Origin of the sequence: Nostoc favosum CHAB5714, from assembly GCF_020829495.1 — a bacterium.
Classification (GTDB): Bacteria; Cyanobacteriota; Cyanobacteriia; order Cyanobacteriales; family Nostocaceae; genus Nostoc; species Nostoc favosum.
In genome coordinates, this window is sequence record NZ_JAIVFQ010000032.1 from 1 (window position 1) to 56,614 (window position 56,614).

At 42.2% G+C, this 56,614-nt stretch carries 57 protein-coding genes and 8 pseudogenes (1 of these 65 cut by a window edge); 33 read left to right on the forward strand and 32 right to left on the reverse strand.

From position 1 onward, the window contains the following. Nucleotides 1-90 (reverse strand): helix-turn-helix domain-containing protein (locus LC586_RS20215; RefSeq protein WP_229482905.1); only part of this gene is annotated, 90 nt, incomplete at its 3' end. 803 nt (nt 91-893) lie between these two features. Continuing rightward, nucleotides 894-1,736 (reverse strand): methyltransferase domain-containing protein, encoded by an 843-nt coding sequence (locus LC586_RS20220; protein ID WP_229486501.1) that lies wholly within the window; start codon nt 1,734-1,736, stop codon nt 894-896. Between the two features lie 276 nt (nt 1,737-2,012). On the opposite strand from LC586_RS20220, the gene LC586_RS20225 reads away from it, so the two are divergent. Next, nucleotides 2,013-3,350 carry a TrkH family potassium uptake protein gene (locus tag LC586_RS20225; RefSeq protein ID WP_229486502.1) on the forward strand — a complete coding sequence of 446 codons (1,338 nt, stop codon included), beginning with the start codon at nt 2,013-2,015 and terminating at the stop codon, nt 3,348-3,350. A gap of 224 nt (nt 3,351-3,574) precedes the next feature. Next, the gene (locus tag LC586_RS20230; RefSeq protein WP_229486503.1) at nt 3,575-4,270 is read left to right on the forward strand and encodes a potassium channel family protein; all 696 of its coding nucleotides are present in this window, start codon (nt 3,575-3,577) and stop codon (nt 4,268-4,270) included. Between the two features lie 97 nt (nt 4,271-4,367). Here LC586_RS20230 and LC586_RS20235 read toward each other — a convergent pair. Next, nucleotides 4,368-4,820, reverse strand: a pseudogene (locus LC586_RS20235) (tetratricopeptide repeat protein); the annotation flags it as partial. Between the two features lie 72 nt (nt 4,821-4,892). After that, on the reverse strand, nt 4,893-6,143 hold the full coding sequence (gene queA / locus LC586_RS20240) for a tRNA preQ1(34) S-adenosylmethionine ribosyltransferase-isomerase QueA (RefSeq protein ID WP_438822916.1): 1,251 nt from the start codon (nt 6,141-6,143) through the stop codon (nt 4,893-4,895). Between the two features lie 272 nt (nt 6,144-6,415). On the opposite strand from queA, the gene LC586_RS20245 reads away from it, so the two are divergent. Next, a complete protein-coding gene (locus LC586_RS20245) occupies nt 6,416-6,805 on the forward strand; it encodes a hypothetical protein (protein ID WP_012412259.1) in 390 nt (129 codons plus the stop codon). Nucleotides 6,806-6,875: 70 nt separating this feature from the next. On the opposite strand, the gene LC586_RS20250 is transcribed toward LC586_RS20245, so the two are convergent. Beyond that, on the reverse strand, nt 6,876-7,418 hold the full coding sequence (locus tag LC586_RS20250) for a YraN family protein (protein WP_229486504.1): 543 nt from the start codon (nt 7,416-7,418) through the stop codon (nt 6,876-6,878). Between the two features lie 23 nt (nt 7,419-7,441). Between LC586_RS20250 and LC586_RS20255 the strand changes: the two genes are divergently transcribed. Further along, nucleotides 7,442-8,038, forward strand: coding sequence for a pentapeptide repeat-containing protein (locus LC586_RS20255; protein ID WP_229486562.1), 597 nt, complete (start codon nt 7,442-7,444; stop codon nt 8,036-8,038). 6 nt (nt 8,039-8,044) lie between these two features. Here the strand turns inward: LC586_RS20255 and LC586_RS40740 are convergent, their stop codons facing one another. Together LC586_RS40740 and LC586_RS20260 are read right to left on the reverse strand one after the other, a co-directional pair. Beyond that, complete coding sequence (locus LC586_RS40740) at nt 8,045-8,167, reverse strand: hypothetical protein (protein WP_267921703.1); 123 nt, start codon at nt 8,165-8,167, stop codon at nt 8,045-8,047. 14 nt (nt 8,168-8,181) lie between these two features. Continuing rightward, nucleotides 8,182-8,559 carry a hypothetical protein gene (locus LC586_RS20260; RefSeq protein WP_229486505.1) on the reverse strand — a complete coding sequence of 126 codons (378 nt, stop codon included), beginning with the start codon at nt 8,557-8,559 and terminating at the stop codon, nt 8,182-8,184. Between the two features lie 164 nt (nt 8,560-8,723). Here LC586_RS20260 and LC586_RS20265 point away from each other — a divergent pair, with 164 nt between their 5' ends. From LC586_RS20265 to LC586_RS20275, 4 genes are all read left to right on the forward strand, one after another. After that, the gene (locus tag LC586_RS20265) at nt 8,724-9,503 is read left to right on the forward strand and encodes a Uma2 family endonuclease (RefSeq protein ID WP_229486506.1); all 780 of its coding nucleotides are present in this window, start codon (nt 8,724-8,726) and stop codon (nt 9,501-9,503) included. A gap of 96 nt (nt 9,504-9,599) precedes the next feature. Next, entirely contained in the window at nt 9,600-9,728 is a 129-nt protein-coding gene (locus LC586_RS40745; RefSeq protein ID WP_267921704.1) for a hypothetical protein, read from the forward strand. 71 nt (nt 9,729-9,799) lie between these two features. After that, nucleotides 9,800-9,988, forward strand: a complete 189-nt coding sequence (locus LC586_RS20270) for a hypothetical protein (RefSeq protein ID WP_229486507.1) — start codon at nt 9,800-9,802, stop codon at nt 9,986-9,988. 162 nt (nt 9,989-10,150) lie between these two features. Beyond that, the gene (locus LC586_RS20275) at nt 10,151-10,705 is read left to right on the forward strand and encodes a hypothetical protein (protein ID WP_229486508.1); all 555 of its coding nucleotides are present in this window, start codon (nt 10,151-10,153) and stop codon (nt 10,703-10,705) included. Here LC586_RS20275 and LC586_RS20280 read toward each other — a convergent pair. From LC586_RS20280 to LC586_RS20290, 3 genes are all read right to left on the reverse strand, one after another. After that, on the reverse strand, nt 10,681-10,911 hold the full coding sequence (locus LC586_RS20280; protein ID WP_229486509.1) for a DUF2283 domain-containing protein: 231 nt from the start codon (nt 10,909-10,911) through the stop codon (nt 10,681-10,683). The two genes, LC586_RS20275 and LC586_RS20280, sit on opposite strands and share 25 nt — an antisense overlap. 13 nt (nt 10,912-10,924) lie before the next feature. Further along, the gene (locus tag LC586_RS20285; protein ID WP_229486510.1) at nt 10,925-11,179 is read right to left on the reverse strand and encodes a DUF4258 domain-containing protein; all 255 of its coding nucleotides are present in this window, start codon (nt 11,177-11,179) and stop codon (nt 10,925-10,927) included. Between the two features lie 206 nt (nt 11,180-11,385). Continuing rightward, entirely contained in the window at nt 11,386-13,140 is a 1,755-nt protein-coding gene (locus LC586_RS20290; protein WP_229486511.1) for an N-acetylmuramoyl-L-alanine amidase family protein, read from the reverse strand. 86 nt (nt 13,141-13,226) lie between these two features. Here LC586_RS20290 and pyrG point away from each other — a divergent pair, with 86 nt between their 5' ends. Together pyrG and LC586_RS20300 are read left to right on the forward strand one after the other, a co-directional pair. Beyond that, nucleotides 13,227-14,864 carry a CTP synthase gene (gene pyrG, locus LC586_RS20295; protein WP_229486512.1) on the forward strand — a complete coding sequence of 546 codons (1,638 nt, stop codon included), beginning with the start codon at nt 13,227-13,229 and terminating at the stop codon, nt 14,862-14,864. A 101-nt stretch (nt 14,865-14,965) separates the two neighbouring features. Next, entirely contained in the window at nt 14,966-15,388 is a 423-nt protein-coding gene (locus tag LC586_RS20300; protein ID WP_229486513.1) for a hypothetical protein, read from the forward strand. A gap of 117 nt (nt 15,389-15,505) precedes the next feature. On the opposite strand, the gene LC586_RS20305 is transcribed toward LC586_RS20300, so the two are convergent. Next, nucleotides 15,506-16,129: a type I restriction endonuclease subunit R gene (locus LC586_RS20305; protein ID WP_229486514.1), complete on the reverse strand. Its 624-nt coding sequence runs from the start codon at nt 16,127-16,129 to the stop codon at nt 15,506-15,508. A 377-nt stretch (nt 16,130-16,506) separates the two neighbouring features. On the opposite strand from LC586_RS20305, the gene LC586_RS20310 reads away from it, so the two are divergent. Further along, nucleotides 16,507-17,562: an FG-GAP-like repeat-containing protein gene (locus LC586_RS20310; RefSeq protein ID WP_229486515.1), complete on the forward strand. Its 1,056-nt coding sequence runs from the start codon at nt 16,507-16,509 to the stop codon at nt 17,560-17,562. Between the two features lie 507 nt (nt 17,563-18,069). Here LC586_RS20310 and LC586_RS20315 read toward each other — a convergent pair. From LC586_RS20315 to LC586_RS20325, 3 genes are all read right to left on the reverse strand, one after another. Next, nucleotides 18,070-18,966: an ROK family protein gene (locus tag LC586_RS20315; RefSeq protein ID WP_229486516.1), complete on the reverse strand. Its 897-nt coding sequence runs from the start codon at nt 18,964-18,966 to the stop codon at nt 18,070-18,072. Nucleotides 18,967-19,205: 239 nt separating this feature from the next. Next, on the reverse strand, nt 19,206-19,415 hold the full coding sequence (locus tag LC586_RS20320) for a hypothetical protein (RefSeq protein WP_229486517.1): 210 nt from the start codon (nt 19,413-19,415) through the stop codon (nt 19,206-19,208). Nucleotides 19,416-19,474: 59 nt separating this feature from the next. Continuing rightward, the gene (locus tag LC586_RS20325) at nt 19,475-20,371 is read right to left on the reverse strand and encodes an ABC transporter permease (protein ID WP_229486518.1); all 897 of its coding nucleotides are present in this window, start codon (nt 20,369-20,371) and stop codon (nt 19,475-19,477) included. A 224-nt stretch (nt 20,372-20,595) separates the two neighbouring features. Here LC586_RS20325 and LC586_RS20330 point away from each other — a divergent pair, with 224 nt between their 5' ends. Continuing rightward, on the forward strand, nt 20,596-21,012 hold the full coding sequence (locus tag LC586_RS20330; protein ID WP_229486519.1) for a XisH family protein: 417 nt from the start codon (nt 20,596-20,598) through the stop codon (nt 21,010-21,012). Continuing rightward, the gene (locus tag LC586_RS20335) at nt 21,000-21,335 is read left to right on the forward strand and encodes a XisI protein (protein ID WP_229486520.1); all 336 of its coding nucleotides are present in this window, start codon (nt 21,000-21,002) and stop codon (nt 21,333-21,335) included. The genes LC586_RS20330 and LC586_RS20335 overlap by 13 nt, the downstream gene beginning before the upstream one ends. Before the next feature lie 83 nt (nt 21,336-21,418). Here LC586_RS20335 and trxB read toward each other — a convergent pair whose 3' ends face one another. From trxB to LC586_RS20350, 3 genes are all read right to left on the reverse strand, one after another. Continuing rightward, a complete protein-coding gene (gene trxB / locus LC586_RS20340; RefSeq protein WP_229486521.1) occupies nt 21,419-22,789 on the reverse strand; it encodes a thioredoxin-disulfide reductase in 1,371 nt (456 codons plus the stop codon). Between the two features lie 133 nt (nt 22,790-22,922). After that, on the reverse strand, nt 22,923-23,198 hold the full coding sequence (locus tag LC586_RS20345) for a hypothetical protein (protein ID WP_229486522.1): 276 nt from the start codon (nt 23,196-23,198) through the stop codon (nt 22,923-22,925). Then, on the reverse strand, nt 23,158-23,853 hold the full coding sequence (locus tag LC586_RS20350) for an Rpn family recombination-promoting nuclease/putative transposase (RefSeq protein WP_309143391.1): 696 nt from the start codon (nt 23,851-23,853) through the stop codon (nt 23,158-23,160). The genes LC586_RS20345 and LC586_RS20350 overlap by 41 nt, the downstream gene beginning before the upstream one ends. A gap of 211 nt (nt 23,854-24,064) precedes the next feature. Here LC586_RS20350 and LC586_RS20355 point away from each other — a divergent pair, with 211 nt between their 5' ends. The 3 genes from LC586_RS20355 to LC586_RS20365 all read left to right on the forward strand — a co-directional run bounded on the left by LC586_RS20355 (nt 24,065) and on the right by LC586_RS20365 (nt 27,758). Further along, nucleotides 24,065-24,631: a Uma2 family endonuclease gene (locus LC586_RS20355; RefSeq protein ID WP_229486523.1), complete on the forward strand. Its 567-nt coding sequence runs from the start codon at nt 24,065-24,067 to the stop codon at nt 24,629-24,631. Between the two features lie 205 nt (nt 24,632-24,836). Beyond that, nucleotides 24,837-25,388, forward strand: coding sequence for a type IV pilin-like G/H family protein (locus LC586_RS20360; protein WP_229486524.1), 552 nt, complete (start codon nt 24,837-24,839; stop codon nt 25,386-25,388). Between the two features lie 159 nt (nt 25,389-25,547). Then, on the forward strand, nt 25,548-27,758 hold the full coding sequence (locus LC586_RS20365) for an O-linked N-acetylglucosamine transferase, SPINDLY family protein (protein ID WP_229486525.1): 2,211 nt from the start codon (nt 25,548-25,550) through the stop codon (nt 27,756-27,758). A 215-nt stretch (nt 27,759-27,973) separates the two neighbouring features. Here the strand turns inward: LC586_RS20365 and LC586_RS20370 are convergent, their stop codons facing one another. From LC586_RS20370 to LC586_RS20385, 4 genes are all read right to left on the reverse strand, one after another. Continuing rightward, entirely contained in the window at nt 27,974-28,606 is a 633-nt protein-coding gene (locus LC586_RS20370; protein ID WP_229486526.1) for an REP-associated tyrosine transposase, read from the reverse strand. A gap of 87 nt (nt 28,607-28,693) precedes the next feature. Continuing rightward, nucleotides 28,694-30,367 carry an O-linked N-acetylglucosamine transferase, SPINDLY family protein gene (locus LC586_RS20375; protein ID WP_229486527.1) on the reverse strand — a complete coding sequence of 558 codons (1,674 nt, stop codon included), beginning with the start codon at nt 30,365-30,367 and terminating at the stop codon, nt 28,694-28,696. Next, on the reverse strand, nt 30,364-34,185 hold the full coding sequence (locus LC586_RS20380) for an FkbM family methyltransferase (RefSeq protein ID WP_229486564.1): 3,822 nt from the start codon (nt 34,183-34,185) through the stop codon (nt 30,364-30,366). The genes LC586_RS20375 and LC586_RS20380 overlap by 4 nt, the downstream gene beginning before the upstream one ends. Before the next feature lie 29 nt (nt 34,186-34,214). Then, entirely contained in the window at nt 34,215-34,613 is a 399-nt protein-coding gene (locus LC586_RS20385; RefSeq protein WP_229486528.1) for a tetratricopeptide repeat protein, read from the reverse strand. An 884-nt stretch (nt 34,614-35,497) separates the two neighbouring features. Here LC586_RS20385 and LC586_RS20390 point away from each other — a divergent pair. After that, a complete protein-coding gene (locus tag LC586_RS20390; RefSeq protein WP_012407469.1) occupies nt 35,498-35,716 on the forward strand; it encodes a DUF4327 family protein in 219 nt (72 codons plus the stop codon). 65 nt (nt 35,717-35,781) lie between these two features. Here the strand turns inward: LC586_RS20390 and LC586_RS20395 are convergent, their stop codons facing one another. The 4 genes and pseudogenes from LC586_RS20395 to LC586_RS20410 form a co-directional block, all read right to left on the reverse strand. Next, a complete protein-coding gene (locus tag LC586_RS20395) occupies nt 35,782-37,053 on the reverse strand; it encodes a protein kinase domain-containing protein (protein WP_229486529.1) in 1,272 nt (423 codons plus the stop codon). 8 nt (nt 37,054-37,061) lie between these two features. Then, the gene (locus LC586_RS20400; protein WP_229486530.1) at nt 37,062-37,250 is read right to left on the reverse strand and encodes a hypothetical protein; all 189 of its coding nucleotides are present in this window, start codon (nt 37,248-37,250) and stop codon (nt 37,062-37,064) included. A gap of 32 nt (nt 37,251-37,282) precedes the next feature. Beyond that, a complete protein-coding gene (locus tag LC586_RS20405; protein WP_229486531.1) occupies nt 37,283-39,304 on the reverse strand; it encodes a serine/threonine phosphatase in 2,022 nt (673 codons plus the stop codon). Nucleotides 39,305-39,600: 296 nt separating this feature from the next. Beyond that, nucleotides 39,601-40,434, reverse strand: a pseudogene (locus LC586_RS20410) (basic amino acid ABC transporter substrate-binding protein). Between the two features lie 275 nt (nt 40,435-40,709). Here LC586_RS20410 and LC586_RS20415 point away from each other — a divergent pair. After that, nucleotides 40,710-41,909, forward strand: coding sequence for an aminotransferase-like domain-containing protein (locus tag LC586_RS20415; RefSeq protein WP_229486532.1), 1,200 nt, complete (start codon nt 40,710-40,712; stop codon nt 41,907-41,909). Between the two features lie 180 nt (nt 41,910-42,089). On the opposite strand, the gene LC586_RS20420 is transcribed toward LC586_RS20415, so the two are convergent. From LC586_RS20420 to LC586_RS20430, 3 genes are all read right to left on the reverse strand, one after another. Then, nucleotides 42,090-42,716 (reverse strand): J domain-containing protein, encoded by a 627-nt coding sequence (locus tag LC586_RS20420; RefSeq protein ID WP_229486533.1) that lies wholly within the window; start codon nt 42,714-42,716, stop codon nt 42,090-42,092. Between the two features lie 281 nt (nt 42,717-42,997). Then, nucleotides 42,998-43,609, reverse strand: a complete 612-nt coding sequence (locus LC586_RS20425) for an ATP-dependent Clp protease proteolytic subunit (RefSeq protein WP_229486534.1) — start codon at nt 43,607-43,609, stop codon at nt 42,998-43,000. A gap of 129 nt (nt 43,610-43,738) precedes the next feature. Continuing rightward, nucleotides 43,739-44,401, reverse strand: a complete 663-nt coding sequence (locus LC586_RS20430) for an ATP-dependent Clp protease proteolytic subunit (RefSeq protein ID WP_229486535.1) — start codon at nt 44,399-44,401, stop codon at nt 43,739-43,741. Between the two features lie 238 nt (nt 44,402-44,639). Between LC586_RS20430 and LC586_RS20435 the strand changes: the two genes are divergently transcribed. The 6 genes and pseudogenes from LC586_RS20435 to LC586_RS20460 all read left to right on the forward strand — a co-directional run. Then, nucleotides 44,640-45,896 (forward strand): vWA domain-containing protein, encoded by a 1,257-nt coding sequence (locus LC586_RS20435; RefSeq protein ID WP_229486536.1) that lies wholly within the window; start codon nt 44,640-44,642, stop codon nt 45,894-45,896. After that, complete coding sequence (locus LC586_RS20440; RefSeq protein WP_229486537.1) at nt 45,893-47,173, forward strand: vWA domain-containing protein; 1,281 nt, start codon at nt 45,893-45,895, stop codon at nt 47,171-47,173. The genes LC586_RS20435 and LC586_RS20440 overlap by 4 nt, the downstream gene beginning before the upstream one ends. A 306-nt stretch (nt 47,174-47,479) precedes the next feature. Further along, nucleotides 47,480-47,680 (forward strand): hypothetical protein, encoded by a 201-nt coding sequence (locus LC586_RS20445; RefSeq protein ID WP_104905357.1) that lies wholly within the window; start codon nt 47,480-47,482, stop codon nt 47,678-47,680. After that, nucleotides 47,677-48,072: a type II toxin-antitoxin system VapC family toxin gene (locus LC586_RS20450; RefSeq protein WP_229486538.1), complete on the forward strand. Its 396-nt coding sequence runs from the start codon at nt 47,677-47,679 to the stop codon at nt 48,070-48,072. The genes LC586_RS20445 and LC586_RS20450 overlap by 4 nt, the downstream gene beginning before the upstream one ends. Nucleotide 48,073: 1 nt before the next feature. Further along, nucleotides 48,074-48,301 (forward strand): annotated as a pseudogene (locus tag LC586_RS20455) (hypothetical protein); the annotation flags it as partial. Between the two features lie 25 nt (nt 48,302-48,326). Beyond that, a pseudogene (locus LC586_RS20460) lies at nt 48,327-48,434 on the forward strand (VOC family protein); the annotation flags it as partial. Nucleotides 48,435-48,462: 28 nt separating this feature from the next. Here LC586_RS20460 and LC586_RS20465 read toward each other — a convergent pair. The 3 genes from LC586_RS20465 to LC586_RS20475 form a co-directional block, all read right to left on the reverse strand. Continuing rightward, nucleotides 48,463-49,449, reverse strand: a complete 987-nt coding sequence (locus tag LC586_RS20465) for a phosphotransferase enzyme family protein (protein WP_229486539.1) — start codon at nt 49,447-49,449, stop codon at nt 48,463-48,465. 665 nt (nt 49,450-50,114) lie between these two features. Next, on the reverse strand, nt 50,115-50,348 hold the full coding sequence (locus LC586_RS20470; protein ID WP_229486540.1) for a DUF5615 family PIN-like protein: 234 nt from the start codon (nt 50,346-50,348) through the stop codon (nt 50,115-50,117). Next, nucleotides 50,293-50,574, reverse strand: coding sequence for a DUF433 domain-containing protein (locus tag LC586_RS20475; RefSeq protein ID WP_229486541.1), 282 nt, complete (start codon nt 50,572-50,574; stop codon nt 50,293-50,295). Before LC586_RS20475 ends, LC586_RS20470 begins: the two co-directional genes overlap by 56 nt. A 313-nt stretch (nt 50,575-50,887) precedes the next feature. Between LC586_RS20475 and LC586_RS20480 the strand changes: the two genes are divergently transcribed. The 3 genes and pseudogenes from LC586_RS20480 to LC586_RS40750 all read left to right on the forward strand — a co-directional run. Then, the gene (locus tag LC586_RS20480; protein WP_229486542.1) at nt 50,888-51,148 is read left to right on the forward strand and encodes a hypothetical protein; all 261 of its coding nucleotides are present in this window, start codon (nt 50,888-50,890) and stop codon (nt 51,146-51,148) included. Continuing rightward, on the forward strand, nt 51,138-51,542 hold the full coding sequence (locus tag LC586_RS20485; protein ID WP_229486543.1) for a type II toxin-antitoxin system VapC family toxin: 405 nt from the start codon (nt 51,138-51,140) through the stop codon (nt 51,540-51,542). The genes LC586_RS20480 and LC586_RS20485 overlap by 11 nt, the downstream gene beginning before the upstream one ends. A 95-nt stretch (nt 51,543-51,637) precedes the next feature. Beyond that, nucleotides 51,638-51,736 (forward strand): annotated as a pseudogene (locus tag LC586_RS40750) (hypothetical protein); the annotation flags it as partial. A gap of 331 nt (nt 51,737-52,067) precedes the next feature. Here LC586_RS40750 and LC586_RS20490 read toward each other — a convergent pair. Further along, nucleotides 52,068-52,691, reverse strand: a complete 624-nt coding sequence (locus LC586_RS20490; RefSeq protein ID WP_229486544.1) for a chemotaxis protein CheB — start codon at nt 52,689-52,691, stop codon at nt 52,068-52,070. Between the two features lie 246 nt (nt 52,692-52,937). Between LC586_RS20490 and LC586_RS20495 the strand changes: the two genes are divergently transcribed. The 6 genes and pseudogenes from LC586_RS20495 to LC586_RS20520 all read left to right on the forward strand — a co-directional run. Further along, on the forward strand, nt 52,938-53,627 hold the full coding sequence (locus LC586_RS20495) for a Crp/Fnr family transcriptional regulator (protein WP_229486545.1): 690 nt from the start codon (nt 52,938-52,940) through the stop codon (nt 53,625-53,627). Nucleotides 53,628-54,333: 706 nt separating this feature from the next. Further along, entirely contained in the window at nt 54,334-54,519 is a 186-nt protein-coding gene (locus tag LC586_RS20500; RefSeq protein ID WP_229486546.1) for a hypothetical protein, read from the forward strand. A gap of 84 nt (nt 54,520-54,603) precedes the next feature. Further along, nucleotides 54,604-54,848, forward strand: a pseudogene (locus tag LC586_RS20505) (response regulator); the annotation flags it as partial. Nucleotides 54,849-54,889: 41 nt separating this feature from the next. Continuing rightward, nucleotides 54,890-55,012, forward strand: a pseudogene (locus LC586_RS20510) (VOC family protein); the annotation flags it as partial. 126 nt (nt 55,013-55,138) lie between these two features. Beyond that, nucleotides 55,139-55,402, forward strand: a pseudogene (locus LC586_RS20515) (VOC family protein); the annotation flags it as partial. Between the two features lie 447 nt (nt 55,403-55,849). Continuing rightward, nucleotides 55,850-56,614 carry the 5' portion of an Rpn family recombination-promoting nuclease/putative transposase gene (locus tag LC586_RS20520; RefSeq protein ID WP_229486547.1) on the forward strand. 30 nt of this gene lie beyond the right edge of the window, so 765 of the gene's 795 nt are visible here — the first part of the coding sequence; the start codon lies at nt 55,850-55,852; the stop codon falls past the right edge of the window.

Here is a 56,614-nt window from a genome sequence, read left to right on the forward strand (position 1 = left end):
ATACACCAAACGCACACATCCCAAAGTTCTCCTCAACAGGGATTCCTGTTCGGGTGTCGGATAAAAACGGTAGCGGAAAGCTTGTTCCATATTTCACATTTTACCACAAATTTTGTAAAGCCGTGCTGGAAGCACGGGGTTTCCACCCACATTTTCTGATGAGAAAGCAAAGTGCCGTTTGCTTGCCCAAAACACTAAAATTAGTGCGTGATCTACCGAAATGAGAAAGAGCAAACTGGGGTTTGAGAAAGCAATATGCCTTTTTGCTTGCTGAATCTACTGAAATGAGAAAGCAAACTGGGGTTTGAGAAAGCAATATGCCTTTTTGCTTGCTGAATCTACTGAAATGAGAAAGCAAACTGGGGTTTGAGAAAGCAATATGCCTTTTTGCTTGCTGAATCTACTGAAATGAGAAAGCAATATGCCTTTTTACTTGCTCAAATATCACAATGAGAAAGCAAAAAGCTAGGACTTATACCAATTCACGAAAACCTTGATACGTATAGATTTATTGTTCTGACTTTTCACGGTATGTGGAAAAGGTCATTTTGATGGTTTCCCAAGCCCTTATTTCTCTGTTGTCTATTCTCATTAAATCAGAGTTATTGAGAATTAGCCTGTGGAAAAAACTACGCTTTTTATGGGCTTGAGGACTTCCCGTGAAAAGTCAGATTTATTGTTGGGGCATGGCAAAGACAAGCCCTTAATAACGTATTTGTATCATTATTAAAGTGAAATGGTATTACGCATTGACAAGAAATGCCAAATATGGATAAGGTTAAAAACCATATCTTTCGTAAGGGCACAGCATTGCTGTGCCCCTACAGCATGGCTCAAACCCTTTTTCCCCCAGCATGAACTGCCTTATCCCAACAATAATTATTTACGCCCACCTACTTATTGCCGCACAATAAGCCAAACCGAATTAACCCACGCTGATAACCGCGACGCATTAATCCCAGTGATAATGCCCCTTGGATAGTAGTCCAACCAGCATTTAGTAAGCCCCAAAACGCTTGGGGAGTGAATGCCGAATCAATCACCACGTTCCAAAAGGGGGCAACAGCAGTTGACCAATCGGCGGTGCGGATATTATGTAATGGTAGTTGATGTGCGATCGCTTCGTACTCTGGCAAAGAAATCACATAAGGCAAACAATACACCCGATAAATATCTTGTAAATGCTTTTCCTCATCCGCCGTTAGTGGAGACTCATCAGTTGGTCGATGACACCAAGTCACCATAATTAACTTGCCACCAGGCTTCAATACTCGATAGCACTCCTGGAGAAACTTGGTTTTATCTGGCATGTGTTCACCGCTTTCTAGCGACCAAACCAAGTCAAAAGAATCGTCAGCAAAGGGCATTGCTTGAGCATTTGCGACTTGGAACTGTGTTCTTAGGCTCAAATTAGCTTCCATTGCGCGTTCCGTTGCTCTGGCGGCTTGTACAGGACTCAGTGTAATCCCTGTAGCCTTAGCATTAAACTTTTGTGCGAGGTATAAAGAACTGCCGCCGATGCCACAACCCACATCTAGAATATTGTCAGCTGCTTGTACCCCTGCCCAATTCAGCAGTTCTTCGATTAAATCAATTTGAGCCTGACGGCGGTCTTTTTTCTGGGTACCATCAGCACCGTAATAGCCGTGGTGCATGTGTTCGCCCCAAATCTGTTCCCACAGACCAGAGGAAGCATCGTAAAATTGCTGAATTTGCTGGTAAAGTGTTGCGCTCATGAAAAAAGCTGTGTTAAGACAAAGCCGAATTAAAAAAAAACATACACATAGGCTACCATGTGTGTTTTTAATTAAATAAGGGTATTTTTGTTTCTAGAGAAGATCAACCGTAATGTATCCTTTTGGTAAAAATTTATCAGTTTTACCTTAATCAACTGTTCTTACTCCAATTTATACCAATCCTCGAAAAAAAGCGTACATATACAAAAGATATAAACCTAGATTAAATCTAACTTTCTGAATTACGAATTACGAATTACGAATTACGAATTAATTATGACTGTTGCTCGCACAATTTGTTTGGGTTTTCTAGCTGTCATCGCTGTAGGTACTATTCTGTTGATGATGCCTTTCTCGACTAGCAATGGTACTTGGAATGACCTGATTGTGGCGCTATTCACATCCACATCCGCAGTTTGTGTCACAGGTTTATCAGTAGTTGATCCTGGTACTTATTTTTCCTTTTGGGGTCAGTTGTTTATTGCGCTATTAGCTCAGATTGGCGGTTTGGGCTACATGACAACTACCACATTTCTGATTTTGCTCATTGGTCGTAGGTTTGATATGCGGCAAAAAATAGCCATTCAACAAGCTTTAGACCGACCGGGGATGAGTGGTAGCGCCCAAGTAATCCGTTCAATTATTGCCACCACTTTAATTTTTGAAATTACAGGTGTATTTTTACTTCTACCAGCTTTCGTTCCTGAATATGGATGGAGTAAGGGACTTTGGTTAGCAATTTTTCATAGTATCAATGCTTGGAATAATGCTGGTTTTAGTTTATTTAAAGATAACTTAATTGGGTATCAGTCATCCTTCTTAGTAGTCTTCACCATTACAATACTAATTATCTTTGGGGGAATTGGCTATCAAGTAATTTTGGAAATGTACCTTTGGTTCCGCGATCATATTTTCAAACAATCTATTAAAAACCAAATATTTTCTCTAGACTTTAAAGTTGCAACCAGCACAACTGTTATATTATTACTAATAGGATTCGTTGCTTTATTCTGTATAGAAATCAGAAATCCGGAAACATTTGGTTCTCTAAATTTACGCGACCAGATATTAGTAGCTTGGTTTCAATCAGTTACTCCTAGAACTGCTGGTTTTAACACCATCGATATTGGCAAAATGACCACTGCTGGCCTATTTATTACGATTGCACTAATGTTTCTTGGTGCAAGTCCAGGTGGTACGGGAGGAGGCATGAAAACAACTACTTTGAGAGTCTTGACCAGTTGTACCAAAGCTATCCTCCAGGGGAAAGAAGAAGTTTTATTATATGATCGCAAAATAGCAATATCTTTAATTTTAAAAGCTGTGGGTGTGTTGGTGGGTTCAGTAGCGACCGTGATTTTAGCTACGATTTTAATAAGCCTCACAGATCCAACATTAGATTTTATTAAAATTTTGTTTGAAGTGGTATCAGCCTTCGCTACTGTAGGGCTTTCTACAGGGATTACAGGAACTATCTCTACAACAGCAAAGCTCATCTTAATTGTCACTATGTACGTTGGAAGAGTAGGTGTTTTACTACTGATGTCCGCTATACTAGGAGACCCCCGCCCCACCAGAATTCACTATCCTGAAGAAAATTTACTCGTGGGATAGTTAGGGATAGGGAGTAGGGAGTAGGGAGTAGGGAGTAGGGGATGAGGGAGCAGGGGAGGCAGGGGAGGCAGGGGGAGAATAACTAATGACCAATGACCAATGACTAATGACTAACAACTAAACTGATAAAATATACATTTGAAGGCAAAAAATAAAATTTTTAATTCAAGCGGTATGAGCGTTTTTTGCCCTAAATACAGGGAGTCATAATAAGGATAACAACGGTGAATTTGTCATCATTAAGTTTTTTTCGCAGTTTACGTAAAGATAACCAGCAATTTGCTGTAATTGGGTTAGGTCGCTTTGGTAGGTCTGTCTGTTCCACACTGCACAATTTTGGCTATCAAGTGCTAGCAACAGATATTGATGAAAAACGAGTTTCAGAAGCATTAACTGAGGGAATAGTTGGTCATGCTTTGCAACTAGACTCTACAGAACCAGCCGCACTCAAAGAAGCTGGAATTTTTGAATTTGATACTGTAATTGTAGCGATTGGCAACTACGTTCAAGAAAGCATCATAACTACCCTAAATGTGAAAGAGGCTGGTGTACCCCACGTCGTTGCCAAAGCTTCTAGTGAAGTTCACCGTAAACTGTTGCAGCGAGTAGGAGCAGATCATGTTGTTTTTCCTGAGTATGAAGCGGGTTGTGCCTTAGCGCGTACCCTTACTAAACCAGCAATCTTAGATCGGTTTGACCTAGACCCAGATAACAGTATTGTAGAGTTGATTGTGCCTGATGAATTTCACGACAAAACAATCACTGAGCTTCAACTTCGTAACCGCTACGGTTTAAATTTGCTAGCAGTGAGCCAGGATGGTAAATTTATAATTAATCCTGACCCCACCAAGCGTTTAGAGCGTGGTTCAGCAATGGTAGTTATTGGCTGCAACAAAGATATCAATCGTTTGCCGATTTAAAAAAGTTAGGAGTTGAGAGTTAGGAGTTAGGAGTTAGGAGTTAGAGTTATTAACTATCAAAGAAAATAAAAGCGCCAGTCGCCAGAATTGATTCTGAATTCTGACGACTGGCGGATCCCTGATTATATAAACTGACTCCCAAGTTATAGTAAGCTGAGGCATTTTTAGGATTTAGGCGAATAGCTTGCCGATAAACAGAAATAGCCTCAGAAGGTTGACCATGAATTGCTAGCAAATTTGCCATATTGTTGTAGGCTGTGGCATTTTTAGGATCTAGCAGCAAGGCTTGGCGATAAGTGCCGATCGCAGGCTCTATTTGACCTTGTTGTTGCAAGGCGATCGCTAAGTTAAAATAAGCGTTGGCATTGCTGCTATCTAAATTAATTGCTTTTTGGTATGTTGCGATCGCATCCTCAAGCTGTCCTTGTTCATACAGCGCCAAACCCAGATTATACAGTGCTGCTACCCTTGTGGAATCTATCACAAGACTCTGGCGATAAGCTATAATAGCTGCCTCTTTTTCTCCTTGTTGGTGCAACACTAACCCCAGGAACATTTCTAGAAAAGCCACAAATAATGCCAGTGGACGGATGGATTAAAACTTCAGCGAACCTTATTGCCCTCACGCCTGACTTAGAACTCCCACAGCTGACGGCAAAATTAGCATTGCATCGCCGAATGAATAAAAGCGATATCCAAAAGCGATCGCTTCGTTGTATATATTCAATAACCGTTGTCTGCCAATTAGCGCACTTACCAACATCAGCAAACTAGAACGCGGCAGGTGAAAATTAGTAATTAAACCATCCACCACCCGCCATTGGTAGCCGGGATAAATAAACAGGTCTGTTTTCTGGCAAAATGGTTGTAAATTCCCAGATTGAGCCGCCCCTTCTAAAGCCCGTACTGCCGTTGTTCCCACAGCGATAATTCGACCGCCAGCTGCTTTAGTGGCGCGGATTTGCTCTACTGTAGCGGCGGGGACTTCAATCCATTCTTCGTGCATCTGGTGGGTAGTTACATCCTCCACTTCCACAGGGCGAAATGTACCTACACCAACGTGCAGCGTTATAAAAGCTTGATTTATATTGCGATCGCGCAACTTTTGTAATAATTCTGGGGTAAAGTGTAATCCTGCCGTAGGAGCTGCGATCGCTCCTGGTTGTTTGGCATAAACTGTCTGATACTGATCATCAGCAGCTGACGAGGTAGTGATGTACGGTGGTAGCGGGATTTCACCAAATACCTCTAACAGTTGCACCAAAGATTTTCCCTCTGGCACATCAAATTGTAACAAACGCCCCCCCGTTGCTGCGTCTGTTTCTAGAACCGTAGCCATAAGGAGGTGAGGGGATGAGGGGGATGAGGGGGATGAGGAGGATGAGGAGGATGAGGAGGATGAGGGGGATGAGGAGGAGTTTACTTCCCCTGCTCCCTCATCTCCCCCTGCTCCCTCATCTCCCCCTGCTCCCTCATCTCCCATTGCATCAAAAATAATCTTCGTTCCCTGTTTGAAGCTTTTTCCTGGCTTAACTAAAGCTAACCAACAGTTGTACTGCCGTTCTTCTAAGAGCAACACCTGGATTTTACCACCAGTGGATTTATGGCCATAAAGTCGCGCTGGAATGACTCTTGTATTGTTCATAACCAACAAATCACCAGAGCGCAGCAGTGCAGGCAAATCATGGAAAATGTGGTGCAAGGGTGCTGTTTCGATGCCTGTAGTTGGAGAATCAACCACGAGTAACCGTGAGCTATCTCTAGGAACTGCTGGGTTTTGGGCAATGAATTCTGGAGGTAGTTCGTAGTCATAGCCAGCTACCGAGCAATCTAATTCAAAATCTTTTTCTTGTGGGCGAGAGGTATCTTTCAAATTGGCTTCTACCAGTTTTTAGTTTATTTAGTATTTATACTCTCTTAAAAAAGCTTGTTTGAGTTTTCCCTTCTAAAGGAACTTTAAGGGATTTTCGTTCAGTTTCATCACTTGACTATAAGATGGGTACTATTAGGTAACACGGAAAAATTAACATAAAAATTGGGTAAACCTCCCCATCTAAAAAGGGGGGCTTTTACCCTACCGGGAACAGGCAATGATTGACGAATATATATATGTAGGATTGGCTTTGATCCCAAGCACCAACAAACATGGAATACTTGTACTATCTGGCAAATGCCAGTCTAACCCTGAGGGTCGTTCAACATCTGCACGCTAGACCCCAGACACCAGTTTCTTTCGTCACCGTAATTCATCAAATTGATGGCTGGGTGGTTAGGATCAAACTCAAAGGTCAAGTCTCGCCCCAAGAAGATGGCGACTTTCGCGCTTTTCTAAATGAATTAGGAATTAGCTACGAACCGCCAATGAGGGTGCAAATGGCACTTTGGAGTTTGGAAGCCGGACAATGCCCTGTGGACGTGATGCGTCGGTATCAGGTTGCGATCGTTTCTCATGGTAGCCCAGAGAGAGACGAAATCGAGGCGTTCCGGCAACAATTTGTCCGGGGCTTAGGCTATTGTCCAGAAACTTTGGCGTAATCCTATTTGGTTTTAACGCCACCACAAAATTATTGGTCATTGGTAATCAAAATATTTTATCGATTACCGATTAACCATTATCAATTGAAGAGTCGAAAGCTGCCAGAATGTATTCTTGCAGCTTAAACTTGTATCCGGCAGCTGATGAAGTAGCTAGAGCTTCCTGGGTTGCTGTAACCACAGTCAGATTTTTTGATATCCTTTGACAGTAGACAATAGCAACATCAAATCGACAAGAATAATCTGCCTTCTCAGGGTACTGGGCTAAAAACATTCCAGCTGTGCGCGAGATTTTTGCTTGCTTTTGTGGGGTGATTGCGCTTCTTCCCCCTGCATCCCAACTACCTGAACTGCGGGTTTTGACTTCCACAAATGCCAATAATGAGTGGAGAGTGCTGATTCCTGTTAGCGGATAGCTATGGTTTAGTCCGTGCTGAGTAAGGAGTTTTTCCCCAGTTCGTCCATCATGTTGGGCGATTATATCGATTTCTCCCCAGCGACTGGAAAAGCGACGATGGAGAATAATCCAACCTGTAGATTGCAACCATTGGGCTACTAGGTCTTCTCCTAATTGACCAATATCTGGATAATGAGATGGAGGAAGGTTAGCCATTGACTAAAAATATCATGAATTCTATGAATTCTAGGTTAAGCGATGCCTGCGGCGGGCTACGCCTACGCATAACAGGTTCTAAGCGAAACTCATCCCGTACTGAGTTGGGGCGCAAGTGTAAAACAGACCATAAGATTTGGGCAAGTATACTCAGCTTATTCCTTTGGGGAATAGTTGGCATCACGGCAACCGTCGGTTTTGCTCCCACAGCTTTAGCACTTGAATATAATAAAGAAATTTTGGTTGACGCTGATTTCTCAGGACGTGATTTAACAGATTCCAGCTTTACCAAAGCTAATCTTCGCCAGAGCAACTTCAGCCACGCTAATTTGAACGGTGTGAGTTTCTTTGCAGCAAATTTGGAGTCTGTGAATTTGGAGGGAGCTGACTTGAGAAATTCCACTTTAGACTCGGCTCGTTTAGTTAGAGCAAATTTGACAAATGCACTGTTGGAGGGTGCTTTTGCTGCTAACGCCAGATTTGATGGCGCAATCATTGACGGGGCAGATTTTACCGATACGCTGCTGCGTTCCGATGAGCAAAAAAAATTGTGCAAACTTGCCAAGGGAACTAATCCCATTACAGGACGAGATACGCGTGACACGTTATTTTGTCCTTAGTATTTTCTAGCTGGGAATTGGGAATTGGGAATTGGGCATTGGGCATTGGTTATTCCACTCTTGCTTCCCCTGCTCCCCCTGCTCCTCTTCCCCCCATTCCCCATTCCCTACTCCCCATTCCCTACTCATAAAATATTGAGCAACTACCAACCACTAACACCAATCTTTTGACAAACAATTTTCATTCCTTTGCCTGGTGAAGAACTTGCTACAAAAGGGATTTCTCCTTTTTCCTTATCCTCTTCAAGTAGCTGTCCTTCTGGCCCGTAAATCGCAATGCGATTGCGAAAAAGCCGCGATTCTGTGCAAGATGCATCGAAGGTAGTCTCGAAGACGCCATCTCCGTAGATCCCGTAAAGCTTGTATGTCGTGCCCTTAATAGTTTCCGTGTCCAGAGCTACGCTGTTTCCCAATTTATCATGCCCTACAGTAATATATCTTTCTACATCTTGAGCGAATACACTGCCACTGCTCAATAAAATAGCGATCGCTCCCACCATGCCGCTTATCTTAAAATACATACGCTTTAAAAATATCAAGATTTCATATATTTCTACCCGCAATCAAAGCGGTTCTGGCACTGTAAAAGCACTGAAATCAAGACGGAGCAAGGTGTTATACTAGTTAGTAATACCTTATGGGAAGCGTAAAGCACTAAATAAATAGCTGCAATACTTGTCAAAGTATGAGTGAAACACTTGCTGATATTGCCATACCGCCTCAGTTTCCCGATCACACTCAACTACCAGAGTCTGATGGTACGTTTGTGAAAAATTTTCAAGAGCATCCCCAAACGATCATTCTCACAGATTCAATTGCTCAAGTTTTGCAAAGCCTACATCCAGATGGACAGTATTGCATTGGTCAAGATTGTGGTATTTACTGGCGAGAGACTGAACCACCAGAAAAAGGAGCAGCAGCACCGGATTGGTTTTATGTCCCTGGCGTACCACCAAGGCTAGACGGCAAAAACCGTCGCTCCTATGTTTTGTGGCGGGAATACATACCGCCATTGATTGCCATAGAACTAGCTAGTGGTAATGGCGATGAAGAACGAGATGTCACTCCTTTACCTCTAACTGGTAGTCGGGAAGGCGCAAAACCAGGTAAATTCTGGGTATATGAGCGAATAATCCGAATTCCCTACTATGCCATTTATGAAAGTAGTAATGACAAACTAGAAGTTTATCACCTGGTAGATTTTTCTTACCACAAGATGCAGTCTAATGAGCGAGGCCACTACCCAATTCCTCCTTTAGGAGTAGAATTAGGGTTATGGAAGGGAAACTACTTGAATAATCCTGAGCAATTTTGGTTGCGCTGGTGGGATTTACAGGGAAATCTGTTACTGATTGGTAAAGAAGAAGCCGAGTTGCAAAGGCAAAGAGCCGAGCAAGCAGAACGAAAAGCTGCACAATTAGCAGAACGGCTCAGGGCAATGGGTATCGATCCAGATGTAGAGTAATATTTACTAAGTTATGGCAAGCCGAAAAACTTAGTAATCATAGGCAAAAGCTTACCACATACTTCAACCAGCTTTTCAGTAGTAGATAAATCAGCGATGTCTACGACGGGCTACGCCAACGCACCTTTCAAGAACTTGAGGGCTGTTTTTGCTATCTTCTGCATGGCTCCATTTTATGGGTTTGGCAGTGGGGCGATCGCATCTGTGTTCAAATGGGAACCATAAGAAAATAAGCTAATACCATACTTTGGTATGAAGCAAAGAAAGGTAATACATCACACTAAATTGGTTTACCCATGTCTGACGAACAAGAGCGTAATTCCGCTTTTAACGCTGCTGCCAAGATTAATGTTCAACATGCCCAATTACAGGATTTATCCTTAAGTGCAGCCCGTAGATTATATAAAGGTGAGATTCGACCTGGTGATCCGATAAGAACTAGAGTGCAAGCCCAAGAAATGTTAGATAAAATCCCTCCATCTTAAAGAGCAGGGATTGATGGCAAATCTACTGATGTTAATACCCAAAAAGACCTATCAGATAAGCACGCTAGTCACATCAAACCGCATAGCAAAGGCGGCTCAAATGATCCGAAAAATATCAAGTGGGAAAACGCCAAAGATAATTTAGCCCGTGGCGATAAACCCATGACTTCGCAGGAGCAAATAAGACTAGATGCTAAATGGCATTTTGACAACCTAACAGGTGCAGTTAAGGCAGGTGTTAAAGCCGCGCCTCTGGGAGCAGCCATTGGTGTAGCGACGACAGCACCATTTTCGTTACTAACCAACGCGCTGCGCGTAGTTCGGGGTGAAATTTCTGCACAAGAAGCCGCTATAAAAACATTGAAAGATACCGTAAAAGGCGGCACAGTTGGGGGTGTGACAGCGTTTGTAACCACAACAGTAGCAGCAGCTTGTCCACCAATTGCGATCGCTTTAACCGCAGCAGCACCAGTTTTAGCTATCGTTGGAACTGCGGGGATGGTTTACGAGTTTTTTAAAATCCTCGATGACCATAAACAGGCCGTGAAAATCTATTATGAATCTTTAACTCAACAAGAATTAGAAAGATTACAAGCAATTGAAAATGAACTGATTTATGAACATCAGAAAAATCTAGAGTTTTTGACCAAAGCAGAAGCAATTAATGTTTCAAAACTAGACTTTCTATGGCTTCAAGCTGCCGTTGATACAATCTGAAATGGGATATTCTCTAAAACAACTTGTGGCAACTGACCCGATCCAATAACCTCTTTTGCATCAAGAATTTCTACACCAACTAAAACTTCACCCGCACCAATATTTAGTGCTATTTCATCGTTTAAGCGTAAAGTACGACATTCATGATGTCCATCGACTAGGCGAATATAAAGTGAGTCAGTTTCTTGGTCATAACTAATTTTCATAGCGTCGCTTTCCTCAAAAATAAAATGTATACACAGTAATCACTACAATCTCTGTTTCGCTTTCGGCAATGATTGGCGAAACTCGTTTAATAGCATAGGAGCGCCCTTGCCATTCTCTATTGAACTGAAAGTCGTAACGATATTCAAGTCTGCCTTGCAAGGCTTGCTTTTGATTGCCATTAAGAATTGCTTCAGTTACTTCTAGCTCATTTGTACCACGCTCTATGCATTGCAATAAAGCGTGTTTCGTAAACCGAATTGGCTTCATAGAGTTTACTTGAACTTGCTCCTGTCAACACTGTAACAAGACATAAGCTAAGAAATGGTCGTAGACTATAAAAGTCAAAAAGCTTGAACAAAGACTGATCACAACATTGAGCAGGAACTAGCTAAAAAACAGCGATGGGCTACGCCCTACCGGAGGCGATCGCACTCCACCAAATACAATTAGGAACTAGTGTTGTACCTCAAAATTTATCTCACACTCCTAAACCACTCAGTAATTCCCTGAGCGATCGCATTTGCCGTTTTCTTCTGTTCCTTTGGGTTCACTATCTGCTCAAATTCATCGGGATTGCTCATAAAACCCAATTCCAGCAACACTGATGGCGCAGCCGCCGGACGTGTCAGCGCTAGGTTGTTCCAAAACACGCCATAATAAGGTCTGCTGAGTTTTTTGACTACATAGTTCTGTAAAAATATTGCGAGGTTATGGGCTTGGGGTTGATACCAAAAAGTGCCGAATCCCTTAGTCTTTTCGGCATCGCCATCATCGGGTAGGGAGTTGTGGTGTATCGAAATAGCGATCGCAGGTTCTTCTTGACTGATAATTGCCTGACGTTCTGCTAATGAAACCTCCTTATCATCCTCCCGCGTCATCACCACTGTTGCTCCTCGCTTCACCAACTCATCCCGCAGCAACTTCGACACCACCAAATTCACATCTTTTTCTAAATATCCAGTTGGCCCACTGGCACCAGATTCTTTACCGCCATGCCCAGGATCTAGTACAATCTTGAGATTAGCTAAAGGCTTGCGTCTTGAGTTCCCAATTTTCGGCGGATGACGCAAAGCCAAAACCAGGGTTGTACCGTCATATCTCAGCTTATATCCCCACTGTTGAGCTTTTTTGAGGTTAAAGGTGTATTTTACTTGTTCTGGAGCCTCCTGTTGCCAATCTAGGCGAGAAATTAGGGGGTCATCATCCAGTCGAATAATGTCCGTTTGGGCAGTGGTATTGTAGAGAGTGAGAGCGAAAGCACCCTCACTTTGTTGCACGCTCACAGGTACGGGAACTTGTAAGGGGAAAACTATCTCTGTCGCACCAGGGAGTTGACGGTATCCGACACTGCGAATTATTGTCTGTGGCGGAACTGCACCAGGTAAAATGCGCGTTTCTTTACTATTAATCCAAGCGCCATAGTCTAGGCGCAACCATTCACCTTCCCTACCTGTTACTGTTGCGCGTGTGCCTTTGGGCAGTGGTGTAAGTCGAGAATAATCGGTGCTTGGGCCAGTGCGAGCAGCACCTGACTCTACTGTAACCTCAGAAACTGGCAACTCTGCTCTTGAGAGGATTTGAATTTTACCAGCCCCTGGTTGAGTTATCTTCTTGCCATTGAGCGTCAGGTGAAACTGAGGTTGTCCCAGATCGGCGGCTGTTGCTACTGTGGTGCAACCTTTATAATTGCCTACGCTAGACTGGGCATAAGGCTGATTTTGCCCTGTCAGAGCTGCCAAATTACTTGGTAGTTGTGCCTGTTGAGGTTGGGGTGGAAGGGCAATAATTTGATTAGCCAACTTGACAGATACGCTAGCGTTAGGGGGTGCGATCGCACTAAAACAAATTAGCTCTCCCGGTAGTCTGGCAATGTCAACTGCGGGAGTCAGGGAATCTTTAGCAAAGGCTAACCCCTGTGGTAGCTCAGGATCAGTGGTAAGCCTTGTCACTTTAATCTGGAGTTCTTGATTTTGGTGACGCACAGTAAAAAGATTCTCCCCCAACTGCAAGGGGAAACTAGGGGAAAAATGACCAGCTTTGCTGCGGGTAATTGGCTTACTATTGATCAAAACCTGACCATCTGGTGGTGCAGTCCCCAGAAAGAAGATTTTTTGGGCACTCGTCTGGTAGCTTGTTTGGGGAAAAACGACTATAAGAGATGGCTCTGCCAATGCTACGGAGGAGGTGACAATACAGCCTAATATTACTAATCCTAAAAGGTTTTTCACAAGCTCAATCACACAAGATTACACCACAACAACTGTGGCACAATGACGGGATGTATTTTTAGAAGTTGTTAGAAATTCAAACTAGTATGACTAAGTTTATTTTTGTAACTGGGGGCGTAGTTTCCAGTATTGGTAAGGGCATTGTAGCAGCAAGTCTAGGGCGTTTGCTCAAGTCGCGCGAATATTCCGTGTCGATTCTCAAACTCGACCCTTATATCAATATCGATCCTGGAACAATGAGTCCCTTTCAGCATGGGGAAGTATTCGTTACCCAGGATGGTGCGGAGACAGATTTGGACTTGGGGCATTACGAACGCTTCACCGATACCTCAATGTCGCGGTTGAATTGTGTAACTACTGGCTCGATTTACCAGGCAGTTATCAATAAAGAGCGACGCGGAGACTACAATGGCGGCACAGTACAGGTTATTCCTCATATTACTAATGAAATTAAAGAGCGGATTTTGCGAGTTGCTAAAAGTACAAACCCATCTGTAGTAATTACAGAAATCGGCGGTACGGTGGGAGATATTGAATCACTACCATTTTTGGAAGCAATTCGCCAGTTCCGCAAAGAGGTGGGGCGGCAGAATGTGCTGTACATGCACGTAACGTTGGTACCGTGGATTGCCTCTGCGGGTGAGATGAAAACGAAGCCAACACAGCATTCAGTTAAAGAACTCAGATCCATTGGCATTCAACCAGATATTTTAGTTTGTCGGAGCGATCGCCCCTTACCCAAGGGATTAAAGCAGAAATTGTCGGGATTTTGCGATGTGCCGGAAGAATGCGTCATCACTTCTCAAGATGCCAAAAGTATTTATGAAGTACCCCTGAATCTAGAACGGGAAGGAATGGCAGAACAAGTGCTGAACTTGCTGCAAATGGAACAGCGCAAACCAGATTTGACGCAGTGGCAAACCTTGGTACAACGGTTACATAGTCCCAAGCATGAACTAGAAATTGCCATTGTTGGTAAATATGTGCAGTTAAGTGATGCTTATCTATCTGTAGTGGAAGCATTAAACCATGCTGCAATTTCCACTTATGGCAAACTGCGCCTGCGTTGGGTGAATTCAGAAGATTTGGAAACTGAACCAGCCGAAACTTATCTTAAAGGTGTCGATGGGGTAGTTGTGCCAGGAGGTTTTGGGGTTCGGGGGGTGGATGGCAAAATTGCCGCTATTAAATACGCCCGCGATCGCCAAATTCCCTTTTTGGGTTTATGCCTGGGTATGCAATGTTCTGTGATTGAATGGGCCAGGCACGTAGGGGGATTAACAGGTGCTAATAGTGCTGAATTTGACCCTCATACAACTGATCCGGTAATTAATTTATTGCCAGGACAGCAGGAAGTAGTCGATTTAGGGGGTACAATGCGCTTAGGGCTATATCCCTGTCGTGTTCTTCCTGATACAGTGGCTTTCAAGCTTTATCAAGAAGATGTAATTTATGAACGACATCGACATCGGTATGAGTTCAACACTACTTACCGCGATTTGTTATTAAAGTCTGGCTATGTGATCAGTGGTACTTCTCCCGATGGACGTTTAGTTGAAATTGTGGAATTACCCAAGCACCCATTCTTTCTTGCTTGCCAATTTCATCCAGAATTTCAATCGCGCCCCAGTAGCCCTCATCCTTTATTTAAAGGGTTTATTCAAGCAGCGATCGCTCTTTCTCTTTCAATTTCAGGTACACCAACACCATTGGAGGTGTCTTAATAATTCAAAATTCAAAATTAATTGCAACATTAACTTAGGGCTTCAGTAGATTTGGACATACAGGGTGCATCATTCGTAAATTTCGGACTTGGGGAGATGTTGTGGCGTACTGGGTGAAAATCCTTTACGAAAGGAGAGAATATGTAGTGAATTTTGAACGTGTCCATGCTTTTTGTTATGAACTAAATGGCAGGGTTACTTTTTGGTTACCCGATAGTGCCATTCCGATAGTGATTAACCCGCAAAATAGCTTGGAAGATTATCAAAAGATCCTCGATTATTTAGAATGTGTGACTGGATTAGAATTAGATCATGCCCACTGGGTAAAAATCTATTACGATAAAAACGAATATGTAATTAATCTCAACTGCATCAGTTCTTTTTGTCATGAACCGAATGGCAGGATAACTTTTTGGTTGCCAGATGGCACTATTCCCATCATCATCAACCCTGTAAGTAATCCTGAATCTTATGAAAAAGTCGTGAAATACGTTAAGAAAGCAACAGGATATTCTTTGTCTTAGTATTAATTAGTAATATAGCGTTTCGTAATAAGCGTGATGTATAGCTTAACCTCACCCCGATAAAGCTGTGCTTCATCTCCCCTCTCCTTAGTAAGGAGAGGGGTTGGGGGTGAGGTTTTAATCCCCGATTAATTCTCCAAGGCGCTTCAATACACTGAGTACTTGCTGTAGTTCTGAATCGCGTTCAATTGATAGCGCATAAGATCGTGCATACCAAGGATGTTCTTGTTGAATCAATTTGATAAAAACAAATTCTCTACCGTTGATTAGTAAACCAAAAGTCGGTTGTGCAGGATTTGGACAATCAAGCATATAAGTGAGTGCTTGAGGTAAGGCTGCCATCACATCAAATTTACTGCTTTTAGATTCGATGACAAGTACCCAAAAACGTTTTTGGATGACAAGAACATCAATGTTTCCTTTAACGATAAAGCTTTCGTCTTCAGCAGAAATCTCAACAGAAGTCTCGGTTTCAATCTCAAAAGGAGGTTGATAAAATCCAGCTAAATCGAGTAAAGGAGACAGCACTACCATCTTTACCGCCTCTTCTGACATCAGACGGTGCTTACTCAAGTTTAAATAGTTGCTTTTTACTCGTGCGATCGCTTGCTTTTCACCATCAGTCAGAGTTGGTATTTCTGTCCACTCTGCAAAGAAGTTGGTGTCTGTGGCAAGTTGTAAACCAAATTTTTCTTCTAATTCGTAAAGACTGATATCTCTAGCTGAAATTGTTTGAACCATAATTTAAAATCCTGAATGTTGTTTAATCGCAAAAATCAAAGAATATATCTTTAAAAAGGAGCGATCGCTTTTAAACGAATGCTGTTTACCTCCTGACTCGCGATCGGACAAACCCTATTTCCTCGTCAGTTTCCGAAAGTTTGTGATCTACTGAATGTAAAAGTTTGTAACCGATTGCATAATTCCTAAAACTCAGCCGTAATTTTACATATAGGACTCCTATTTGATTTTTGAAATAGACGTAGGGTGTATTAGGAAAACGTAATGCACCCTAAGTATACTTAGACTGTTTGAAAAATCAAATCGGATTGCTATAGCTTTATCTTGCAATATTACTATGTGCAACTTTGGTAGTGTGTTAATCAAGAAAAACAGCTATGCAACATAAAACTGACTTTAATGGCGACGGCTTAAGCGACTTCATCCGCCAAGAAAAAGGCACATGGGTCGATGGTGTTCGTGATGCTGAAGTATATCTGTCCAGAGGAAACGGTACCTTTAATGCGGGACTAGCGTTGACGGATGCCTCAGCAGTGAACGGGAACTTTGTGAATCTGATTGCAGGAGACTACAATGGCGACGGCTTAAGCGACTTCATCCGCCAAGAAAAAGGTGCATGGGTCGATGGTGTTCGTGATGCTGAAGTATATCTGTCCAGAGGAAACGGCACCTTTAATGCGGGACTAGCGTTGACGGATGCCTCAGCAGTGAACGGGAACTTTGTGAATCTGATTGCAGGAGACTACAATGGCGACGGCTTCAGCGACTTCATCCGCCAAGAAAAAGGTGCATGGGTCGATGGTGTTCGTGATGCTGAAGTATATCTGTCCAGAGGAAACGGCATCTTTAATTCAGGCATAGCGTTGACGGATGCCTCAGCAGTGAACGGGGACTTTGTGAATCTGATTGCAGGAGACTACAATGGCGACGGCTTAAGCGACTTCATCCGCCAAGAAAAAGGTGCATGGGTCGATGGTGTTCGTGATGCTGAAGTATATCTGTCCAAAGGAAACGGCACCTTTAATGCGGGACTAGCGTTGACGGATGCCTCAGCAGTGAACGGGAACTTTGTGAATCTGATTGCAGGAGACTACAATGGCGACGGCTTCAGCGACTTCATCCGCCAAGAAAAAGGTGCATGGGTCGATGGTGTTCGTGATGCTGAAGTATATCTGTCCAGAGGAAACGGCATCTTTAATTCAGGCATAGCGTTGACGGATGCCTCAGCAGTGAACGGGGACTTTGTGAATCTGATTGCAGGAGACTACAATGGCGACGGCTTAAGCGACTTCATCCGCCAAGAAAAAGGTGCATGGGTCGATGGTGTTCGTGATGCTGAAGTATATCTGTCCAAAGGAAACGGCATCTTTAATTCAGGCATAGCGTTGACGGATGCCTCAGCGGTGAACGGGAACTTTGTGAATCTCGTATAGGGGCTAAACCTAGAGAAACTGTCATCTAGTGCCAAGTAGCCTAAAAGTATTGCTCTGAATGGCTTTCAGTAGTATACACTACACAAGTTGAGAACTTTTTCACAAGTTCGGGCTGGGGCAATACGGTTCGGTTAAGATCCCCCCGCCTACGGCGACCCCCTTAAAAAGGGGGTAAAAGAGGGTTAGGAGCAAGCCTTTTTCAGGGGAGCCAGCGCGGTCTTCTCCCTTGGCGCTAGCCTCTCCCAATGTGAGAAGGGGAGACGCTAAAAGCGATAGCGCAGCGTTAGCGAGTCAGACGCTCCTACGTCGCTACCGCTTCGCTATCGAGCGTCTGAGGTCTCCCCAAGTGGAGCGACTGGCGTGGGTTGGGGGGATCTTCAAAATATGAAAACGTTAACCGAAGCGTATTGCGGGCTGGGGGAGCGTAGCTGAAAGCCACATTCAACACAATAAAGTTGCCTCACACTCCCCTGACGGATGAGACGTGGGGCAACTTTATTGTTTAAGCTAAAATTCCGAATAGTGTTGCCATGCCAACTTTGCTGCACCTACTATCCCAGCAAAATTGCCTAACTCCGCTGGCAATATTTGTAAACCCACCCGTGATAAAGGCTGCACTCGCTTCTCAATTTCTGCCTTCACTGCTGGTAAGAAAAACTCAAAGCTGCCACTTATACCACCACCAATGACGATCGCTTGCGGTGTGAGTACATAAATCAAACTCGTCAAACCAATTCCCAAATATTTACCATATTCTTGCCAAAAAGTCAATGCTGCGGTATCTCCTTGTTGGGCAAGAAAACCCAATTCGACAGGTTCCTTGAGAGTGCGACGGCGAATTGCAGTAGCACAAGCATATTGTTCCAAAGAGCCTTGATTGCCACTATTACAAATTGGGCCATCAGGATTTAATGAAATTAAACCTAATTCCCCAGCTGCTCCTTGATGTCCAACAAACAGTTTGCCATCCAGGATAATCGCGCCACCAACCCCAGTCCCCAAAGTTAGCAGAATCAGATTTTGAAAGTGACGACCGGCTCCCAACCAAGCTTCTCCCAAAAGAGCGCAATTAGCATCATTAGCGATCGCAGTAGGTTTGCCAGTTTTAGCTTCTAACCAGCCTGCTAAAGGCACATCGACCCATCCAGGTAAGTTAATGGCGATTTTGGCAATGCGTCCTGCTGCATCAGATGGGCCAGGAGTCCCAACACCAATAGCAACAGCTTGATTATCTGGATCAATTTGAGCGATCGCATCTACGATCACCGCCAGCACCGCCTCCGGTGTCGTCGGCTGGGGAGCCGCCACAGTCAAAGATTGCAGACAAGTACCATCGGGTGTAAAACGCCCCAGCTTAATTGCCGTTCCCCCCACATCAATGCCAATTACTTGAGAACTCACCACTTTAAAATCCTCACACCAAACCTTTGCGTAGCCTCTGCGCTTACCTCTGCGCGACGGCAGTCGCTACAACGGGGAGGCAGCGCGGTCTTGGGGGTTTCCCCCATGAGCGACTGCCGTGGGAACCCCGCAACGCGCTGCCTCCCCTCTGCGTTTAAATTTCACCCCTAAATTCGCCATTATTTTCCGCAAATCTGTACTTAGCCTCTTAGCGCGAAAAAATTCTAATCTAAATTTTCTATCTATTCTATTGAGTGCGAGTCGTTTTCATTACCGATCTTAAGACGCGGGGCTTTCAACTCCGCTCTCTGTAAATTAGCAACAGTTGTAGTACGAACACTCGATTGCTCTTGCCAAGCTGTAATTGGCGCACCTCTTAAGATACCAGCAAGAGCAACGGAAAGGATAAACCCGCCAGTAGCAGCAGCAATTAACGTTAGATTATCTTTCATACAAATCTCTCTATTGTTTATTTGTCATTTGTCCTTTGTCTAAAACTAATGACCAATGACTACTTTCGGATTCTATTTTCTCTTCGTAACCGGGGATTGACAAATTCATTTAACCCTTCACCAAGTAGTGATAACCCTACCACCATGAATGTCATGGTTAAACCAGGGAAAAGTGTAGTCCACCAAATTCCAGTAGGTAGAGCTTCTAAGGCTTGCTTTAAATCATGTCCCCATTCTGGCACTTCTTCGGGAAGTCCTAGCCCCAAAAAACCCAAACCGCCCAACACCAAAATCGCATCAGCAGCGTTGAGTGTGAATAGGACGGGTACGCTTTGAATGACGTTGAAAAACAGATAACGAGAAAGCACAACCCAAGTAGAAGCGCCCATTGCTTGAGCAGCTTCGATGAATACTTCAGTTTTCACACTCACAGTGTGGTTGCGAACAACGCGGTAATATTGGGGGATGTAGGCAATGCTAATAGCGATCGCAGCATTTAATATCCCACGCCCCACCACAAACGCCAGTGTCACAGACAGCAGTAGTCCCGGTAGAGTATAGATGCTATCCATAATAAACAGCAACACTTTATCCAATTTACCGCCGAGATAACCACTCAACATCCCCAAAGGCACACCAATAATCATACTCAGCGCTGTTGCTAAAATCACCACCTGCAAAGCAGCTTGAGCGCCGAACAGTGTGCGGGAGAACACATCATAGCCCAAACGACTAGTACCAAACCAATGTTTAGCTGAGGGTGGCTCGTGAATTGGATTAGAAAGAAAATCTTTAGGGTTTTGCAGCCATCCCCAAGCCTGGAATACGGGAGCGAAAAATGCCAGGAAGACGAAAAAGAGGGTAATAGCTAACCCGATGAGCATGAGTTTTTGCGAAAGATTGAGACTGTTGCCAAACTGTAAAAATGTTGGTAGTCGCCGTTTTGTAATGGACATAAAGCGATCGCCTGGAGCAAGCAAGATACGCTGACTATTTTACATATCAGATAGGGGATTGCGTAAACATCGTGAATAAAAGTCCGGCTGCTTCACGGTAGATATAGAGCTAGACTGAGGTAGAGGTGAGATTATGCCCTCTTTTGCTAGAGATAAATTACTAGCCAAGTGTTACCACAAAGGTAAATGATTTTAAGTAAAGAAAGATTTTAATATACTTTGAGATGCCTGCAAGAGATATTTATCATAACGCTGTTAAGAATGCCTTAATTAAAGAAGGCTGGATAATTACAGACGACCCCTTACATTTAAAGTGGGGTCAAAAAGATATGTATGTAGATTTAGGAGCTAAACAACTCTTAGCCGCAGAACAAGGAAGTAAAAAAATAGCTGTAGAAATTAAAAGTTTTGTTAGTCCCTCTGAAATGGCAGACCTCAAAGATGCTATTGGGGGATTTATCATGTATCGTGCTGTTATCGATCGCCTGGAACCAAAAAGAATATTATATTTGGCAGTACGCGACAGTGTATTTACAGCTTTGTTTGAGGAACCAATTGGTACACTTTTAATAGAAACTGAGAATCTCAAGTTACTCGTTTTTAATCCAGAAACGGAGAAGATTATTCAATGGATACCTTAGATAATTATCAACATATCATCAAAGAGGTATTAGTTCCTTACACACAAATTCCTTATTCGCACGCAGCTATTGAATGTAAAGCAGTGTTTGATAGCGAAAACGACAGCTATTTGCTGATAACTTTAGGCTGGGATGGTATTAAACGAATTCACGGTTGCTTAGTTCATATTGATATTATTGATGGCAAAATTTGGGTGCAACGGGATGATACAGAAGATGGTGTTACCTACGAATTAGTAGCAGCAGGAATTCCTAAAGAGAAAATTGTCTTGGGATTTCACCCGCCAAATGTTAGGCAACACACAGGATATGCTATTGCCTAACTTATTAAGGCTACCACTTAAGCGAATTGTAGCGGGTATTAGATATTAGGCAGAGTTTTCTCCAGTCCCCAATACCCACTTTTTCAAAGATTGCTTTCAATCAACTGGCGGTACTCGCTCTTTTGCTTCACACCTTTGACTTCCTTCACCAGTTCCTTATTTTTGAACAATTGAACCGTTGGCGTTCCTGTCACACCAGCATTTTCAGCAATATCTCGGTCTTTGTCGATGTCAATTTCCACAAAGTGAATTTTGCTATCAAATTCATCCACCACTTTATTTAAAATCGGCTTCAGGGTATGACAAGGGCCACAACCAGGAGAGACGTATTTAACAAGGAGTAAGCGATCGCTTTCATGGAACAATTTCCGTAAAGCATAACCTCCCTGATGGCGCGTCGCATCCAAGTTAAATCCAGCTTCTTCCTCGGCTTCAGTCTTTTTGGCTGGCTGATGTTCTAATTCATTAACGGCTGTTTCTGGCTGTTGATGGAATTCTTGAATCAAGCCACTGGATGACAACCAACGTTCTGCCAACATCGCCGCCATACAGCCAGTACCCGCAGCCGTAATTGCTTGCCGAAACTCATGATCTTGCACGTCGCCAGCAGCAAAAACGCCTTCTACACTGGTTTCTACAGAACCCGGCTTAGTGACAACGTAACCTATTTCATCCAGTTCTAACTGACCTTTAAATAGAGAGGTATTGGGACTGTGACCAACGGCGTAGAATAAACCCTTAGCGTGCAGTTTGCTCTCTTCACCAGTTTTGGTATTGCGGACTTTCACCCCTTCCATGTGACCATTACCGAAGATATCCACGGCTTCTGTGTTCCAATGCACCTGGATTTTTGGGTTGCTCAAAACGCGGTCTTGCATGGCTTTAGAAGCCCGCATTTTATCGGTGCGTACCAACATATTTACCTTGGAACCATACTTGGTGAGGTAAATTGACTCTTCCGCCGCCGAGTCGCCAGCACCAATTACAGCCAATTCTGCACCGTGGAAAATCGGTGTCGCACCATCGCAAATTGCACAAGCGGAAATACCACGACTCCAAAATTCATGTTCGTTGGGTAAACCCAAACGCTTTGCAGTTGCACCCGTAGCAATGACGATGCTGTTGGTTTTTATTTCCCTCTCTTGCGATCGCACTGTAAATGGACGCTGACTCAAGTCAACTGATATAACATCTTCAGTATATAGTTCAGCCCCCCAGCGCTCCGCCTGAGCCTTCATCTGATCCATCAGTTCCGGCCCGGTAATCCCTTGGGGAAACCCTGGAAAGTTCTCAACTTCCGTCGTTGTCATTAATTGCCCACCAGGTAATCCCCCGGCTTGGAAGCCTTCAAATACAACGGGTTTCAGGTTAGCGCGTCCGGCATAAATAGCAGATGTGTAGCCTGCTGGGCCAGAACCGATAATTACCAAGTTTTCTACAGTTGGGTTAGTCATGAAAATATACGAACTCATAACGACTACGCTTAATATAGCATAACAAATTATGATTGGCTACCTCAGATAGAGAGCGATGGGAAAACGCCTACAGTACTACGGGTTCAATACTTGCCAAAGATGCTCTTAACCGCTAAAAGTTTTCTCGCAGATATTTCCTGATAACTTCAACATCTATTTCTAGCAATTCTGCGATTTCTTGAATACTCATACCTTTATCACTAAGTTTTGGGGCTAATTTCAATCTACTCTTTTCCCAGATGTTATTGTACAATCGAGTAATTGTAAATTCATCTAAATCAAACATGGTTTCAATTGCTCCTAATATATGTATGTAGCAGTTGCGTAAGTCCCGATATTCTGAACCACTAAGACTGTTCTTGCAGATATTTCTTGATAGTTTCGACATCTAGTTCTAAAAATTCTGCTATTTCTTGAATACTCATACCTTTATCAACACATTTTGGGACTAATTTCAATTTTGTTTCTAGTTCTGTTTTCGGCTTTGTCTTTGCCACGATACTCTCGTACAATCGAGTATTTTTGAATGCATCTAAATCCAGCATGGCTTCAATTTCCTCTAAGGTAAGATTGGGAAACTTATAAAATACAATGGCTTGGATAAATGCTAGCACTTTCTTTTGAATGTTTTCATCCGTTAATTTTTCTCTAGCTTGATTGATTAGCTCTTGAGCTAAGGAAGTAGCTTTAGTAGGTGGTTCTATAAATAGTTTGGCAATGCCTATCGCCAATGAATCTTCAGTACTAGTCGAAAGTTCATTCAGATAAATGCAGCGTAGATGTTGTTCTACTAAAGCCTGATAGCGCGGGTGAGGTGGGGTTTCATGAATGCGGCGATCGTAGATAACAATTGCGTACCAGTCTGAGTTTGCGGGTTTATATTGACGAAAGTAAACAAAAATTTCCCCAAAAAGTCGTTCGTAAAATTCTTCATCTTTGTAGGTTTGTAATTCTACAAAGTATAAAGGTTCATTTTCAAATCCCTTGACAGTAGCAAATAACCCGTCTAGACGAAATGATTGTTGTTTGATTTCAGGTGCAATAAATGTTTAGATATTGGGATTAGTATCAGGTTTATCAATAAGTTCAAAAAATATCTGTGGTAGTTCCTTGATAAGTTCATAAAAAATTACATCTGTTTTCATTGATGCTACTAATGGCAAACTATGCAGGCGTTTTTTTTGAATACAATACATTGTAGCTTTCTTAGAGTGCGGTACTTATGATATATATAAGAGTATTTTCTGTAATATTATGTCTTTCACCATTACAGACTTAGAGGAGCTACAAACCGAGCATCCAGAATGGCAGATGGAGCTGGTAGAGGGGAAAATCATAGTTATGGGGCCATCAGATTACGAGTCAGAGGAAATTGGCACTCGGTTGAGTACCTTCTTGAATATTTGGGTAATGTCGCGCAAGCTAGGGCGAGTGACTGGCTCTAGCGCAGGCTTCATATTACCTAGAATAGAAGAGGACGACTCGGAAAAAAGAAACCTGCGTGCCCCTGACGTGTCTTTTGTTTGGGCTGACCGACTCAAGAAGACTAAGCGCGACTTTGTAGAGTTAGTTCCAGACTTGATGGTTGAGATTAAATCTAAAAACGACAGAATCAAACCGCTCGAAGAGAAGATTCAGCTATTTTTGCAACTTGGGTCTACAGTCGGCATATTGATTGACCCTGATAAATTGACAGTAACGGTTTATCGATTAAACCAAGCTTCAGTGGTATTGCAGAATGGCGACATGCTCACACTACCAGACTTGCTACCAGGTTGGGATCTGGCAATATCAGAGTTGTGGCCACCTGAGTTTGAATAAGGCACTTCCACAATCGAAGTTGAGAATCTAGCCCTTGGTCAACACCAGGGGCTTAGTAATGTTTGTGTAATTTAGAATGCAAGGATTCTGGATTCTGTAACTGTATCTCTCCAAATTTTTTTTCTGAAGGTGATAGGAAAGCGATCGCAGTTGGGTAAGTTATATCTAGAACACACAACCACATCCTACACCCGGGAAAACACTTATGAAAACCGAATTGAAAGCAAAGTTTCTCCAACACATCCTCAACAAAAAGAAGGAAAACGAAGGTTTCACACTTATTGAATTATTAGTAGTAATTATTATTATCGGGATTTTGTCGGCTATTGCTCTACCTTCTTTCTTGAACCAAGCTAACAAAGGTAAGCAGTCAGAAGCTAAACAGTACTCTGGTTCTATGAACCGCGCTCAACAAGCATATTTCCTAGAAAATGGTACATTCACTACCGGGCTGAATTCATTAGGGATGGGTATTAAAAGCCAAACTGAGAACTACGTATACGAAATTGCTGGAAATGCAACGACCACCGGTACTAACATTGGCGTTGCTAATAATGGTAGGTCTTTGAAAGCACCACTTAAATCCTATGTAGGTGTTGTGAGTTTGTCTATACAATCAGGTACTAGTGAAGCAACGACTTTGGCAGTTTTGTGTGAGGCTGAGGAAGTTGGTGTTGGTTCAACCGCAAACCCTAATTATGATAGCAATGGAGAAGCATCTTGTCCAACAAGCTTCGTACCACTGAAATCTAAGTAGAATCCTTAGTTGTATCAAATTGATTGAAACATTCATGGAGTGGGTAGTATGTACTACCCACTTTAATTTTGTTTTAACAAAACAGAATTCAGCAGTCAGAATAAATTCTGAATTGTTGTTTAAATCCCTGCAATAGTACTCTCCTAAAAATTCTTAGTTATGACTTCTGTACAACTTCATACTGATATCACCTCCTTAGAGCAGCAAGCGCAACAATATTTCATTAAAGGCAACTACAGTCAAGCTGCTAACTATTATGAGCAAGCTATTGAAACAGAACCAGAAGTGAAATCTCACTACTGGAACTTAGGATTAATATTGCTATTGCAGGGACAAGAGACAGAAGCACAGATGACTTGGCTGGTGGGTATGGGTGAAGGAGAAGTTCAAGAAGTTGATCAGTGGACGATTGAATTGATACAGGTTCTGCAAACCGAAGCTGAACGCAGAAAGACGCTAGCAGACTATAAAATTGCTTGGGCAATTCGCCAGCATATCCGGGAAATAAATCCCACGGATGTTAACAATCTGTTGTATTTGATTGAGCTAGCTATCAAACAGGAAACGCTTATTGATGATGAATTAACTTCTCTAGGAGTGATTGACTTAATTCAGTCAGAACCAATTGTAGATATTCAGCTATTGTTGCAGGTGTTGGAAAGTATTTTCAATTACGATCCTTTACATCCCGCAGTTCCAGCATTTGCAGAAGCTTGTCTAGCTCATGTTCACGAGCCTCAATCTTTCATTAATATTTTGCTTCCAGCTACAGTTAAAATTGCCCATTCAATGCGGCAACCGAAACTTGCGGCGTTACTCCTAGAGCTATTTTTACGTCTCGAACCTGAAAACCTAGCAATCTTACGCCATCTGGGTGCTTTTTATCTCAAAGCCAATAATTATTCTAAAGGGATAGAAGTAGCAAAATTATGCTACTCACTATCAAATACATTAATTGATAAAATTTTTGCAATACATCTACTACATCGAGGATTAATGGATTGTCCTGCTTTTTGGGAAGAAGCCTGTGAAGTTTTCCAACAGCAGCAAAATATGATGATGTTACTGTTAGAAGAAAAATTTCTAAATTTGAGTTCAGAACAGGTTCTACATCTATTTAATTCCAACTATTTCGCCCCATATTTGCAAGATAATATTCAAAAAAATAGATATATTCAAAATCAAATTGCTAGTCTTTGTCAGATGAATGTAGAAAACTATGCTAGCGAAGAAGTACAACGATATCAACAGCGAACTTCTAAAGGGCGAAATAGCAAGCTAAAAATTGGATATTTGTCGCATTGTTTATCTAGGCATTCAGTCGGCTGGTTGGCGCGGTGGTTGATTCAACATCATAACCGCGAAGAATTTGATATGTACGGATATTTTATAAATTATAAACAGATAAACGATCCGCTACAAGAATGGTATGTTCAGCAATTCACTCAAGCTTATAAAGGTGGAATTTATAGTGAAGATATTGCTGAAAAAATTTACCAAGATGAAATTGATATTTTAATAGATTTGGATAGCATCACTCTAGATGTAACTTGTGAAATCATGGCGCTAAAACCCGCACCTGTGCAAGTAACATGGTTGGGTTGGGATGCTTCGGGAATACCAGCAGTCGATTACTTTATTGCTGATCCTTATGTTTTGCCAGAATCTGCTCAGGAGTACTATACAGAAAAAATCTGGAGATTGCCCCAAACCTACATAGCAGTAGATGGTTTTGAGGTGGGTATACCAACTCTACGGCGGGATTCTTTAGATATTTCTAATGATGCTGTCATTTACCTCAGCGCTCAGAGAGGATTTAAGCGTCACCCTGATACAGCAAGACTGCAAATGAAAATTATCAAAGAAGTTCCTAATAGCTATTTCTTGATTAAAGGGTTAGCGGATTCTGAAGCTGTGCAGAAATTTTTTATGCAGATCGCAGAAGAAGAGGGTGTAGGATGCGATCGCTTACGGTTTTTGCCTCAAGATTCCTCTGAAGCTGTCCATCGAGCAAATTTAACTATTGCTGATGTTGTATTAGATACTTTTCCCTACAACGGAGCTACAACAACCCTAGAAACACTCTGGATGGGTATCCCCTTAGTAACCAGAGTTGGACAGCAATTTGCCGCTCGTAATAGCTACACCATGATGATGAATGTAGGTGTGACAGAAGGTATTGCTTGGACAGATGAAGAATATATAGAGTGGGGTGTGCGCTTGGGGAAAGATGAAGCTTTACGCCAGCAGGTGGTTTTGAAACTGAAAGCATCTCGGCAAACAGCACCCCTCTGGAATGGTAAGCAGTTTACCCGTGAGATGGAGAAGGCTTACAAGGAAATGTGGCAAAGATATATTGAGGTAAAATAAGCTCGTAGTGAGCGCTTGAGCGCTCAAAATAACCTCTAAGACCATGTTTTAAAAGTTGTTGGTGATGTATCAAAGACTAGGCGTGAATAATTAAAGGTTTGTAGTAAGGGCTTCAGCCCTGAAAATAGGGCTAAAGCCCTTACTACAAGCCAATTAAATTAATTTTACATTGCATAACATAGTTTGATTTATTCTTGCCCACTTACTTATTAAAGTTAAAAGTTATCCCAATCACTACCATAATCCCGCACTGGATACTGAGTCCAACAATCACGCAGCCATTGCCGTCCACAAGCTTGTAAATACCAGTGAACACTACTTTCAACCCAGTCGTAAGGAGATTTCACTAAACCATGTTTAACTGGGTTGTAATGAATATAGTTAACAGTTGTATGGTAATGTCTTTCCGAGCGAATAGCGCGATCGCTCCAACGATACCAAATTTTTCTCTTAGTAATATTGTCCTCTATATTCCACTGGCGAGAAAGCGCACCATGTATTCTGCGAAATAAGTCACTCAATACATCAAAATTTTCAACCTGAACTAGTAGATGATAGTGATTAGGCAAAACAACCCAAGCACAAATTCTTAAGTTCGTAGTGAGCGCTGAAGCGCTCATCTCTTCATTTCCACTCCCACCAAACTTATCAAAAATCATATCTAGCAATTGCTGACGACGAAATTCAGTGTGTATATGACACTGATGCTCATAACAAGCTGCCGTTAATAAATAAAATTGCTTATCTTGTACAGGATGTGGTGGAGAGTGGGGTGGATAACCCTGGCTTAAGCGATATTTAACTAGTTCAGCTTTTTGCTCTGCTGTAAGCTTATGATATTCATACATAGATTTTTTTAGCACTAAAGTGCTTACTACAAACAATTCAAAAGTTCGTAGTGAGGACTTTAGTCCTCCTCCTTTGTAATTACAAATTTAAGCACTGAAATGCTTACTACAAACTTCTTTATAAAAGGCTTCTAAACCTGCGACACAAGCTTTATCATCAAAGAGACGATCATGATTTTGGCTCATTTTTTCTGCAATAGTACCTCGCCAAGCCTGATCTAGTCCTAATTTGACAGCAATTTCGATATATTCTGCTTCGTTTTCAGCTATAGTATCTGTTACCCCTAGCATTTTCAGGAAACTGTCAGAGTGACGACCCCGCATAAATTCTCCTGGACAGGTAACAATAGGGAGATTACAAGCGATCGCTTCTAAGGTAGTATTACCACCAGACCATGTAAATGTATCTAGATAAACGTCTGAAAGTAAGTTAATCATTAGATAGTCTAGTCGCTCTGGAATACCGAGAAATACACAGTAATCCTCGCTGTTCAAACCGATCGCAGCAAAAGCACGCTTTAGCCGTGGCTGAAGTAAAGTACCACGCAAAAACACAAATTTAGCCAGTGGAACACGTCGAGCTATTTCTGCAAAAATAAAATCATATTGCGGTAGATACTTGAAAGGAGCTTGGCAACATAAATAGATGACTACATCATTTGGTAGCTGAAAATCTGAGCGAGTTTTGATAACTGGTGGAATATATGGTTTAGGATAAGAAACGCCAATATTAGGCAAGCGAATTAATTTCTCTGAATAATGCTCTTGAGCATTTTCAGATTCCATTAACTCGCTGGATAAAAAGTAATCAATTGTGGGTAAGCCAGTTGTTACCGGATGTCCCCAAGCCGTACATTGCACAGGCGCAAGCCGCAGACCTGCCATTTGCATAGTTTGCGGATTCATTCCAATTTCAGGAAAAACTAAAATGTGCAGCTTATCAGCAATTATTTGTTCACAGACTGCTGATAAATTATGAGGAATATGGTGGAAAACATCACTATATTCTTGAAATTGTTTGGTAACTTTATCTGGTTCATTTCCTGTGTAATAACAGTAGATTTCAAAGCTTTCATGATTGCTCTGACGCAACCAACCTGTTAACCAAAGTGTTCCACTATAAGAATGCAGGTAATGCGAAACGTAACCAATGCGAATTTTTTCTTGATGCTGAAGTTTAGGCATCGATAGAGGTACACACCATTGAGGAAAGTTAGCAGCCATAATTTCATGTACTAACTTGCCATATTGACGTTGTAACTCTATATCATTTTGTGCTTGATATGATAGGTAAAAGTTAGTGAGGCGACCTATACCTGCTAAAGCACTATGTTGATATTCTATAGTTTTAAGAGACGTATGCTGAATTAAATATTGCAGTCCTTGAGTAAAGCGCTGGCGATAAAAGTTAATTTCCTCTTGATTTTCGTATATTGATGGAACTGTTAAATATTTGAGGATTTGAAAAGTATAATCATCAGGTAAGTAGTTAGCAGCATTCTCTGCACTTAATATTGCTTCTTGAATACGTCCATTCCTCCGTAAATCAATGATTAATGAAAAATGTAGCCTTCCATCTGTAGGGTAAAGCTTAATTCCTTGCTGGAGAGTATTAAAATATTCATATAGCAGGTTTAATTGTCTATAGCAATGGCTTAAATTCCAATAAATATCTACATTCCTTGATTCGATTTCTATGAGTTTTTGATATTGTGCGATCGCTTCTTGCCATTTTCCCTCACAGAATAATTTATTGCTCAAACAAAAAAAAACTGTTCAGCTTGTACTTCGCTAAAGTCTTCTATTTCATAAGATGTCAAAGTTTCTGCTTTTACTTGGTTCAGCGCGTTTATATCTTCATATTCCAAAATAATTCTTGCCTGGATGCGAGATAGTAAAGCTTTCCATTGAATATCAGCCAAGTTTGCGACTAGAGAAATTTCTAACCCTTCAGTAATATCTAAATCTTCTTCCACCAAAAGATTCATAACCACACTAGATAAAAACAGTTCAGCATCCTCAACAGCAATATTAGCAGTATTAATAAGTAGGGTAGTTTTTTTACTATCGATATGAGTTGCTACCGCCTTCATCACTCGTTGTAATTCTAAACCAATTAACTCTTCTGGTTGCGACCAATCTGGGAAAATAATGAAATTGACCTCCTTGAGGTTTAAAGACAGGAGGGTAGCATCAATCAAGGCAGAACTTACCGTTTGCGCCATTTTTGACCATAAGAATTTTTTAGTCTGTCCCAAACCCGCAGTAATTAATGAGTTGCGAATACTAGGCTTTTGCACCTCACAGAGCGCATTTGCCAGTTCATCCACATCATCATCATTTATATATATTGCTGCGTCTCCTGCTACTTCTGGAATGGAGGCATTAGGACAGGTGATAACTGGACAACCACAAGCCATTGCTTCAATCACAGGCATTCCAAAACCTTCATATTTAGAAGGATAGATTAGTGCTACAGCACCAGAGTAAGCTGTTGCTAACTCTTCATCACTGAGTTGCAGCATGTGAACAATACTACCGGATGTGTTGGCTCTAAACTCAGGTGCTAATAAACCGCCGCTTCCTGTACAGATAATATCAAATCCATAGCTATTGACAAGTTTTGAAAAACCTTGGAAGAACAAAATACTATTTTTATAACCACTTCCACCACCAACTAAAATAAAGTATGGCTTTGTAATCCCGTATTTTGATTTAAAAGCATTAACCTCTTCAGATGTTCCTGGTGAAAAAGTACTGCTAACTCCGCAATGAGCAACAGTAATAGACTCTATAGGTATGTCAGTAAAACAGCGTGCCAAGTCATGTGCTGTATGTTCTGAAATTGCTATATAACCAGATGCATATTGAATACCCTGATGCTTCTCTCGCCACATGGGATTATCCATATCCCATCCCATAACTTCTGGAATCATGTCGTATGCCATGAACACAGAAGGCGTTGTAATCGGCGTTGTATAGTAAGAAGAGATAAATAAATCTGTGCTTTCTTCATCGCAAACTTGCTGTAGCATTTCCCGGTCAGCATTAGTATTGTTATAGTCATAACGTGTAATACTGCGATATCTAATACCGGAAATTTTGGGAGCAGTTCCAGCGCGATCAAGTACAACGAGATGCTTGGCAAACCCACTGTTTACCCATTCTTCTAACAATGATTTCCAGACACGCGCAATACCAGTTTGGTAAAGTTGGAAAAATACACCGTCAACCAGAATTATTGGTGTTGGTTTCTTAATCTGTACAACTTGTTGCTGCACTTCATCTGGTTGCAAGAATCGCCAACCATTGTTGCTAAGTTCTCTCTGTGCAATTGGTACTATACCGCATGATTCAACGGTATCAACCATTGTTTCATCTCTTACCCACGAAAAATATTCGCGTAACAGAACTGGAAATTTAGTTGTTTCCTGCAAAGCTTTCCACTGTGAAACAGCATTGCTATAACCGTAGTATTGCTCTTTAAAGCGTAATTGTTCTGGTGTTACGTAAGCAAAATGTTGGAAAACTAAACCATGCTTTTCAGTCTCTTGATGCAGAAAAGGATTTACTGCTGCAACATCCCGCCATTGGCCATTTGGCAAAGGTTCTTCTAGCCTTGGTGGTTCATGTGCTATCCACATTAATCCTGGTTTATATCTCCAGGTTCGCAACCACTCTTGTCTGGGATTTTGGGCGTAACAATTACGAGTACTGATAATTATTTTTTCTCCTACAAAATACCAGCACCAATAGAAAGCAGCAGTTTTCTCCGGATTATCAATAAACATCTGTCGTGCAGTAGAAATATGCTCGACTGTCCATAACTCATCTGCATCTATTTGCCATAGTAAACATTCTTCATTTATATTCAACAATGGCTCATTAACCATTTCCCGTTTGCCATCCCAAAACACACCATCTGGCTTATGATAAACTGTAATATTGTCGGGATATTGCTGCGTTAATTCATCTAAGTATTCTGTTGTACTGTCATTGCTATGACCATTATGATGGATTTCATCGTTTATATATCCACCCAGCTTCAGACTCCATCCAGTATCGTGCTTTAATTCAGCTACACCTTCGACAATGTGCCAATGCCATTTAAAAGGAAGTTGTTTAAATATCTCAATGTGGTAACGGATAAATGGTTGACCATTGAGGACTATGGTAAAAAAGTGAATTGGTAAAGAGGGAAAAGCAATATAATTTTCATAAAAAGAATCAGAATTTGTTACTTTTTCTCCAACATCTCCATTTCTGTTTATACGATGGCACTCATAACCATGTTTAATCAGAATATCAAAACTAGATTGAGCATTGCGGTTTAATCCCTCCAACATTTTTTGCGATATCTCAAATTGTATAAAATAAATATCTTTTTTTATTAATAGTTCAGTCGCTCCCTGTAGCACATCAATTTCTGCTCCTTCAACATCAATTTTTAAATAATCAATTTTTTTAATACCGTTGTTTTTACAAAAAGAATCGAGCGTAATTGTTTCGACAATTTCAGTATTGACAATAGGGACATATTGACCAGAGCCTTGGGGGTCTAACATTTGCGGTCTGCCAATACTATTCCATGCTGAAAAATCCTCTGAAAATTCGTTAAATGCGATTTGGGTATTATCAGAATAAACTGCTTTTTGAAATGGAAGAACGTTATAGCATTTTGAGTTAGTTAATCGTTCTTTTAATTTATTAAAAGTACTCAATGTTGGCTCAAAAGAATAAACTTTACCATGACATCCTACTAATTTACTTAACAAAATTGAATAGTCACCAACATTTGCCCCAACATCAAAAACCATCATTTCCGCACGCACAATTTTGCTAACTAGCAGTTGTTCAGATATTTCATGCGGAGAAAAATAGTTATCGATTTGCTCAATTTTCTTAAATATAGAGTAACCATTACGAACATCAGCACTTTGAGCAAGTAGTACATAGTTTTTATCTGCAAGCAACTTTTGATGATTTGTATAGTTTTTAAATGTTGTAATATCATCTAGACAAATAAAAGTGGCTCCATATACTTCATCTAATTCAGCTTGACCAGTAAATTCTGAACCGTCAATTAAAACTAAATCAAAACAATCAATGTTGTTTTCATGTTTAATTGTTTGAATTCCGTTATCAGATACTCCAGAATTATTTACATACTCAATATCTTGTTGCAGCCAACCAAGCACACGCTCCAGAGGATAAAGATTTAGATTAGTATGATGGCTATTATAAAAATCAATAATTTCCTTTTCATCAGGAAATCTTTTTACAGAAATAGAAGACATATTATAACATTTTACAAAACATTCATTTTTATAACTGTTTTGTAATTCAGCAAATCTATTTTTTGAAACTTCCATGCAAAACAATATTGGCTTGTTAGGGTTTTCACGAAGCCCTGTTACAAATGCTTCGGTACTTCCTTCTCCTGAAGATGAACCAATTTCTAGAACTGTTTTAATATCTTCTTCTTTAGCAATCCTTTGAATAGCTGCATAAAATTCATCGTTTTTAATTTCCGCAGGAATCAAACGGTTAAGTTCAGAATCGGCAATTTTGTTATTCATATCCATATTATTATTTTTGGCTGTCTACTCTATTGTTCGCCCTTTCCCTCTTCTTTCTTAATCTGCTCTAAAAGAACTTTGTAATTTGGTCTGTCAGGGCGTAACTTCACCAATTTTTCCAGAGGTTGAATAGCACCCTGAGTATCTTTCAACTTTAGCCGCACATTTACCAATCCCTCCAACGCTGTTGGGTTTTCTGGTTCCCGTTGTAAAACCAGCTCGTAGCCCCGTGCTTGTTGCTGTAATACTGACTCAGCAGAAGGAGACGCAATTGCTGACTTAGGTTGGCTAGCCTGTTGGATTGCTGGGATTACTGCAAACACCGTGGAACCAATAAACGACACTAACGACACTATCGTGACAATCTTTTGTCGCCGCTCAATCTGCTTTTTACGGGTAATTACGTATTCTTCCCCCGAACCAGCCATGCCTCACATACTTGCTGTGGTAAATACTTAGGTATCAGCAAGCCTCCTGTTATGAGGTTACCCATCTGCTCAACAGAAACTAACATCTTGGCTATAAATTTTTTACACAAACTTCAAATGCTGACTCTCAAGACAAGGAAACTTTATGGTGAGCTTATGCTGTACCGACAATTTTGCCATGCGATCGCTCCTATCCTTCAAAGCAAAACCCTCCAAGTCTTATTCTCTGGGCGAAAAATTAAGATTATATAAAGATTTGCGATTATTCAGCCTAAAGTCAGATGTTTGCGATATTGTAAATAACGTTTAAATAAACAGAATCAGTAGATATTTCTACTTAATTGCAAATTTACCTGTCAGTCAAAAACTTTCAAACTAGCCCGTGTCCTATAGTTCTTCAACAAGCACACATATTTTTCGTGATTAAAACAAATAAAATTTTGCCAGTCGTGCTCAGTCACACTACATAGTGCAACCTCCCAGACGACTAATTATTTTGCTCACTGTCCACAATAGATATCTTACAAAAGGTACTGTTGCACTCTAGTGGTTAAAGGTTACAAGCAAGAAGACGGCGAAAGGTTAAAGGGAAAAGGGGAAACAGAAGCATCTTTTACCCCTTCATCCCTTAACCCTTCCCTCTGCACCTTTGCCCAGGTTCTGCAAAAAGTTTAAGGACTGCTTGGTGAATTTAGAGTTTTGTGGTGGTAATTACCGTACAAAAGCGAATTTACCAGTAATTTAGTAGAGTTTGTTATGGTATAGTTAAAAAGTTAAGACTAGCTTTACCAAAATTACACCACTCTACGATCCGGCAACAATTGCAGAATGGGAAGCAGTTTTAATTAAGTATTTACCAACAAAATCTGAATTCAATCGAGGTTATGACTCAGCAAGTGATTCACCCAATGGTGAAATTGCAGCGCAACGTGCAATCACTCATAGAATCGAACATTATCAAGCCAAGCGATAGCATCTGGAAAATCGCCTTGCTCTACGGTAATGAATGGCAGCACTGGAAACAGGAACTGCTTGACTTTGGCTTTAGTATGCAAGACCCAGTTAGTGAATTGCTAGCTGTAGAAACTTGGGATGAGGAATAGGAAATAGGGGATAGGAATTTTTAATATTCACTACTCCCCACTCGCTACTCCCCACTCCCCACTCTCTAAACTTGGCAAGCAGCTAAGGCCGCAGCTAATTCCTTGGCAGTCTGGTGGCGATCGCGTGGCAATGGTTCTGTAACGCGATCAATCACATCTCTTAATTGGGAACTAATAGTGGGAACTTTTGCCACATCAAACCTGAAGTTTCGCCCTCGTTGGCGGTAATACTTGAAAGGGTTTTCCCCTGTGAGCAGAAAAATCAGCGTTGGCCCAATTGCATACAAATCTGATTGAGTTAAAGGTTGTCCTCGTTCTTGTTCAGGAGCGCAGTAACCTTCTGCACCAATACGAGTACCGGGGGCTGTGCCAATTTCCTTAACAGCGCCAAAATCTAGCACCACTATGCGATTTAGTGAACTTCGCACCATCAGGTTAGCGGGTTTTATATCGCGGTGAATCAGTGGAGGCTCTTGGCTATGAAGATATTCTAAAATATCGCAGGTTTGGATCATCCAAGCGATCGCTTGGCTTGGCGTAACTGGCCCAGTAGTATAAACACATCTCTCTAAATCTTGTCCGTGGATTAGTTCCATTGCCAAGTATTTTTTTCCGCCTTCTACAAAGAAGTCGTAATACTTGGGAATTCCCGGATGGTTAAGGGATTTGAGAGTATACGCCTCTCGCTCAAATAATTCTTGAGCTTTGGCAATTTTTACCATATCAGCATTCATTTGCTTCAACACCAGCAATTGTGGCATACCCGCAACTTGACCAGCCGCATCCCAAGCGAGATAAGTAGTACCCATACCTCCTTGTCCGAGAGTTCGTAACACCTGATAATGGCGAATTTTCTGTTGTACTGAGAGAGGTTGGCCGCAGTGGATACAAAACAGATTATTTGGGGAGTTGCCTTCATGCGTGCAAGTGTATCTACCTTGGGCTGAGTAGAGTGTTGCAACGGCGTTTTCTTCTGTTTCTTGCATTTGTTGCGATCGCACACCAGTTTCTAGTACTGTTACATCCTGAATTTGGAATTGCAGTATTGGGCCTCCCTGTGCCAGTTGCAACAAGGAATTATCTGGTAACGGACTCTGAATTACAAGGACACCGTTGAGAAAAGTCCCATTAGTACCTTGACTAATCAGCCGCCAACCACCGCCATTGTCAGCAGAATCTACTTGTCTCAGTTCTAGATGATGCCGCGAAACTAAACTATCAGTTAAAACAACATGATTATCTGCCGCTCGACCAATCCGAATTATGGAAGAGTTCTCAAAGCACCACTGCTGGAGGGGCGTTTTCTGTTGCGGTTCTAACAGAGTCAGACTAACCACAATACAACCTACAAGTTAAGAGGATTAGGCATTGGGCATTGGGCATTGGGCATTGGGCATTGGGCATTGGGCATTAAACTTATCCGTAAATTAGCTTTTAACCCTTGACTTTTAACCCTTGATTTATAAGGTTTTGAGGTTAATTCGCTGACATGTCTATTGGGAATTGGTGATTGTTGTTTCTTCTTATTACCCATGCCCCATGCCCTATGCCCCACTCCCCATTTTTTTAACTTTCCAGATTTGGGCGTACTTTTGCCCGAACAAGTATACCAGTAATATTGTCGTGACCATTGTGTTGGTTCGCCAAATCAATTAAGTCTGTAACGCCCCGTTCTAAGTTAGCGCCAGAACTAAGTAAGGGTTCTAAGTGAGTCTGCCAATGGGTTTCTATTAAATCATTATCTGATAGACCGTCCGATACCAACAGCAGAAGAGTATCTTCATTGATCTCAAAAAAACCCACATCGGGATTAATCGAGTTTTCGTCACGAGGCCCCAAAGCTTGCGTGAGTTGGTAGGCATCCGGGCGGGCGTAAGCTATGCTTGTTTCCACTCCGCGCGTAATTTCCCGTTGCCCAACTTCGTGATCTACTGTGACTTGTTCTAGTCCCCGTTTACGCGTCAAGCGATAGAGACGGCTATCTCCCACATGAGCAACTGCTGCTTGAGTGTCTTGAATTAACAGCATTACCAGAGTTGTACCCATGCGCCCAACTCCAGAACGGGCATCTTGTTGATTGAGCTTGTAAATCGCCTCATTCGCTAAAAACACTGCCTCACGAATGCTATCTTCTGTTGGCAGTTGGTTGGTAATCCAGTGTTCTTGAAAATATTGCCGTAGGGTGTTGACTCCTAACTCACTGGCTATTTCGCCGCCAGCGTGTCCACCCATCCCATCACAGAGAATATACAAACCATGCCCTTGCAGAACTCGACTTTTGGGCAACTCCAGCTTTTGAATTTTGGTTTCAATGCCAAAGTAGTCTTCGTTATGATGACGTTGACGCCCCACATCTGTGCGTCCTGCATCTTCTAAGCTACTTAACTGCATCGCCAGCACAACAGTTGGCATATCATCAATTTTGTTAATGATATCTTCCGGCTCATCTGATTGCGGGATAATGGGCACAGCAGTATTTTTCTCCTTTATTGGGGGTAAAGTTGCGGTTCCTAGTGCTTCCAGTTCAAGAGAGATTTCCTCCAAACGCGATCGCAATTGTGCGATCGTCTGAATCTTACCTAGCTCTAAATCCCCCAACATCTGGACTACAGAGCCAAATTGAGTGCGTTGAGACTGCCTAAATAGCGCTTGCCAAACTCGGCCCAAAGCTTGAATGGTTAACGGTTGTTCTGGAATAGCAGATGTTTCGGCTTCGGCATCTTCTGGCGACTCGGTGACAGGCAAAGAATTGGATGATTCCACATACAACCTTTGTAGCGCCAGCGTTTGGTCTTCATCCAATCGCAAATTCGACAAATCTAAAAGGCTTTGACGACAACCTACTGGTTCCAATAATGCCCAAAGTTGGGTCATTTCATAACACCAGTGTAAAATTTTTAACGAACTCGTCGTTTCTTCTTGCCATAAATCGAGTAAAAGCTGCCAATGTGAGCGGTCTTCGATTATGACTACCTGCATATTTTCCTGCTGCCATGCATCGTGAATCGGCGGTATCCCCGGCTGACCTTGGCATTGTAAGGCAATATAAAGTTTAGCAAGGTGAGGAATTCCACTTGCTTCCACTGATGGCGTTAGCAAATCTGATTGCTGACTTGCTAGTATTGCCTCAATGGGTGATATTTGATACGGCTGGCAGTCTAGAACTCTCACACCCACATCAGTAATGATGGCAGTTTCCGTTTGGGCAGGTAGCGGATCTAACAATTGATAGCGCTCTTGAGAGTCTAAATACGAGCCTAATGCAATTTGAGAACTAGCGGATAGAGGAGATGATGAAGATATTGCTCCCTCATCTCCCTCATCTCCCTCATCTCCCTCATCTCCCTCTACTCCCCTATCTCCTTCATCTTTCTCTACTCCCAAAGCTTTCCCAGTCGTTTCCTTAGCAATAATTGCCCAAAACACTGTTCCACATTCCGTGCCACAGTTATGACAACGTAGTGCATTCACAGGTACATCTTCGGTACTGCATTCAGGACAAACCTTGTGAGTCAGGGATGTGCCACAGCTTTGGCAGAATTTGTTGCTATTGGGGTTTTCAAATTTACACTGAGGGCAAATCAGCATAGTGGAAGTTCCTTTATTCCCGTTCCAAGGTGCTTCTAGCCACTAAGATCCAAGGTGCCACAATTGGCTGTCCCTGACTACAGTAGACCTATAAGAGATTGTAGTTTATCAATGAATTTTGGTGGCAGTATTAATTGTGACGCATATTAGATGAATATTTAATATATTGGCAGGTAATTGCTTATAAATGGGGAGTGGGGAGTGGGGGAAGCAGGGGAAGATGAGGGAGAAATCAATTCAAAATTTAAAATTAAAGAACTTCTGCCTTCTGCCTCCTTTTTCCCAATGCCCTATTGTCAAGAACCTGGCAATTGCGGAGGGTCAACGTTAAACCATTTTTGATAAATTTGCTTGTAAGTGCCATTGGATAACAAAGTCGCTATACCTTCGTTAATTGCATCCAGATGGGGGGAGTCTTTAGGTGTAGCAATCCCGTAGTATTCTTCAGTAAGCAGATCGGCAACAACTCTGATGCCTTGGAGTTTGCCATTTTTAATCGCATACAAAGTTGCGAAAGCATCGCTAACGACAGCATCAACATTGCCATTGAGCAAGTCTTGGAAAAATTCTGGCCCAGAATTAAAAGTACTAATTTTGGCGGTGGGGATGGTTTTGGCAAAATCTGCCCCAGTGGAACCAATTTGTACAGCAATTTTTTTACCTTTGAGACTATTGAAGTCTTTAATATTTTGATTGTCTTCGCGGACAGCGTAGGCGTAGCCCGTCGTAGACATCGCTAGTCCGGCTTTAAAATAAGGTCGTGAAAAAGCAATTGTTTTCAGGCGTTCGGCGGTAATCGTGATTCCGCTAATTGCTGCATCGACTCTTTTAGCTTGCAAAGTCGAGATCATGCCATCAAAGGGCAGACTTTCAAACTGGACTGCAAAACCTGCTACCTTAGCGATGCCTGCGGCGGGCTACGCCAACGCATTCATCAAATCAATATCAAAACCTTCCAAGTTCCCGCTAGCCCTTTGGATTTCAAAAGGGATAAACGTAGGGTCTGTGGCAACCTTGAGAAGTTTAGCATCTGGGTTAGTAGTGGGATAGAAATTTTTACAGGCAATAATCAGTAGCAGACAGCCTAAGCTTAGAATTAGCTGGTGCCACTTGAGGTTAATTAATTTCACTGTAGTAATTCCATTCTATCAGTCAATATTCACGATACTTGTCATCATGTTATAAGGAAGAATACATCCGTCAGCAGCCAGAATCCACCATGAATTCTGGGCGACTAATGAAAGTTTAAGACCCCTACTTTCTTGAAAAGTGATGCTTATGCGGATGCTCGTTCTGACGCTCGTTCTTCACTATCGCTAACAGATCAAAGGCTTCCTGCGATCTGACTTTTCGCTAATTGCCTTCTTGTGTGTTCTCTATTCTGACTTCCAATTTTGAACTTCTTATGGCTGCCACTACCCCTGCTTACCGAATTGCTGATTTGTTCGCCGAACGAGCTAGAAACATCGCACCACCAACCTATAGTACAGAGTTAACCAAAATCGCCACTGTCAGCTTTACCTACGGTCTAGCTGACCCAATTCTCTTTCCTCACGCTCACTTGGCTGCTGCAAGTGCTGCTGTGCTGGCAGAAGAGGCTCCGATCGCTCTCAATTACGGCCCACCTTCAGCTCAACTATACGAGCAAATTATCCTCCGCTTGCAGGCTAAAGGAATCACTACCGATCGCGATCGCCTAATCATTGGCTATGGTTCTGGTCAGATTCTGGGCTTGCTACCAGATGTGTTTGTCGAACCTGGTGATGTGGTAATTGTGGAAGGGCCAACCTTCCTGGGAGTAGTTGTTAGATTTGTCCAAGCTGGCGCACGCATAATTAGTATTCCTGTGGATGAGTTGGGCATGGATGTAGATGCCCTAGAAGTAACATTGAGCGACTTGAAGAAGCAGGGCATCCGGCCCCGGTTTATTTACACCATCCCCACCTTTCACAATCCCACTGGCACTACTATGCCGTTATTTCGCCGCCAAAAACTGGTAGCATTAGCGGCTGAATATGGCGTGCTGGTGGTGGAAGACGATGCTTATAGCGATTTGCGCTTCCAAGGAGAAACTGTGCCCCCCCTGGCAACCCTCGACAAGGAGGGGTGGGTATTATATGTAAGTACCTTCTCGAAAATTATTGCGCCTGGTATCCGCCTGGGATGGGCTTGTGGCGATCCAGCGATTATTGAGCGGCTAGCAATGTTCAAAAGTGAGGGGCCTGTGGGGCCGTTTGTCAGTCATGTGGTCGCCCGCTATTGTGCCACAGGCAAACTAGATAATCACATTCAGGAGTTAATTGCCTGCTACAAGCATAAGTGCAATTTGTTGTTAGAAGCGATCGCTCACGAGTTTCCCAGTGATATAGTTGCAAAGCGTCCCGATGGCGGCTTCTTCGTTTGGTGTAAATTGCCCTCAGACATTAGCGCCAAAGCACTCCTAATGGCTGCCAGTGAACACGGTGTCAGTTTTCTGCCAGGGACTCGCTGCTACACCAATGGACAGGGGGATGATGCTATCAGGTTAGCTTTTAGCTTTCAGCCAACTCAGAAGATTGTTGAGGGAATCGCTAAATTAGGAGCAGTGTTGCGCGAATGGCGGTGATTCGTAATTCGTAATTCGTAATTCGTAATTCGTAATTAATTACCTCGTTCCCAGTCTGAGACTGGGAATGCTCTTTGGGAGGCTCCCGGCTCCCGTCTTAGTGGCAGCAGGCCAATGAAGACCATTTTCTTTTTAGAACCGGGAAACGAGATTTTGATTTTCAAGAAATTTTGTAAATCTTTAAAAAATTTGTTCTAAGCGCTGAAAATCGCGCTGCACTTCATACCAGAGACTTTTATTATGGGGGTCTGTCTTCAGAGCTTTTTTGAGATAAATTCTGGCTTTGAGTAGCTGGTTTTGGGAAATTAGCGCCCGTCCCCAAATTTGATAGGCGATCGCTAGCCATTGACGGACTTCTGCATCTGTTGACAAACGATCTGCTAAAGCTTCCGCCAGTGCGATCGCTTGCGGAAATCGTCTTTCTTGCAAAAATCGCTGCAATTGCTCATAAGTCTTCCACTTCAGCCGTTCTTCTATCTCCAATAGATTAGGCGGCCTTGGTTTCCCTGTTTCTTGGCTTGTCACCGTTGTTACTGGTGTTTTTTGCCTATGCGTTGCCTTAGCGTCATCACGCCCACCATATGTTGACACCTGAGTTGAATGTGCCACAGCCTCCTCTGGCAGTACCACCGTCAGCAGGAGTTTGTACGCCTCTGTCAACGCAATAAACTTATCTTTGGCTTTGTTGTCATCTGGGTTGATATCGGGATGATATTGCTGCGCCAATCGTCGGTAAGACGCTTTGATGTCAGCAAAAGAAGCTCCCGATCTTAAACCTAGTAAACGGTAGCAATCTCCAAGATCCATCTTGAGCTATGAGCTATCGAATATCCAGCAACAGGCTATCAGCTATCTGCTTTACGCCTAAACTATTAATAATAAGGGCTAATTTGCTATTTTTAAGTTCAATGTTGACAGTTTGTTTGGGGAGTAGAGACGCGATTAATCGCGTCTGTACAGGAGTATTGAGTACAGACGCGATTAATCGCGTCTGTACAGGAGTTAGGAGTTAGAATTCTTCCCCTGCTCCCCCTGCTTCCTCATCCCCCTCATCTCCCTCATCCCCCCTACTCCCTATTCCCTATTCCCTACTCCCCTGTTACTATCGAGGTTCGGTCTTCAATCACACGGTCAATTAAACCGTATTGTTTTGCTTCTTCGGCAGACATGAAAAAGTCGCGATCCATATCTTTTTCAATCTTTTCTATAGTCTGACCGGTTTTATCGGCATAAATGCCATTGAGCTGGTGACGAATCCGCAGAATCTCTTTAGCTTCAATTTCGATATCGGTTGCTTGTCCACGGGTGCCACCTGAAGGTTGGTGAATCATAATCCGTGAGTGAGGCAATGCTAGCCGTTTGCCTTTCGTGCCAGCCGCTAGCAAGAAAGACCCCATTGAGGCAGCTAAACCTACGCAAATAGTCACTACATCTGATTTGATATGTTGCATGGTGTCAAAAATAGCCATGCCAGATGTAACCATCCCACCTGGAGAATTGATGTATAAATAAATATCTTTACCTGGATCATCTGAGTCCAGATACAGCATTACAGCGATAATTTGATTGGCGATTTCATCATCAATATCTCGCCCCAAGAAAATAATCCGTTCCCGGTAAAGGCGATCGTAGATGCTAATCCAATCTGTATATTGTCCTCCGGGCATCCGGTAAGGAACTTTAGGAACGCCTATAGGCATAATTTACTCCGTTTTTAATAATTTGGGGGCGGTGGGAGAGTTAGGAGTAGAGACGCGATTAATGGCGTCTGTGCAGGAGTGAGGAGTTATCAAAAACTCATAACTCATAACTCATAACTCCTAACTAAATTAAAGGACACTGGCAGGGAGTGGGGGATTGGCGAGTTCTTCTTTCTCAAAAACTCTGTCAATAAGTCCGTATTCCTTCGCTTCATAGGGTGTTAAATATAACAGCCTATCCATATCTTTAGTAATTTTTTCTGGAGGCTGTCCGGTGGTGCGATGTAAGATATCAACTAACGCCCCTTTATTTACCAAAACTTCCCTGGCGCGAATTTGAATATCCGTTGCTTGACCTTGGGCGTAGCTCTTGGGCTGATGCAGGATAATCGAGGAGTGAGGCAAACTAGCGCGGCAACCTTTTGTACCAGCACTGAGTAGCATCGCTGCCATACCCATCGCGGAACCGACGCAGATGGTGTGGATAGGAGGTTTGATATATTTCATGGTGTCATAAATGGCGAAGGCTTCGGTTTCAAAGCCAATGGGTTCGCCACTGTAACCGGAAGTGCCGGTGGAATTGATATAGATTTTAATCGGTTTATCGGGGTCGTCGGATTGCAAAAACAGCAATTCGGCCACGATTAATTCTGTGACAGCAGGCACCAGAGGCATCCCAATATAGACAATTCGCTCCTTCAATAAGAGGGAAGGTAAATCTGGCGGTGGTGTCCGGTAGAAGTTATCGCCGTAATATGGGGCTTGAACAGCCTTAATTGGGGAAATGTCCATAGCAACTGATCGCCTGAAACTATGCCGTTAACTGTAATACATCCTAGCGCGATGCCAGCCTGACTCAAGGTGCGGATTTCTCCCTAATGCTGAAGGTGGCTTCGCATCTGCCAATGCTTGGCTTCTAAGATATTCTGATTATATTAGTGTATTTGTGCTGGATAGGTTTTCCGTAGAGTTAAAGTGTTGCTTTGAAGTTATTTTTTAATATGTATATCCTGAATAGGGACTTTGAGTTATGAAGGTTAATTTGCAGCCTGCCTTGAATGATGGTAATTTGGACGCAAATCAACTGAACAGTCAACGTCAGTTGGGAATTTCGATTTCAGCGATCGCAGAAAATCAAGACCGCAATGTGCCCCTGAATTTATGCTTAATTCTCGATCATAGTGGTTCTATGAACGGGCGATCGCTAGAAACGGTCAAAAAAGCTGCGAATCGTTTGGTAGATAGACTTAACCCTGGCGATCGCCTCAGTGTTGTAGTTTTTGATCACCGTGCCAAAGTCTTAGTACCCAATCAAAGTGTCGAAGATCCAGAAAAAATCAAACAGCAAATTAATCGCCTAGCCGCCGATGGTGGAACTGCGATTGACGAAGGACTGCGCTTAGGCATTGAGGAGTTGGCAAAGGGCAAAAAAGATACTGTTTCCCAAGCTTTTTTATTAACCGACGGTGAAAATGAACACGGTGATAATAATCGCTGTTTAAAATTCGCTCAATTGGCTGCTAGCTATAATTTGACTTTAAACACTTTGGGTTTTGGTGACAATTGGAACCAAGATGTTTTAGAAAAAATTGCTGATGCTGGCTTAGGTACTTTATCTTATATTCAAAAACCCGAACAGGCAGTGGAAGAGTTTAATCGCCTGTTTAGCCGTATTCAAACCGTGGGATTGACTAATGCTTATCTGTTATTCTCGCTGATGCCCAATGTCCGGCTAGCAGAACTTAAACCTGTGGCCCAAGTTTCCCCAGACACAATTGAGTTACCACTGCAAAAAGAAGCTGATGGACGTTTTGCTGTGCGGTTGGGAGATTTAATGAAAGATGCGGAACGGGTAATCTTAGCTAATATTTATTTGGGACAATTGCCAACAGGTGAACAAGCGATCGCTAATGTGCAAGTCCGCTACGATGATCCAGCCGCCAATAAGGTAGGTTTAGTTACACCAAAGATCCCAGTTTACGCCCATGTAGTGAAAAATTATCAAGCAGACCCGAATCCCCAGGTGCAACGCTCTATTTTAGCATTAGCTAAGTATCGCCAAACCCAGCTAGCCGAAACGAAGTTGCAACAAGGCGATCGCTCTGGTGCGGCGACAATGTTACAAACGGCTGCTAAAACTGCACTGCAAATGGGAGATACTGGGGCGGCGACGGTGTTGCAAACTTCTGCCACCCAGCTACAATCTGGTGGAGATTTATCCGAAAGTGATCGCAAGAAAACCAGGATTGTCTCCAAAACAGTTTTGCAAGATACCCCTCCTCAATGAAAGTTAAATTGCTCTCGGCGTTAAATGACAATAATGTTGATGTGGCTAAAACTTGTAGCCAACGTCAATTAGCAATAAGAATTTTTGCAATCGCTGATGAGTTTGACCAAAATCTCCCCCTTAATCTCTGCTTGATTTTGGATAGAAGTGGTTCCATGCATGGACAACCAATTAAAACGGTGATCCAGGCAGTGGAAGGATTAATCGATCGGTTAAAAGTAGGCGATCGCATCTCAGTTGTGGCTTTTTCCGGTTCTGCGTCAGTCATTATCCCTAACCAAGCGATCCAAGACCCCGAAAGCATCAAATCTCAAATAAAAAGCAAACTGACTGCTAGCGGCGGTACTGCGATCGCTGAGGGTTTGGAACTGGGAATTACAGAACTGATGAAGGGTACAAGAGGCGCTGTTTCCCAGGCGTTTCTGCTGACGGATGGGCATGGTGAAAGCGGTTTGCGGATTTGGAAGTGGGATATTGGGCGAGATGACAACAAACGGTGTGTTCAACTTGCACAAAAGGCTGCCAAGCTGAACCTAACTATCAACACTTTCGGATTTGGCAATAGCTGGAATCAGGATTTGCTAGAAAAAATTGCTGATGTCGGTGGTGGGACTTTAGCGCATATTGAACGCCCTGAACAAGCTGTGGAGCAATTTAGCCGACTGTTTGGACGGATTCAGTCTATTGGGTTAACTAATGCCTACTTGCTGTTATCTCTAGTGCCTAATGTCCGATTAGCAGAATTGAAACCCATTGCCCAAGTTGCCCCAGACACAATCGAGTTACCAGTGGAACCCGAAGCTGATGGTAGCTTTGCTGTGCGTTTGGGAGATTTGATGCAAGATGTAGAACGGGTAGTTTTGGCGAACATTTATCTGGGACAATTGCCAGAAGGGAAACAAGCGATCGCTCATCTGCAAATCCGTTATGATGACCCGTTGGTTAACGAACAAGGTTTACTTTCGCCCCTCGTGCCAGTGTATGCAGATGTAGTGCGGGCATATCAACCGACATCTAATCCCCAGGTACAACAGTCTATTTTAGCATTAGCGAAGTATCGCCAAACCCAGTTAGCCGAGGCGAAATTGCAACAAGGCGATCGCACTGGTGCAGCTACTATGCTACAAACGGCTGCTAAAACCGCTTTACAAATAGGAGATAAAGGTGCAGCGACAGTGTTGCAAACTTCTGCCACTCGCTTGCAAGCTGGAGAAGAACTTTCCGAAGCTGACTTGAAGAAGACTAGAATTGCATCAAAAACCGTTTTACAGGAATAGTAAAAATTCCGCGTTGCTGATTAACTGTATGAAAGTTTCGCGCCTTGGCGCAAAGCGAGAAAAAATATTTTATTCCTCAATTGAGCAACAAAGTAATAGTATATTCCTAATTTAACGTGAGTTCGACAAACCTCTCCCTGCCTTGAACTAAAGTTCAAGGCTGTCCCTCTCGCCCGTCGGAGAGGGACGATTTTGCGTAGTAAAATCTCTTAGTGGTCTTTTTGATTGAGCTAATTAAGCGGACACTATATAAGCCGTCGAATTCACGTTAACTTATTGATTAACAACCACCGAAGAGTTTGACTTATGCTGATCCAGAAGATTGTTCAAGAATTGCAAGACATCCCTGAAGACAAACTAGCAGAACTTTATGACCTAATTCACTACTTTCGACTAGGTTTAAGTCAAGAACGTACACAACCCCGCACCCCTGGTTTATTGAAAGGACAACTCGGCGATGCTTTCTTTGAACCACTACCAGAAGATGAACTCCAGCAATGGGAATGAGCTACCTCATCGACACCCATATCCTGCTGTGGTGGCTCTTTGACGACCCAAAACTCCACACTGACTGCCGAGACATCATTCGCAACCCAGATCATCGGATTATTGTCAGCAGTGCTTCTGCTTGGGAAATTGCCACCAAATACCGCATGGGTAAACTACCCGAAGCCAAACAACTTGTTGAGCAATATTTACAGATATTGCATCAGGCTAAATTTATTGAACTTGCCATCACCACAACCCATGCGCTTAGAGCAGGAAGCCTACCGATTGCCCATCGAGATCCCTTTGATCGCATGATCATGGCTCAGGCTGAACTCGAAAGTTTACCTATAATCACCTACGACAAAGCCTTCCAGACTGGACTGATTCAGGTAATTCCCGACCTCCAGTAAAGCAAAGTATCGCCAAACCCAGTTAGCTGAGGCGAAATTGCAACAAGGCGATCGCACTGGTGCAGCGACGATGCTGCAAACGGCTGCTAAAACCGCCCTCCAAATAGGAGATAAAGGTGCGGCGACAGTGTTGCAAACCTCAGCCACTCGCCTGCAAGCTGGCGAAGAACTGTCGGATGCAGACCTCAAGAAAACTAGGATTGTATCAAAGACCGTTTTACAGGAATAGATAATTTATAATTCATAATATTTTTATGAAAACTACTGGACTTCATGATGTAGCTATTATTTGTTCTGACTATGATCGCTCAAAAAAAATTTATGTAGAAGTTTTAGGTTTTTCGATTATCCAAGAGACTTTTCTGTACTGAGAGAAATCCACCGACTGTCTTAGTATTTAGTAAACAAAAATGACTCGCCCTCAAGATACGGATGAACGTGTTCTTTAATGATATACGGCACGGTTTCCGAAATCCACTTATGCTCTTGCGGATTATTTACATGAAAAGAAAGTACTTCAATCAGCGCCATGATAAAGAAACCTTCTGTAATCTGTAAGTAATGTTCAGGTAGCTTACGGATAGCTTGATAGCCTTCAAAAAAGGAAGGTCTGACAGTGGAAAGTAAATATTGAAGCGAACTTGCAATATCGTAAAGATAGTATCCAAAGCCACAGCGAGCGAAATCGATTGGACGGAATTCCTCGTTGTGCAATAGATAGTTGCCCTCATGAAGGTCAGCGTGAATCAGTCCCCAGACATTTTGTTTCTGAGGCAGTGTTTCTATCATCTCTTGAACTTGGCAAGCCGCTACTTCGAGGGTCTTATAATCTTCTGCTGAAATCAATTCTTGTAATACTGCTGGATAAAGTGCCAAGAGTGCTGCTTGCAGCCGATTCTTATCATAGGCTGGGCGAACAAAGTTTTCTGGCAGTTGCCACTGACTACTATGCTGGTGCAATCGAGCTAGCAACAAACCGAGCTGGTAAGCCTGTTCTGGAGTTCGTTGTCCGTTGAGGTTGTTGCCATCAATCCAATGCAGCAGTGAGCAATAAAACACTTCTCCAGTCTCATCTACCAAAACTTGAGTGAGCCATCTATCTTGTAGATTTTTTACTGGCTCCTGCACAACAACCTCTGTGTCATGACGCAAGGCAGTAAGCCACAGAAGTTCTGACTCAATCACCTGTGGTCTTTGCCATACATCGCCTTGGAGCCTAGATATTGGTCGATGAATACGGAGAAGAAATTTTTCTGCTTGTGTTTTTATACAGAAGGTTACGCTTCCACTGTGACCTAAAAAATAATGCTCTCCCTGAGCCATAGCATATTGTGCAAGGGCAGCTTTCGCTATGTAGTCATAGATGTTATCCTGCATTTTTCCATAACGTCTTGGTTGGTATACATACTCTAATCTTAAGTCCCACCGATCAGCTTGCGATTGCGCCCTCACTGATAACCTAAGCGGCACAACTAGTTATTAGACGGAATTGTTCTGGATATCCACCTTATTAACCGATCGCAAGCTTTCGACTCAACGATACACCAAAATCAATGCGGAAATTACTTAAATAAACAAGCAAACTGGGATTTGAGAAAGTAAAAGCTTCTTTTACTTGCGGAAAACACCAAAATGAGAAAGCAAACTGGGGTTTGAGAAAGTAAAAGCTTCTTTTACTTGCGGAAAACACCAAAATGAGAAAGCAAACTGGGGTTTGAGAAAGTAAAAGCTGCTTTTGCTTGCGGAAAACACTGAAATGAGAAAGCAAACTGGGGTTTGAGAAAGTAAAATGTCATTTTGAGAAAGCAATATGCCTTTTTGCTTATTGAATATGAAGTTTTGAGAAAGCAATAAGCCTTTTTGCTGATTAAATATGAATTTTAGTTAAATATGCGATCGCTTAGACATCAGGCAACAACGGTAAACGACGGATACGAATACGGCTTGGCTCAACTGTAACGGCTGCTCCTTGTTCCAAATCCTCTTCACACTCAGCGATTACCGTCAGCAACAAATTCGCTAATGCTTGAGCACGTAACCTTTCAATCCGAATACGAATGACTCAAGGAGTAGTTGCTCACATCAAGCGCTAGCAATGTATGAAAATCTGCATCGAGTGTAGCAACAACACATCTCTCTTCTCTAGCTTTCTGGATGATTTCTGTATCTTCAGCTTCAGACATCCCAATTTCACCCAGATGGATAGTGTCGATACCTGCATCACGTAGTAATGCTGCCGCAGAGAGTGGTAATCCCTGACGGGGCAACAGTTTCATAGCGGTTAGGTAGTTCAATGATGCGATCGCTCAAGTAGGACGATGCAAAAATTAAGGCTTGTTGAATATCTTCATCTTCTAATTCGGGAAACTCCTGACGCAGTTCTTCACGATTAGGGTAGGTAGCTAATAACTCAATCACCCGACGAACGGTAAGGCGAAGATTACGAATAGAAGGCTGTCCATTCATACGATTGGGATTGCTGGTGATGCGATCTAATTTCATAGCAGTAACCCTAGCTCCTTACAAAAATTATTGTCCTTCTCACACCCACCAACAAGGAAACTTAGCAAAATAATGCTAAAAATTAAAAGTTTTAGAGAAAGGTAAATAAATTTCTGCCTATAATTACGAATTGGTTTTAACTTTCCCAAATGTAGGATGTGTTTCAAGTCTTCCAATAAAACATCCTTTTAATAAAATTGGACAGCTTATGTTGATGATAGACGATTATACTCCAGGCAAAATTTTCTAGCAGGGAACAGGAAACAAGGCTTCTGCTACTAAAATAGAAAAATCATTCACGAGCGTTGTACTTATGGGTAATGAAGTTGAACTACTTGAACACTGGCGAGAACTCACACCTCAAAAGCAACAAAAAGTTTTGGAGTTTGTTGAACTACTTAAATCTGAGTCAGAAACAACACCCCCCGAATCTGATTTTGTGCCACAAACACCCTTAGCCAAAAAATTATGGTCGATCCGACAACGAGCGATCGCCTCTGGATTGCAACTTCTCAACGAAGACGAAATTGAACTTGAACTTGCTGCACGTCGCGGTGGATTCCGTGAGTCGTAAAAAGACGTACATAGACTCTGGTGTACTGATCACCGCTTTCTGTGGCATTCAGTCAGTCAGCATCAGAGCGAATCAAATTCTTAACGATGAAAATCTGGAGTTTGCTTCAAGTCGCTTCGTTCAATTAGAAGTCTTGCCTAAAGCAACTTTTAACAAGCAACAAGATGAAGCAGAATTTTACGAAACATTTTTTAGTGCTGTCATGCACTGGGCAACTGACTTAGAGCAAATTATACAGGATGCTTCTCAAATTGCCTGTACTTACGGTTTAGCTGCGATGGATGCACTTCATGTGGCGGCTGCTCTGCAAATTAAAGCTGATCAACTGATCACCACTGAAAAGCCAACTAAACCAATGCACCGAGTAACGGAAATCCAGATTATTTCAATATAAAGCGATCGCTCACAACTAAAAGCTCCGCAGCAAACAAGGCAATTTAGTAAGTCGAATGCCATTTTGCTTGCGGAAAACACTAAAACTTGATGAACTCAGCGAAGTATCGGCAAACCCAGTTAGCCGAGGCGAAATTGCAACAAGGCGATCGCACTGGTGCAGCCACAATGCTGCAAACAGCAGCCAAAACTGCCTATTTACAGCAGAAATCATGTATTTGAACCACATCTGTCGTAGGGGCACAGCATTGCTCATTGGTGTCAACTTAAGCTATAAATCGCTTATCTGTTGGCTTCCACGCTCGCCCAGAAATGAATTTCAGCGGCTCATAGCTAAAGTCTACTCAAGTAGACTAAAGATTTTTCAGATTTATTTAGTCATCTTTAGATGACTTGAGCTATTAGCAAGGAACTTCAGTTCCTTGTGGGACATGAGTTTTACGTTAAGTTGACACCAATGAGCTGGCTCGTGCCCCTACCGCCTGGTCTATTTACCTGAAAACTACTGTAATTAATAAATTACCCTTTATGCTACTAATTCCATCATTACCAAGCTACTCAAGCTCTTGGCAATCGCCTCTGGAGTCAGAACGAAATCTACTTTTCCGGTGTCAATAGCAGCTGAAGGCATATCGAAGTACTCCGAAGTAGTTTCATCTTGAGCAATCGTTGTACCACCATACTTTTTGATTGCCATCACTCCTAAAGCACCATCTCTGCCAAACCCACTTAGGACAACAGCAATTGCTCGCATTCCGTAATTAAGTCCTACTGACATGAATAGTTTATCCACTGAGGGGCGAACAAAGTTCATCTTTGGCGACTCTAATAGAGACAGCTTACCGTTAGCACCGACTACTAAGTGCCGATCTGGAACATAAGTGTAAACTGTCCCTGGACGTATTATCTCCCCTAATTTTGCCTGCTCTACTCGCAACGCTGTATGGCGGCTGAGGATATTTGCCAGACGACTAGAATAGACAGGATTCATGTGCTGAACTACAATAATCGCCGCCGGGAAATCTGCTGGTAAAGCCGACAAAATTTGGATGATTGGCTTTTGCCCGCCCGCAGAAGCTCCGATCGCTACTACGTTATAGGCAATATTGGGGAAGTGTGACAGAATTCGGTGTCGTTGTTGTAACGCCATTTTTTCTTTGCGAATGTTTAGCGCTCAGTAGCGATCGTCTAATTAGTGCTATAGCAGTCTGACAAGTTACTCTGCTATGTTAGCTAACTAACATATAATTATTCTATGTTATTTCGACAACAAATATAAACTGTTGACAATAGATAAACCTTTTGCTAGAGGTTCTTGATTGCTGCCGGTTATTTAATAGAGATAAGACTGGCTTAAACAGCTTCGTGCTATCTCTGTTTCAAAAATCCTGCACTTGTGAAAAACCAACTTCTAGCTGCTCTACCTTCTAAGGAATACTCTCGTCTTGTTGCTTATATGGAGGTTGTGCCGCTAGAGTTAAAGCAAAACCTTTACCTACGTAACCAACCAATTGAATACGTCTATTTCCTCAACTATGGCGTAGCCTCTATGCTCACCGTTCTGACGGACGGTTCGGCAATCGAAGTCGCTACGGTGGGCAATGAAGGAATGGTGGGTCTTCCAGTATTCCTGGGAGCCGATAGGATTCCGGGCGAGTGTTTTATACAAGTCCCTGGTTATGGATTGAGGATGAGAGTAGATACATTTAAAACTCATGTAACCGCAAGTAGTCCGTTGCACGATCTGCTCCAACGATACACGCAAGCGCTGTTTAATCAAATCGCCCAATCAGCTGCGTGTAACCGCCTGCACTCAATAGAAGAGCGATTGTGCCGTTGGCTGCTGATGACTGCCGATCGAGTAGAGACAGGCACTTTTCCACTCACTCAAGAATTTCTCAGCAAAATGCTAGGTGTGAATCGCTCTAGTGTTAGCCTTAGTGCCTCTATTCTTCAGAAGGCGGGGCTAATCGAGTATATTCGTGGGCAAATGACTATCCTTGACCGTTCAGGTTTAGAAGCTACCACCTGCGAGTGTTACCAAGTTGTCAAAGCAGAGTTTGAGCGTTTGCTTAACGGCAAATAAGGTTATTGGCTTCATCTTTGGATCTGCACACGAAGCCCCAAAAGCCAAAACTACGTGCGCGTAAATGCTCCCATCGCACTCTCCTTTCCAAGGCTTGCTCTAGTTCCCTCCTTTTTAAGGAGGGTTAGGGAGGATCAAGCCTTAACTGTGAACTGTATTGTTTTATAAACAAATCCCTGATTAACACTATTTAGGCATTAATTCTCATTTATGCCTCGTCAAATTCTTCATCATTCATATCTGAGGATTCAGACTAAACTTGTGCATTCAATTGAGTAGTCGTGGTTCGATCAATGTGTTTAGCCTTAGTTTTCAATGACTGGTTCACCGCTTCCAACCCTTGTCAATCGCTTATATTTAACCAATAAGCCAGCAGAGTCAGCAGTAAGCTGTTAAAACATTCTTGCTGAGTGAACCGATCGCTACGCCGAATAGCCCGTCGTAGACATCGCAAGCTTTCGGCTCAAGCATATACCAAAATGAATGCGTGAATTACTTAAATAAACAAGCAAACTGGGGTTTGAGAAAGCAATATCTCTTTTTGCTTGCTAAATCTACCGAAATGAGAAAGCAAACTGGGGTTTGAGAAAGCAATATCTCTTTTTGCTTGCTAAATCTACTGAAATGAGAAAGCAAACTGGGGTTTGAGAAAGTAATATGTCTTTTTGCTTGCTGAATCTACTGAAATGAGAAAGCAAACTGGGGTTTGAGAAAGCAATCAAGCATTTTGAGAAAGCAATATGCCTTTTTGCTGATTGAATATGAAGTTTTGAGAAAGCAATATGCCTTTTTGCTGATTGAATATGAATTTAAGTTAAATATTACGATGCCTGCGGTGGTCACTGAGCGCAGCCGAAGTGCGGGCGTAGCGATCGCAATTAGGGAAAATTAAGCCACGGCTTTGTAACACTTTTACTCAGTTTCGATACTGTGATGCAAGATGTATAACGGGTAAACTGATTGAGCTACGATTGAGAATGTTTTAGTGAGCGATATTGGGATGCCGAATGAGGATGGCTACTCCCTAATTCGGAAACTGCGGCAACTTGAAGCCCAGCGTGGCGGTCGGATGCCAGCCGTTGCACTAAGGGACTTGCAAGAAGCGACGATCGCAAACAGGCTTTGTTAGCAGGCTTTCAGATGCATCTTCCGAAACCCGTAGAAGCAGCCGAGTTAGCGACGGTGATTGCCAGTCTGACAGGACGAACGGGAAGGTTTTAATTTGTTCTAGGGATAATACCTTTTTAGCTTGAGAAATTCAAATGAAAACCACTGGTATTCATCATGTAGCTATTATTTGTTCTGACTACGATCGCTCCAAAAAATTTTATGTAGAAGTTTTAGGCTTTCCGATTATTCAAGAGACTTTTCGCACCCAGAGAAATTCTTATAAATCAATACGGTTCAGTTAAGGCTTAAATATTAGTCAAAGTCAATTTTTTTAACGAACCGCAAAGGACGCAAAGAACGCAAAGGAAGAAAAGAAAGAAATGCTTAACTGAACTGTATTGTCTTATAAATTAGATTTAAAAGTTGGAGAAAATGCTCAAATAGAGCTATTTTCTTTCCCAAATCCTCCAGAACGACCTAGTAAACCGGAGGCTTGTGGTTTAAGACATCTTGCTTTTCAAGTTGATGATGTTGAGGAAACTGTTTTTTATTTAAAATCAAAAGGGTTAGAGGTAGAAAATATCAGAGTTGATGAGATTACAGGTAATAAATTTACTTTCTTTAAAGACCCAGATAATTTACCATTAGAAATTTATGAGCGTTAAAATTAGTGCTGACGGGCGAACTTGTCATCACTATAGATAGTGAAGCGATCGCCAAGCGCGTAATTACGGCTGATTGCTGCCCAAATTGGTATATTCGTACTCTTGAGTTAAATGGTATTGGTTGATTGACTTGCTTTTTTGTCTGTACTGGTTTAGCTGTGACTGTCTGCACGAGCAATAAAATAGTGGTGCTAGCAAATACAAAAGCAGATAATGAAGTTATTGTAAAAATATTAACCATAGTGCAAATGCGCTTCATAATACTCAGAATGCTAACAACTCATAACACCAGTTTAATTAATTCGTAATTACGCTTTCTATGAAACGCTGCACGAACACTATCGAGTATAATTATAAATTATTCTTTTAAGCGATCGCCTCCGGTGAGTGTTTGCATCATATTTCACATAAATAGCAAATGAGTGAGCTATTTGGTAAAATTCTCAAATGTTTGACAATATCTGCAAATTTTTAGCTGAAAATTTCTCCAGCGACTTCGCCAGTTGGTTATTAGGCGAACCTATTACTTTAACCGAACTCAGTCCAAAAGAATTATCTCTCGAACCCATTCGGGCTGATGCCCTAATTCTGCTACAGTCGGAGCAAAACATCTTACATTTGGAATTTCAAACCCAAGCTGATGCGGAAATTCCTTTTCGGATGATTGACTATCGGTTGCGAGTGTATCGCCGCTTTCCACACAAAGCAATGCATCAAGTTGTAATTTATCTAAAGCAGACAAATTCAGAGTTGGTGCAACAAAATACATTTACAATTGCTGGGACACGCCATGAATTTTCAGTTATCAGACTTTGGGAACAACCAACCGAAGTATTTCTGAGAACGTCTGGACTGTTACCCTTTGCGGTTTTGAGTAGTACAATTGATCCAGAATCCGTGCTTAACCAAGTTGCACGGGAAATTAATAGTATGACAAAATCAAGAAATCAAAGTAATATTGCTGCTTCCACGGCGATTTTAGCTGGTTTAGTATTAGACAAAGAGGTTATCAGACGAGTTTTGAGGTCAGATATTATGCGCGAGTCAGTGATTTATCAAGATATTTTAGAAGAAGGCAAAGCTGAAGGCAAAGCTGAAGGCAAAGCTGAAGCTTTACTTGAAGTGGCAAGCAATCTTTTTAATACTGGTATGCCATTAGAACAAATAGCAAGATTGACAGGGTTATCAATTGAGCAGTTACAGTATTTACAG

Excerpts from the sequence above, each read along its gene's own strand:
- LC586_RS20220 (WP_229486501.1), bottom strand. The coding sequence starts at position 1,736 with ATGAGCGCAACACTTTACCAGCAAATTCAGCAATTTTACGATGCTTCC.
- LC586_RS20225 (WP_229486502.1), top strand. The coding sequence starts at position 2,013 with ATGACTGTTGCTCGCACAATTTGTTTGGGTTTTCTAGCTGTCATCGCT.
- LC586_RS20245 (WP_012412259.1), top strand. The coding sequence starts at position 6,416 with ATGGAATACTTGTACTATCTGGCAAATGCCAGTCTAACCCTGAGGGTC.
- LC586_RS20250 (WP_229486504.1), bottom strand. The coding sequence starts at position 7,418 with ATGGCTAACCTTCCTCCATCTCATTATCCAGATATTGGTCAATTAGGA.
- LC586_RS20255 (WP_229486562.1), top strand. The coding sequence starts at position 7,442 with ATGAATTCTAGGTTAAGCGATGCCTGCGGCGGGCTACGCCTACGCATA.
- LC586_RS40740 (WP_267921703.1), bottom strand. The coding sequence starts at position 8,167 with ATGAGTAGGGAATGGGGAGTAGGGAATGGGGAATGGGGGGAAGAGGAG.
- LC586_RS20260 (WP_229486505.1), bottom strand. The coding sequence starts at position 8,559 with ATGTATTTTAAGATAAGCGGCATGGTGGGAGCGATCGCTATTTTATTG.
- LC586_RS20265 (WP_229486506.1), top strand. The coding sequence starts at position 8,724 with ATGAGTGAAACACTTGCTGATATTGCCATACCGCCTCAGTTTCCCGAT.
- LC586_RS40745 (WP_267921704.1), top strand. The coding sequence starts at position 9,600 with ATGTCTACGACGGGCTACGCCAACGCACCTTTCAAGAACTTGAGGGCT.
- LC586_RS20270 (WP_229486507.1), top strand. The coding sequence starts at position 9,800 with ATGTCTGACGAACAAGAGCGTAATTCCGCTTTTAACGCTGCTGCCAAG.
- LC586_RS20275 (WP_229486508.1), top strand. The coding sequence starts at position 10,151 with ATGACTTCGCAGGAGCAAATAAGACTAGATGCTAAATGGCATTTTGAC.
- LC586_RS20280 (WP_229486509.1), bottom strand. The coding sequence starts at position 10,911 with ATGAAAATTAGTTATGACCAAGAAACTGACTCACTTTATATTCGCCTA.
- LC586_RS20285 (WP_229486510.1), bottom strand. The coding sequence starts at position 11,179 with ATGAAGCCAATTCGGTTTACGAAACACGCTTTATTGCAATGCATAGAG.
- pyrG (WP_229486512.1), top strand. The coding sequence starts at position 13,227 with ATGACTAAGTTTATTTTTGTAACTGGGGGCGTAGTTTCCAGTATTGGT.
- LC586_RS20305 (WP_229486514.1), bottom strand. The coding sequence starts at position 16,129 with ATGGTTCAAACAATTTCAGCTAGAGATATCAGTCTTTACGAATTAGAA.
- LC586_RS20310 (WP_229486515.1), top strand. The coding sequence starts at position 16,507 with ATGCAACATAAAACTGACTTTAATGGCGACGGCTTAAGCGACTTCATC.
- LC586_RS20320 (WP_229486517.1), bottom strand. The coding sequence starts at position 19,415 with ATGAAAGATAATCTAACGTTAATTGCTGCTGCTACTGGCGGGTTTATC.
- LC586_RS20325 (WP_229486518.1), bottom strand. The coding sequence starts at position 20,371 with ATGTCCATTACAAAACGGCGACTACCAACATTTTTACAGTTTGGCAAC.
- LC586_RS20330 (WP_229486519.1), top strand. The coding sequence starts at position 20,596 with ATGCCTGCAAGAGATATTTATCATAACGCTGTTAAGAATGCCTTAATT.
- LC586_RS20335 (WP_229486520.1), top strand. The coding sequence starts at position 21,000 with ATGGATACCTTAGATAATTATCAACATATCATCAAAGAGGTATTAGTT.
- trxB (WP_229486521.1), bottom strand. The coding sequence starts at position 22,789 with ATGACTAACCCAACTGTAGAAAACTTGGTAATTATCGGTTCTGGCCCA.
- LC586_RS20345 (WP_229486522.1), bottom strand. The coding sequence starts at position 23,198 with ATGTCGAAACTATCAAGAAATATCTGCAAGAACAGTCTTAGTGGTTCA.
- LC586_RS20355 (WP_229486523.1), top strand. The coding sequence starts at position 24,065 with ATGTCTTTCACCATTACAGACTTAGAGGAGCTACAAACCGAGCATCCA.
- LC586_RS20360 (WP_229486524.1), top strand. The coding sequence starts at position 24,837 with ATGAAAACCGAATTGAAAGCAAAGTTTCTCCAACACATCCTCAACAAA.
- LC586_RS20365 (WP_229486525.1), top strand. The coding sequence starts at position 25,548 with ATGACTTCTGTACAACTTCATACTGATATCACCTCCTTAGAGCAGCAA.
- LC586_RS20370 (WP_229486526.1), bottom strand. The coding sequence starts at position 28,606 with ATGTATGAATATCATAAGCTTACAGCAGAGCAAAAAGCTGAACTAGTT.
- LC586_RS20380 (WP_229486564.1), bottom strand. The coding sequence starts at position 34,185 with ATGAATAACAAAATTGCCGATTCTGAACTTAACCGTTTGATTCCTGCG.
- LC586_RS20385 (WP_229486528.1), bottom strand. The coding sequence starts at position 34,613 with ATGGCTGGTTCGGGGGAAGAATACGTAATTACCCGTAAAAAGCAGATT.
- LC586_RS20390 (WP_012407469.1), top strand. The coding sequence starts at position 35,498 with ATGACTCAGCAAGTGATTCACCCAATGGTGAAATTGCAGCGCAACGTG.
- LC586_RS20400 (WP_229486530.1), bottom strand. The coding sequence starts at position 37,250 with ATGGGTAATAAGAAGAAACAACAATCACCAATTCCCAATAGACATGTC.
- LC586_RS20405 (WP_229486531.1), bottom strand. The coding sequence starts at position 39,304 with ATGCTGATTTGCCCTCAGTGTAAATTTGAAAACCCCAATAGCAACAAA.
- LC586_RS20415 (WP_229486532.1), top strand. The coding sequence starts at position 40,710 with ATGGCTGCCACTACCCCTGCTTACCGAATTGCTGATTTGTTCGCCGAA.
- LC586_RS20420 (WP_229486533.1), bottom strand. The coding sequence starts at position 42,716 with ATGGATCTTGGAGATTGCTACCGTTTACTAGGTTTAAGATCGGGAGCT.
- LC586_RS20425 (WP_229486534.1), bottom strand. The coding sequence starts at position 43,609 with ATGCCTATAGGCGTTCCTAAAGTTCCTTACCGGATGCCCGGAGGACAA.
- LC586_RS20430 (WP_229486535.1), bottom strand. The coding sequence starts at position 44,401 with ATGGACATTTCCCCAATTAAGGCTGTTCAAGCCCCATATTACGGCGAT.
- LC586_RS20435 (WP_229486536.1), top strand. The coding sequence starts at position 44,640 with ATGAAGGTTAATTTGCAGCCTGCCTTGAATGATGGTAATTTGGACGCA.
- LC586_RS20440 (WP_229486537.1), top strand. The coding sequence starts at position 45,893 with ATGAAAGTTAAATTGCTCTCGGCGTTAAATGACAATAATGTTGATGTG.
- LC586_RS20445 (WP_104905357.1), top strand. The coding sequence starts at position 47,480 with ATGCTGATCCAGAAGATTGTTCAAGAATTGCAAGACATCCCTGAAGAC.
- LC586_RS20450 (WP_229486538.1), top strand. The coding sequence starts at position 47,677 with ATGAGCTACCTCATCGACACCCATATCCTGCTGTGGTGGCTCTTTGAC.
- LC586_RS20465 (WP_229486539.1), bottom strand. The coding sequence starts at position 49,449 with ATGCAGGATAACATCTATGACTACATAGCGAAAGCTGCCCTTGCACAA.
- LC586_RS20470 (WP_229486540.1), bottom strand. The coding sequence starts at position 50,348 with ATGAAACTGTTGCCCCGTCAGGGATTACCACTCTCTGCGGCAGCATTA.
- LC586_RS20475 (WP_229486541.1), bottom strand. The coding sequence starts at position 50,574 with ATGAAATTAGATCGCATCACCAGCAATCCCAATCGTATGAATGGACAG.
- LC586_RS20480 (WP_229486542.1), top strand. The coding sequence starts at position 50,888 with ATGGGTAATGAAGTTGAACTACTTGAACACTGGCGAGAACTCACACCT.
- LC586_RS20490 (WP_229486544.1), bottom strand. The coding sequence starts at position 52,691 with ATGGCGTTACAACAACGACACCGAATTCTGTCACACTTCCCCAATATT.